This is a genomic window from Acinetobacter sp. MF4642, from assembly GCF_002018925.1.
GTDB lineage: Bacteria > Pseudomonadota > Gammaproteobacteria > Pseudomonadales > Moraxellaceae > Acinetobacter > Acinetobacter johnsonii.
This window is the reverse complement of the sequence record NZ_MVON01000007.1, coordinates 1-57,671: the sequence shown is the minus strand read 5'-3', so window position 1 is coordinate 57,671 and position 57,671 is coordinate 1. Positions and strand designations below refer to the sequence as shown.

Annotated in this window: 49 protein-coding genes, 1 pseudogene and 1 riboswitch (1 of these 51 running past the window's edge); of the genes and pseudogenes, 20 read left to right on the top strand and 30 right to left on the bottom strand. The window is 41.6% G+C overall.

Annotated features, from left to right (window positions below; genetic code table 11):
• From MF4642_RS05805 to MF4642_RS05755, 11 genes and pseudogenes are all read right to left on the bottom strand, one after another.
• Window positions 1-108: pseudogene (locus MF4642_RS05805) on the bottom strand (MFS transporter) (it extends 1,070 nt beyond the left edge of the window).
• 260 nt (window positions 109-368) lie between these two features.
• A complete protein-coding gene (gene gcvH / locus MF4642_RS05800) occupies window positions 369-743 on the bottom strand; it encodes a glycine cleavage system protein GcvH (RefSeq protein ID WP_004693240.1) in 375 nt (124 codons plus the stop codon).
• A gap of 71 nt (window positions 744-814) precedes the next feature.
• Entirely contained in the window at window positions 815-1,843 is a 1,029-nt protein-coding gene (locus tag MF4642_RS05795) for an AraC family transcriptional regulator (protein WP_004979806.1), read from the bottom strand.
• A 303-nt stretch (window positions 1,844-2,146) separates the two neighbouring features.
• The gene (locus MF4642_RS05790) at window positions 2,147-3,997 is read right to left on the bottom strand and encodes an ABC transporter ATP-binding protein (RefSeq protein WP_078425601.1); all 1,851 of its coding nucleotides are present in this window, start codon (window positions 3,995-3,997) and stop codon (window positions 2,147-2,149) included.
• 238 nt (window positions 3,998-4,235) lie between these two features.
• The gene (locus tag MF4642_RS16895) at window positions 4,236-4,418 is read right to left on the bottom strand and encodes a hypothetical protein (protein ID WP_162494659.1); all 183 of its coding nucleotides are present in this window, start codon (window positions 4,416-4,418) and stop codon (window positions 4,236-4,238) included.
• Window positions 4,419-4,696: 278 nt separating this feature from the next.
• Window positions 4,697-5,935: a mechanosensitive ion channel family protein gene (locus MF4642_RS05780; RefSeq protein ID WP_078425600.1), complete on the bottom strand. Its 1,239-nt coding sequence runs from the start codon at window positions 5,933-5,935 to the stop codon at window positions 4,697-4,699.
• A gap of 263 nt (window positions 5,936-6,198) precedes the next feature.
• Window positions 6,199-6,735, bottom strand: a complete 537-nt coding sequence (locus tag MF4642_RS05775) for a DUF2058 domain-containing protein (protein WP_005399509.1) — start codon at window positions 6,733-6,735, stop codon at window positions 6,199-6,201.
• Window positions 6,736-6,755: 20 nt separating this feature from the next.
• The gene (locus MF4642_RS05770; RefSeq protein ID WP_004693233.1) at window positions 6,756-7,424 is read right to left on the bottom strand and encodes a YoaK family protein; all 669 of its coding nucleotides are present in this window, start codon (window positions 7,422-7,424) and stop codon (window positions 6,756-6,758) included.
• A gap of 39 nt (window positions 7,425-7,463) precedes the next feature.
• A complete protein-coding gene (gene sstT, locus MF4642_RS05765; RefSeq protein WP_078425599.1) occupies window positions 7,464-8,657 on the bottom strand; it encodes a serine/threonine transporter SstT in 1,194 nt (397 codons plus the stop codon).
• Window positions 8,658-8,890: 233 nt separating this feature from the next.
• Window positions 8,891-10,624: a SulP family inorganic anion transporter gene (locus MF4642_RS05760; RefSeq protein ID WP_078425598.1), complete on the bottom strand. Its 1,734-nt coding sequence runs from the start codon at window positions 10,622-10,624 to the stop codon at window positions 8,891-8,893.
• A 101-nt stretch (window positions 10,625-10,725) separates the two neighbouring features.
• Window positions 10,726-11,043, bottom strand: coding sequence for an ArsR/SmtB family transcription factor (locus MF4642_RS05755; RefSeq protein WP_004693230.1), 318 nt, complete (start codon window positions 11,041-11,043; stop codon window positions 10,726-10,728).
• Between the two features lie 629 nt (window positions 11,044-11,672).
• On the opposite strand from MF4642_RS05755, the gene cysK reads away from it, so the two are divergent.
• Window positions 11,673-12,671: a cysteine synthase A gene (gene cysK / locus MF4642_RS05750; RefSeq protein ID WP_078425597.1), complete on the top strand. Its 999-nt coding sequence runs from the start codon at window positions 11,673-11,675 to the stop codon at window positions 12,669-12,671.
• Window positions 12,672-12,731: 60 nt separating this feature from the next.
• On the opposite strand, the gene MF4642_RS05745 is transcribed toward cysK, so the two are convergent.
• The gene (locus MF4642_RS05745; protein WP_004693224.1) at window positions 12,732-13,343 is read right to left on the bottom strand and encodes a TetR/AcrR family transcriptional regulator; all 612 of its coding nucleotides are present in this window, start codon (window positions 13,341-13,343) and stop codon (window positions 12,732-12,734) included.
• A gap of 521 nt (window positions 13,344-13,864) precedes the next feature.
• Here MF4642_RS05745 and MF4642_RS05740 point away from each other — a divergent pair.
• The 6 genes from MF4642_RS05740 to MF4642_RS05715 all read left to right on the top strand — a co-directional run bounded on the left by MF4642_RS05740 (window position 13,865) and on the right by MF4642_RS05715 (window position 22,224).
• On the top strand, window positions 13,865-15,037 hold the full coding sequence (locus MF4642_RS05740; protein WP_078425596.1) for a thiolase family protein: 1,173 nt from the start codon (window positions 13,865-13,867) through the stop codon (window positions 15,035-15,037).
• A 319-nt stretch (window positions 15,038-15,356) separates the two neighbouring features.
• A complete protein-coding gene (locus MF4642_RS05735; RefSeq protein WP_004979763.1) occupies window positions 15,357-16,250 on the top strand; it encodes a LysR substrate-binding domain-containing protein in 894 nt (297 codons plus the stop codon).
• Window positions 16,251-16,394: 144 nt separating this feature from the next.
• Window positions 16,395-16,498, top strand: a riboswitch (guanidine-I (ykkC/yxkD leader).
• 27 nt (window positions 16,499-16,525) lie between these two features.
• Window positions 16,526-17,266 (top strand): urea amidolyase associated protein UAAP1, encoded by a 741-nt coding sequence (locus MF4642_RS05730; RefSeq protein ID WP_078425595.1) that lies wholly within the window; start codon window positions 16,526-16,528, stop codon window positions 17,264-17,266.
• Window positions 17,267-17,283: 17 nt separating this feature from the next.
• Window positions 17,284-17,934, top strand: a complete 651-nt coding sequence (locus MF4642_RS05725; RefSeq protein WP_078425594.1) for an urea amidolyase associated protein UAAP2 — start codon at window positions 17,284-17,286, stop codon at window positions 17,932-17,934.
• A gap of 5 nt (window positions 17,935-17,939) precedes the next feature.
• The gene (gene uca / locus MF4642_RS05720; RefSeq protein ID WP_078425593.1) at window positions 17,940-21,545 is read left to right on the top strand and encodes an urea carboxylase; all 3,606 of its coding nucleotides are present in this window, start codon (window positions 17,940-17,942) and stop codon (window positions 21,543-21,545) included.
• A 211-nt stretch (window positions 21,546-21,756) separates the two neighbouring features.
• Window positions 21,757-22,224 (top strand): hypothetical protein, encoded by a 468-nt coding sequence (locus MF4642_RS05715; RefSeq protein ID WP_010326667.1) that lies wholly within the window; start codon window positions 21,757-21,759, stop codon window positions 22,222-22,224.
• Between the two features lie 64 nt (window positions 22,225-22,288).
• Here MF4642_RS05715 and accC read toward each other — a convergent pair whose 3' ends face one another.
• The 15 genes from accC to MF4642_RS05635 all read right to left on the bottom strand — a co-directional run bounded on the left by accC (window position 22,289) and on the right by MF4642_RS05635 (window position 37,028).
• Entirely contained in the window at window positions 22,289-23,650 is a 1,362-nt protein-coding gene (accC, locus tag MF4642_RS05710; protein WP_005399493.1) for an acetyl-CoA carboxylase biotin carboxylase subunit, read from the bottom strand.
• A 16-nt stretch (window positions 23,651-23,666) separates the two neighbouring features.
• Complete coding sequence (accB, locus tag MF4642_RS05705; RefSeq protein WP_004979753.1) at window positions 23,667-24,086, bottom strand: acetyl-CoA carboxylase biotin carboxyl carrier protein; 420 nt, start codon at window positions 24,084-24,086, stop codon at window positions 23,667-23,669.
• Window positions 24,087-24,102: 16 nt separating this feature from the next.
• The gene (aroQ, locus tag MF4642_RS05700) at window positions 24,103-24,558 is read right to left on the bottom strand and encodes a type II 3-dehydroquinate dehydratase (protein WP_078425592.1); all 456 of its coding nucleotides are present in this window, start codon (window positions 24,556-24,558) and stop codon (window positions 24,103-24,105) included.
• A gap of 1,085 nt (window positions 24,559-25,643) precedes the next feature.
• Complete coding sequence (gene pcaD / locus MF4642_RS05695; RefSeq protein ID WP_078389095.1) at window positions 25,644-26,420, bottom strand: 3-oxoadipate enol-lactonase; 777 nt, start codon at window positions 26,418-26,420, stop codon at window positions 25,644-25,646.
• A 99-nt stretch (window positions 26,421-26,519) separates the two neighbouring features.
• On the bottom strand, window positions 26,520-27,725 hold the full coding sequence (pcaF, locus tag MF4642_RS05690; protein ID WP_078425591.1) for a 3-oxoadipyl-CoA thiolase: 1,206 nt from the start codon (window positions 27,723-27,725) through the stop codon (window positions 26,520-26,522).
• A gap of 251 nt (window positions 27,726-27,976) precedes the next feature.
• Entirely contained in the window at window positions 27,977-28,627 is a 651-nt protein-coding gene (locus tag MF4642_RS05680) for a 3-oxoacid CoA-transferase subunit B (RefSeq protein WP_078425589.1), read from the bottom strand.
• Window positions 28,628-28,640: 13 nt separating this feature from the next.
• A complete protein-coding gene (locus MF4642_RS05675) occupies window positions 28,641-29,321 on the bottom strand; it encodes a 3-oxoacid CoA-transferase subunit A (protein WP_078425588.1) in 681 nt (226 codons plus the stop codon).
• A 27-nt stretch (window positions 29,322-29,348) separates the two neighbouring features.
• Window positions 29,349-30,587 (bottom strand): benzoate/H(+) symporter BenE, encoded by a 1,239-nt coding sequence (benE, locus tag MF4642_RS05670; RefSeq protein WP_078425587.1) that lies wholly within the window; start codon window positions 30,585-30,587, stop codon window positions 29,349-29,351.
• 54 nt (window positions 30,588-30,641) lie between these two features.
• The gene (benD, locus tag MF4642_RS05665; RefSeq protein ID WP_078425586.1) at window positions 30,642-31,427 is read right to left on the bottom strand and encodes a benzoate diol dehydrogenase BenD; all 786 of its coding nucleotides are present in this window, start codon (window positions 31,425-31,427) and stop codon (window positions 30,642-30,644) included.
• 15 nt (window positions 31,428-31,442) lie between these two features.
• Window positions 31,443-32,459, bottom strand: coding sequence for a benzoate 1,2-dioxygenase electron transfer component BenC (gene benC, locus MF4642_RS05660; protein WP_078425585.1), 1,017 nt, complete (start codon window positions 32,457-32,459; stop codon window positions 31,443-31,445).
• 90 nt (window positions 32,460-32,549) lie between these two features.
• Window positions 32,550-33,059, bottom strand: coding sequence for a benzoate 1,2-dioxygenase small subunit (gene benB / locus MF4642_RS05655; RefSeq protein WP_004979732.1), 510 nt, complete (start codon window positions 33,057-33,059; stop codon window positions 32,550-32,552).
• The gene (gene benA / locus MF4642_RS05650; RefSeq protein WP_004693190.1) at window positions 33,056-34,453 is read right to left on the bottom strand and encodes a benzoate 1,2-dioxygenase large subunit; all 1,398 of its coding nucleotides are present in this window, start codon (window positions 34,451-34,453) and stop codon (window positions 33,056-33,058) included. The genes benB and benA overlap by 4 nt, the downstream gene beginning before the upstream one ends.
• A gap of 79 nt (window positions 34,454-34,532) precedes the next feature.
• Window positions 34,533-35,453 carry a catechol 1,2-dioxygenase gene (gene catA / locus MF4642_RS05645; protein ID WP_004693187.1) on the bottom strand — a complete coding sequence of 307 codons (921 nt, stop codon included), beginning with the start codon at window positions 35,451-35,453 and terminating at the stop codon, window positions 34,533-34,535.
• Window positions 35,454-35,598: 145 nt separating this feature from the next.
• Window positions 35,599-35,889: a muconolactone Delta-isomerase gene (gene catC / locus MF4642_RS05640; protein WP_005399484.1), complete on the bottom strand. Its 291-nt coding sequence runs from the start codon at window positions 35,887-35,889 to the stop codon at window positions 35,599-35,601.
• A 29-nt stretch (window positions 35,890-35,918) separates the two neighbouring features.
• On the bottom strand, window positions 35,919-37,028 hold the full coding sequence (locus MF4642_RS05635) for a muconate/chloromuconate family cycloisomerase (protein WP_010326681.1): 1,110 nt from the start codon (window positions 37,026-37,028) through the stop codon (window positions 35,919-35,921).
• Window positions 37,029-37,143: 115 nt separating this feature from the next.
• Between MF4642_RS05635 and MF4642_RS05630 the strand changes: the two genes are divergently transcribed.
• The 4 genes from MF4642_RS05630 (at window position 37,144) to MF4642_RS05615 (ending at window position 42,389) form a co-directional block, all read left to right on the top strand.
• Window positions 37,144-38,058: a LysR family transcriptional regulator gene (locus MF4642_RS05630; protein WP_005399482.1), complete on the top strand. Its 915-nt coding sequence runs from the start codon at window positions 37,144-37,146 to the stop codon at window positions 38,056-38,058.
• A 280-nt stretch (window positions 38,059-38,338) separates the two neighbouring features.
• Window positions 38,339-39,706: an MFS transporter gene (locus tag MF4642_RS05625; RefSeq protein ID WP_078425584.1), complete on the top strand. Its 1,368-nt coding sequence runs from the start codon at window positions 38,339-38,341 to the stop codon at window positions 39,704-39,706.
• Window positions 39,707-39,946: 240 nt separating this feature from the next.
• The gene (locus MF4642_RS05620; protein ID WP_078425583.1) at window positions 39,947-41,224 is read left to right on the top strand and encodes a DcaP family trimeric outer membrane transporter; all 1,278 of its coding nucleotides are present in this window, start codon (window positions 39,947-39,949) and stop codon (window positions 41,222-41,224) included.
• A 277-nt stretch (window positions 41,225-41,501) separates the two neighbouring features.
• Window positions 41,502-42,389 (top strand): DMT family transporter, encoded by an 888-nt coding sequence (locus MF4642_RS05615; RefSeq protein ID WP_078425582.1) that lies wholly within the window; start codon window positions 41,502-41,504, stop codon window positions 42,387-42,389.
• Window positions 42,390-42,597: 208 nt separating this feature from the next.
• On the opposite strand, the gene MF4642_RS16940 is transcribed toward MF4642_RS05615, so the two are convergent.
• Window positions 42,598-42,759 carry a hypothetical protein gene (locus MF4642_RS16940; protein ID WP_004979714.1) on the bottom strand — a complete coding sequence of 54 codons (162 nt, stop codon included), beginning with the start codon at window positions 42,757-42,759 and terminating at the stop codon, window positions 42,598-42,600.
• A 405-nt stretch (window positions 42,760-43,164) separates the two neighbouring features.
• On the opposite strand from MF4642_RS16940, the gene MF4642_RS05605 reads away from it, so the two are divergent.
• The 7 genes from MF4642_RS05605 to MF4642_RS16655 all read left to right on the top strand — a co-directional run bounded on the left by MF4642_RS05605 (window position 43,165) and on the right by MF4642_RS16655 (window position 51,596).
• A complete protein-coding gene (locus MF4642_RS05605) occupies window positions 43,165-44,001 on the top strand; it encodes an SDR family NAD(P)-dependent oxidoreductase (protein ID WP_078425581.1) in 837 nt (278 codons plus the stop codon).
• Between the two features lie 130 nt (window positions 44,002-44,131).
• Entirely contained in the window at window positions 44,132-45,040 is a 909-nt protein-coding gene (locus tag MF4642_RS05600; protein WP_004693172.1) for a cation diffusion facilitator family transporter, read from the top strand.
• Between the two features lie 65 nt (window positions 45,041-45,105).
• The gene (locus MF4642_RS05595) at window positions 45,106-45,534 is read left to right on the top strand and encodes a cation efflux protein, CzcI-like (protein WP_004693170.1); all 429 of its coding nucleotides are present in this window, start codon (window positions 45,106-45,108) and stop codon (window positions 45,532-45,534) included.
• A gap of 47 nt (window positions 45,535-45,581) precedes the next feature.
• A complete protein-coding gene (locus MF4642_RS05590; protein WP_078425580.1) occupies window positions 45,582-46,904 on the top strand; it encodes a TolC family protein in 1,323 nt (440 codons plus the stop codon).
• A gap of 1 nt (window position 46,905) precedes the next feature.
• Window positions 46,906-48,141, top strand: coding sequence for an efflux RND transporter periplasmic adaptor subunit (locus tag MF4642_RS05585; RefSeq protein ID WP_078425579.1), 1,236 nt, complete (start codon window positions 46,906-46,908; stop codon window positions 48,139-48,141).
• Window positions 48,131-51,277 carry an efflux RND transporter permease subunit gene (locus tag MF4642_RS05580; RefSeq protein WP_078425578.1) on the top strand — a complete coding sequence of 1,049 codons (3,147 nt, stop codon included), beginning with the start codon at window positions 48,131-48,133 and terminating at the stop codon, window positions 51,275-51,277. The genes MF4642_RS05585 and MF4642_RS05580 overlap by 11 nt, the downstream gene beginning before the upstream one ends.
• Window positions 51,278-51,482: 205 nt before the next feature.
• Window positions 51,483-51,596 (top strand): hypothetical protein, encoded by a 114-nt coding sequence (locus tag MF4642_RS16655; protein WP_010326689.1) that lies wholly within the window; start codon window positions 51,483-51,485, stop codon window positions 51,594-51,596.
• Window positions 51,597-51,712: 116 nt separating this feature from the next.
• Here the strand turns inward: MF4642_RS16655 and MF4642_RS05575 are convergent, their stop codons facing one another.
• A complete protein-coding gene (locus tag MF4642_RS05575; RefSeq protein WP_078425577.1) occupies window positions 51,713-53,806 on the bottom strand; it encodes a TonB-dependent siderophore receptor in 2,094 nt (697 codons plus the stop codon).
• Window positions 53,807-54,214: 408 nt separating this feature from the next.
• Between MF4642_RS05575 and MF4642_RS05570 the strand changes: the two genes are divergently transcribed.
• Together MF4642_RS05570 and MF4642_RS05565 are read left to right on the top strand one after the other, a co-directional pair.
• A complete protein-coding gene (locus MF4642_RS05570) occupies window positions 54,215-56,350 on the top strand; it encodes a TonB-dependent siderophore receptor (protein WP_078425576.1) in 2,136 nt (711 codons plus the stop codon).
• A gap of 275 nt (window positions 56,351-56,625) precedes the next feature.
• Window positions 56,626-57,333, top strand: a complete 708-nt coding sequence (locus MF4642_RS05565) for an SDR family oxidoreductase (protein WP_078425575.1) — start codon at window positions 56,626-56,628, stop codon at window positions 57,331-57,333.
• 223 nt (window positions 57,334-57,556) lie between these two features.
• On the opposite strand, the gene MF4642_RS17340 is transcribed toward MF4642_RS05565, so the two are convergent.
• On the bottom strand, window positions 57,557-57,671 hold a 115-nt coding region (locus tag MF4642_RS17340; RefSeq protein ID WP_413772799.1), incomplete at its 5' end, for an IS3 family transposase.

The following is a 57,671-nucleotide window of genomic DNA, read 5'->3' as shown; positions in this document are numbered from 1 at the left end:
TGGGAGGATTGAGGTCTGCGCAAAGTAAAAGATGAACAAAAACAGATTGTTCGCTAAACAAAGAATAAAAGACTTATTCCATAGCGAAGATGTATTAAGAGCAGACATGCAGAACCTTTGGTCCGAAGATGAGGCCACAGGGCGTGAGCTGTTGCTATTATTTTATGTAGAAGCTAGGTCACGGCTGTGAAATTAGAACAATCAAATTATAAGATAATGCACGTGAAAAGTATAATTATAGTAATAAATGCTGATATTTAAGCGATTTGAAAATAAAAATATTAAGTTAATTTATCAAAATAAGAGAATAATTGCAAAAAAATCAGTCCGCAGACTGATTTTTTGAGCCGTAAATATGAATACTAGGCTTATAGACCTGCTTCATAGGCTGTGCTTGAAAGGAGTTGTTCTACATCTGCGATATTGTCTGGTTTGATTTTATAAATCCAACCTTTGCCGTAGGGGTCATCATTGACGAAGTCAGGATCATCTTCCAGATTGGCATTGATTTCTACCACGGTGCCAGAAACCGGTGCATGAATATCAGAAGCCGTTTTTACAGATTCAACCACACCCGCTTGTTCGCCCGCAGTGATTTGTTGACCAACTTCTGGTGTTTCAACATAGACTAAATCGCCTAAAGCATCCTGTGCATGGTCTGAAATACCAGTTACAACAAGATCACCTTCAATACGCACCCATTCATGTGTACTCGCATACTTCAATTCTGAAGGATGATTCATGAATAACTCCTTAAAATACAAAAATCATTTTTCGCATGATTTATACATGCTTTTCTATCAAAACAAAAGATCTATAAATACGGATCTTTACGCCAATTACTCGGGCTGCGTCCACTCCAACGCTTAAAGGCTCGGCTGAAATTTGCCACATCACTATATCCCAGTTCATCCGCAATTTGCTCTAAGCTATAGTCTGTACGTGACAAAAGTGACGTGGCATGACGGTAACGCACTTCATCCACAATGGTGGAAAAAGATGTGCTTTCAGCAGCCAGTTGGCGTTTCAGTGTTCGATCAGACATGTGTAAGAGGTCAGCCACATGCTCGATGCTTAAATAGTGTTGTTCTGAGCGCGTTAAAATGTCACGTACACGCATCGATAATCTTCGGCGTTCGCCCATGGCTGATAGCTCAGCTTCACATTGATTAATGGCTATTTGGCTTGCAAGTGGGTCAGCATTGACCATTTTAAAACCTAGATAATGCTTATCAAAACTCAAAAGTAAATGTGGTTGATCAAAGCGAACACTATGGTTAGGTAGCTTTGCACGATAGCGATCAAAACCTTCTGGTTCTGGAAAATCGAAATCAATTTCCCCAGCCAAATTTTCAATGCCAGTGAGCGCCTTACTCATAGAAACAATACCAAAAATAATACTGATCGCAATATCGGTACGCAACGGTTCTATATCGACATCACAGCGTAATTGTAAAGTCGCTTTTTCGCCAAAGGTGGAAAAGAAAAGCTGCAAAAAAGGCATGCGCAGTTGAATAAAGCGGTTAGCAAGTACCAAGGCTTCGCCAATATCATGAGTTGTCATAATGGCATAGCCAATGAAGCCATGAATTGAAATACGCATTTGCGTGCCTAGATGGTAGCCAAGCGTGGGCTCACCAGTGAGACGGCTGGCCAACTTCACAAGTTCATTGGCAGTATGAACGGGTATGCGAAAGTCAGGCTCTGCGAGTTGTTCGCTCGTGAGTTGAAAAGGGGAAAATAGGGTCTCTGCGTTATAGCCCCAACGAGACACAACATCTAACAACAATAAGCCATAAACACCAGGAATTCCTTGATCTTGGCGAAGTGAAACTGTTTTCATGCGCGATCCATTGCATTTTTCTTTCTTTTCTGACTGAAGTTATATTGGCATGAATATTTCAAATTCATGGAGCATATTGTTGGACAATATGCTCCGAGCCTATATCAATTCAGTATTCTTTTCATTTCTGATTTAGTGGAACGATATTATAAATATCATAAATTTCTGAGCAAAAATATAAGACTCTCGATAAAAATCAAGGCTCAGCAAATGATGCTAAAAGTTAAGTAAAATCTTTTCAAAATCAGCATGCTAAAATCATTGATGATAATGATCTAAGCGTGCTGAGGACGGGAAGTAAAATTAGGCTTCTTTCTTTTTAATTGGATGTTGTTCCGTTAAAAATCCACCTGTTTGACGCTGCCAAAGGTGCGCATAGATACCATTTTTTTGAATCAGTTCTTCATGTGTCCCTTGTTCTGCAATACGACCTTCATCAAGCACAATCAAACGATCCATTTGAGCAATGGTTGAAAGACGGTGAGCAATCGCAATCACCGTTTTATCTTGCATTAAGTCATCAAGGCTAGATTGAATTGCAGCTTCAACTTCTGAGTCTAGGGCACTGGTGGCTTCATCTAAAATTAAGATTGGTGCATCTTTCAAGAACACACGAGCAATGGCGATACGCTGGCGTTGGCCACCTGAAAGTTTCACTCCACGCTCACCAACATAGGCTTCATAACCTGATTTACCACGTAAGTCAGTCAGCTGAGGAATAAACTCTTCGGCTTTGGCTTTACGTACAGCAGCATACATTTCTTCATCACTGGCATTGGGACGGCCATATTTAATATTTTCTGCAACACTACGGTGTAGCAGGGAGGTGTCTTGAGTCACTAAGGCAATATTACGACGTAAGCTGTCTTGGGTGACATCTTCGATATTCTGCCCATCAATTAAAATTTCACCCTGTTTCAATTGATAAAAATGTAGCAATAGTTGAATCAGTGTTGATTTCCCTGCACCAGAGCGACCTACGATCCCAATTTTTTCACCAGCTTGGATGCGTAGGTTTAAATTGTCGATGACATTTTTACTGTTGTACGCGAAAGTTACGTCTTTAAATTCAATCACGCCTTGTTTAACCTTAAGGTCTTTGGCATCAGGTTTGTCTTGAATGGTGATCGAACGACCGAGAGTTTTCATGCCATCTTGAATGGTGCCGACACTTTCAAAAAGTGCTGAGGTTTGCCACATGATAAATTCAGCAATACTGCTCAGTTTTAAAATCATAGCCGTTGCAGCAGCAATAACACCAAGTTCAACTCGCCCGTTCATCCATAACCAAACTGCAGTGCCCAGTACACCAGCATAAAGCACTATGTTTAAAAACAGAATGCTGATTTCATACTTAGCACCCAAACGCATTTGTTTATAAACGGTGACCATGAACTCTTGCATCGAGGCTTTGGCATATAAGCTTTCACGTCCTGCATGGGCAAAAAGCTTCACTGTTTGAATATTGGTATAAGCATCGGTAACACGGCCAGTCATCACAGCTCTGGCATCAGCTTGTTCATTTGAAACTTTGCTCAAAAGTGGAATGAAGTAATATGCTGCGCAGATAAACAACGCCAACCAGACCAGTAAAGGCAATATTAGGAGTGGGGAAATAGCGGCAAGCACCAAATTGACCGTGACAAAATAAATCAGCACATAAGCCAACATGTCACCCAAAATAACCCAGAACTCACGTATCGCCAGTGCGGTTTGCATGACTTTTGCGGAGAGGCGTCCTGCAAAGTCATTGTGAAAAAAGTCGAGACTTTGCTTCAGCAGTAAATTATGAAAGCGCCAGCGAAGACGCATCGGAAAAGTGCTAAATAATATTTGATGTTTAATAATCGACTGTAAACTGGCAAATAAAATATTGGCCAATAAAATACAGAATAACAGGACTAAATTTGAACCATGTTCTGCTAAAAATGTTTCTGGCTGGCTTTTACTGAGCCAGTTTACTAAGTCACCAATTTTGGCATAAAACAAGGCTTCAAAGCTAGCAGCACCAGCCGTGAATAAAATCAAAATCAACAAATAGCCACGTACACCTTTAGCGGCCTGCCATACAAACGGAAAGAACGTGGTCGGTAAAGGTTGGTTTAAACCTTCTTCTGGATAGGGATCAACACGTTTTTCAAACCATTTGAACATGAATAAAACCTTCTAAAAATAAGTCATTTATGAGGTAATGACTTGTTTTATAAATAAGTAGAATTTGAAAATTTTAGCATGAAAAGACCATAGTGGTCTGTGTAAATTGAGAGAGACTAAACATTGTTGTAGCAGTATTGATAGCAAGAAATGTAGATGAATAGATATAAAAGTCTGATATAGAGAAGAGTGATAAAAGGGAATCCAAGCAAATGAATCCCCCAAGATGCTTAAAGCATTAGTTTGCTTGAGTTTCTGATGTCGCAACCGCATCAGATGCAGCAGCTTCTGAAGCAGGTGTTGCATTTTCAGTTGCAACAGCAGCTTGAGTGGTTTCTACAGCTTGAGTTTCTGCTGCAAAAGAAGATGTCGCTGCTACAGCTAAAAGGGCAGCACATAAAGATTTATTTAAAGTATTCATTTTAGAAAGTCTTACAAAGTGAAAAGGAGTGGCTAATTTAATGAAGAGAAAAGGTTGATATTGTGATATTGCAGTATGTTTCATGTAAATAATCACATAATTAACTTACATAATACACAACGTAAATAACACAGTTGTTGAGAAACTAATGTTATGTATTTTTATAATTTTTATTCTATAGTTGGTAATTTAGAACGTATATTAAAATGCCTATTCTACGTTTTTAAGACCTTGATATGCTAAAACTAGAGCGGTTTTAGCATACCAAAGTGAAAAAATTACGGGTTTGACATTGCGATTTGCATGTCATATCCCGATGGTGCTTGATAAATTTTGAGACCAAATTCGGGAAGAATGGCAATTAAATGATCGAAAATATCCGACTGAATCGCTTCATAATCTTTCCATGCAATTTGATTGCTAAATGCATAAATTTCCAGTGGCAAGCCTTTTTCAGTCGGTTGTAACTGACGTACGATTAAAGATTGGTGTTTTGAAATGTTCGGATGCTGATTAAGGTACAGCTCAACATACGCACGGAAGGTCCCGATATTGGTTAAACGTCGCTGATTACAAGGAGATGTATTGCTCAATTTCTGATTAAACTCAACCAGCTCTGTACTTTTGTGATCCAGATATTGGTCTAATAATAAGAACTCTTTAAGTTTGCTTTGTTCTGCTTCAGACATAAAGTGAACGCTACTTTGATCAATATAAAGTGAGCGTTTGATACGACGTACGCCTGCCTGTGACATACCACGCCAGTTTTTAAAAGTATCAGTGACCAATTTGTTGGTTGGAATCGTGGTAAAGGTTTTATCAAAGTTTTGTACGGTGATGGTATGTAATGACATATCAATGACATCACCATCTGCATTCAGGGATGGCATTTCAATCCAATCTCCAATACGGACCATGTCATAGGATGAAATCTGAACAGAAGCCACCAAAGACAAAATGGTGTTTTGGAAGACCAACATCAGCACTGCCGCCATAGCACCGAAGCCCGCCAGCAAGGTGAAGACATCTTTTTTCAAGAAGGTGCCTAAGATCATCAAACCACAAACGATGAAAATAATCAGTTTGATCAGCTGTAAATAGCCTTTGATGGGCTTATTTCTAGACTTTGGATTACGTTGATAAACCAAATTGAAGATATTCAGTAATTCACCAATCGCGAGCGCAATGGTTAAGAAAATAAAGGCCTGTGCCGCCATTTGGACAAAGCTGACCATTTTCGCAGACAGGTGAGGAACGGTAACGATACCATTCATAATGACGATTGCTGGGACTATGTTCGCAATTCGACGAATCACACTATGCTGCGACATGATGTCGTGATTGGCAAATTTTAGCTTAGTGATGAGATGCCGAATACCACGAACGACAACATGCTTGGCAATAATATACGCCAGTATAGTCACTAGAATGAGTATGCAGAATCCTGTCAACATTTCGATCCAAGGATACTGGTCTGACCAGTCTTTTAAACTCTGTATAAAATGAAAATTATCCAAAATGCGATCTTCTTATGATTAAAACACTGTAAATAGTGTAATCAGCTATACGAATTAAGCAAATTGTGTCACTAAGTTTATACATGTTTTCAACGACTTGTTTATTTACTCTCGTAGATTTGTTTTTTAAATCGATATTTGAATGTCATGAAGCATAAATTGTTGATGGTCGGGATATGTCAGAGCAGTGGAATGGTAAATTAGTTTTATAATGAACTAGGAAACAACGAAGCTTCCAATATGGAAGCTTCTGATGGTTCAAATTACCACATGAGATCATCAGGGATCACGTATGCAGCGTATGGATCTTCCTCATCTGTGACTGCTTCATTTTTCTCTGAGGTATTTACGATAATAAAGCCTTCAAGTTTGGCATTAATACGATCAGCTAAAGCTTTAGGTAAGAAGGCATAACTTTCATGATCACGTGCAATCACGAGGCTACCAGCCACCAAGGCATTATAAATTTGTTGATTGATATATTGTTTTTTGATTTTGCCATCGTCAATAAACTGATAGGCCACGTCACCATCGGTATCCCGGATTTTATGCTGCGTGATCATTTGAATGATCGTCGCTTTGAGCTCTTTTTCTTGCAATATCGCTTTCTTCTCAAGTTCAATAGCTTGATCTTTGGCCTGTTTTTGCTGTTTGTCTTGTGCAATTTTTGCCTTGATCTCAGCTTCACTGCTTTGACCTGTTCTTTGCTCATGCACTGCTTGTTTAGAAAGTTTTTTGGCCTTTTTGTTGTCAACTAAACCGGCTTTGAGTAACTGAGCCTGTAATGCATTTTTTACCATAGCGAATTCCACAACTGCGTTTAAAAACGACGATAACGAAAGTAAATGATCCAATATACAACACTAAGGATCAAGCTTAATGCTGTTGGAACTAAAAAAGAATTGAGTTTTAAATAGGGATACATCCAACTTGCACAGAGTCCGCCGATCAAAAAGCCACTTAAAATCAAAAGATGTAAAACTACGCGTCGACGCTCAACCACGAGTCCGCGCACACGATAACCAAGCGCTAAGCCGAGATCGGTAAGAACACCCGATAAATGTGTGGTGCGGATGATAGTGCCTTTATAATGGCTCACCATGGCATTTTGCACACCCATTGCGACGCAGGCCCAGAGTAAAGCATAGCGTGGAAAATAAGGCAGAAAGAACCAACACAGAAAAATAAAAAAAGCCACTAAAGTGAGTGGTACGCCATAGCGGCGTCCCAATCGAAAGTGACTATTTCCCAGAATTACACCGCTATAAAATGAACCGATGACATAGCAGACAGTTACTAATAGCAAATATAAAATGCTTTCGGGTTGCCAATGTACAAGTGACATCGCCAAAACACTTACATTACCAGTCATATGGGAAACAGACTGGTGTAAAACAGTCACCAGTCCTAAGACATTAATCATTCCTGCATTTACTGCAAGAAAGAATGCCCCCAGTTGAATCCAAAGTGGTAAGTGTTGAAATGGCATAACTTCAAAAAAGAAATAATATACTGATTGTACAATATATTATTTTGAAGCGCGGTCAACTGCTGCAGTAAATAATACGTCAGTTGATGAGTTCAACGCGGTTTCAGTAGAGTCTTGTAGTACGCTAATCACCATACCAATTGCAACCACTTGCATTGAAATATCAGATGAAATACCAAACAGTCCACACGCAACAGGGATCAACAGCAAAGAACCACCTGCAACACCAGAAGCACCACAAGCTGAAACTGTTGCAAGCACAGATAAAATCATCATGGTGGTAAAGTCAACATTAAGACCTAGTGTATTGACTGCTGCCAGTGTAAGCACCGTAATCGTCACTGAGGCGCCGGCCATGTTAATGGTCGCACCGAGTGGAATGGCTACACCCGCTGTAGATTCAGCAACACCCAAACGTTTTGCAAGATCTAAGTTCACAGGAATGTTCGCAGCAGAACTACGCGTGAAGAAAGCAGTGATACCACTTTCACGTAAACATTGAAATACCAATGGATACGGATTGCTACGTGTTACCACAGCAACCATAAGTGGGTTGATGACTAAGGCAACGAAAGCCATTGTACCGAGTAAGACTGCCAATAAATGTGCATAGCTTGCTAATGTACTTAAACCTGTTTCTGCAAACGTTACTGCTACTAGACCGAAAATACCAATAGGCGCAAAGTTAATCACCAAACGAATCACGCTATTTACTGCGTGTGCAGTATCATTGAGTAAGTCTTTGGTTGAGTCTTTTGCATGACGAAACGCAGCACCTAAGGCTACAGCCCATGCTAAAATACCAATGAAGTTTGCTTCACTAATGGCTGTTACAGGGTTAGCAATAAAGCTAAGGAGTAGGTTCTTAAAGATTTCAATCAAGCTACTTGGCGGTTGTAAGTCAGTATTTGCAGGTAAGTTTAAGAACAAAGTACTTGGGAAAGCGATGCTGACTGCAACTGCTGCAAAAGCCGCTAGTAACATACCCACAGCATACATGATGATGATAGGACGCAGATTCGCACTATGACCCACTTTAAAGTTTGCAATAGAAGCAAGAACCAAGACAAATACAAGTACAGGCGCGACAGATTTTAACGCTTTAATAAATAAGTCGCCTAGCAGGCTCAAATAAGGAGCAACACCCGGGAAAACGAGGGCTACACCAATACCCAAAATAATGGCAATGATAATTCGAGTAACTAGACTCATTCGCGCTAAAACAGAAAACATAGAGGCGCCTTGTTGAAATTACGAGGACAAAATACGGATTTTAAGTGCGCCATTTTATACCTAATTTGCTAACTGACTGAAAAATATTTAGATATAAAAATTAAGTTATTGTAATTCCAGTTTTTATTATTCATTTTAATTCATTAAAATGACATATTTAACGGATTTTTATCATAAATGCCTGCTTGATATTTCTCACTAAATAGAAAAAGTGCAAGCAGACATTCGGTCTCTTATGAAGTTTTAAGCAGCTGAGGTGAAAGGGTCTGAATGGCTTGATAGTGAGTTAAAAAGACATTCCCACTCAAATGTTTCAATAGTTTTGAGCTTTGCAGTCGATCCATCACAGGGCCTTTAACTTCGGACAAATGCAGTTGAATATTTTGCTTGGCCAATTCTAGATTAATATCTTCCAGCATTTCTAAAGCACTCAAGTCGATACTACTCACACTGGAGCAATTAATCACGACATGAGCTAACTCAGGTTGTTGGCTCACAGCATTGATCAGCTCGCCTTTCAATATATTGGCATTTAAGAAGGTTAGGCTTTCATCTATACGCATTGACAATACTTGTGCCGTTGTTTGAACTTGATGGCGTTCAACATTGCGAAAATGTTGCGTCCCCTCGACCAAGCCAATCACAGCGATATGTGGCCGGCTAATCCGCCAAAGCAACAAAATAAAGGTCGAAACCATGCCAATGATCAGGCCGGTTGAAATATCGATACAGACAACACCAAAAAAGGTAATCCACATCGCGATACCATCTGCTTTGGAATACTTCCATGCTTCGATGAAGGGTTTAAAGTCCACAAGTTTCCATATGGAGACGATAATCGTTGCAGCCAAAATAGCTAAAGGAAGGTCCTGAAAGAAACCTGTAAAGTATAAGCTCACTACAATAATCAACAGCGAAGAGAGCACACCCGCCATAGGGGTCTGAGCGCCTGCATCTGCATTAACGACAGTACGAGAAAGGCTGCCTGTTACAGGAAAGGCCGAACTGAAACCTGCACTGATATTGGCTAACCCCAAAGCGATAAGTTCTTGGTTGCTGTTGAGTTGGCTTCGTTTTTGTAAAGCAGTGGCTTGAGCAATGGAAAGTGATTCAACAAAACTGATCATCGCGACCATGGTTGCACCTGGCAAAAGTTGCAGAACTAAAGTCCAGTTCCAATACGGCATATCGAGTGGAGGCATACCAGATGGAATGATTCCGACCGTTTTGATTCCAAGCGTTTGCAGTTGGAAAAAATAGACCAAGGCAATTGAGGCAACCACTAAAAATAAGGGAATGGTACGCGAAAGTAATACGGTCGATCCGAACCAACCTTTTAAGGCATTAGTATTCAGTAACTTTGGTGCATAAATTAAAAATACGATTGCACACAGTCCAAACAACAGCGTACCTATGTGAGTTAAACTGATGTATTGCCAAACACTTACCACAAACTCGGGGATATTATTGGCTTTTAAAGGCAGATCGACAATAAACTTCAACTGACCCAACGCAATCAGCAAAGCAGACGCAATAATGAAACTTTGGATGACGGGGTGGCTAATCAGTTGAATGAGGAAACCAAAGCGAAATAACCCCAACAGCAGGGAAATGATACCGACCATTAGTGCTAATAAACATGCCGATTGTATATAAACAGGTGAACCAACCTCAAACATCGAGTTCAAAGTTGCAAAGGTCATCATCGAAATGATGGCAACAGGGCCAATAGAAAGTGTAGGGCTGCCGCCAACGCTGGCATAAATAATCATTGGGATAATGCTGGCATAGAGCCCAGTGATTGGTGGTAAGCCTGCCAACATGGCATAGGCCATGCCTTGAGGAACCAACATGGCAATGACGATAAAAGATGCAAGTAAATCTGACTTAAACGTAGGCGTGTCATAGTTCTTGAGCCATTGCCATGCGGGTAGATAATGGCTTAGACGACGGTTCCAATCAGACATAAAAAAATCTAAATCACAAATTTAGATATATTATGCATAAAAAATGCTAAGAAGTCTTAGCATTCGTTTTCATAGCACAGAAAATATAGAAGTGATTTGGTTTAGAGACGTGGTTTTGGGCAGTACAAGCTATACAAAGTATTTAAAACTTCAATCATGCGTTCATCTTTAATGGAATAGTAAATTTGCTTACCATCACGGCGCGTATTTACCACATCACTTTTACGTAGCATCATTAATTGTTGCGAAAGAGTCGGCTGTTTGATGTCGGTAATTTCTTCAATTTGAGAAACATTAAGTTCTTGTTGCGACAAATGACACAAAATTAATAAACGATCAGTATTGGCTAGAGATTTTAAAATACTCACAACAACTTCAGCAGAGTCGCGCATAGACGTTATTTCAAGTCCTGTGTTCATTTAAAACCTACTCATAAAACAAAAACAACTGTACACTTAGTATAAAACCAAGCCGTTCATAATGCTGTGTTTTCAAGTCCAATATGCATGGCTTTTAGTGAAATGAAATATTAGTTTAAGTTATATATACTTTATTTTTACATCAAAATTAGTTATCCGAGAATCAACTTAAGTTCCAGATATTTATATAAATTAAGCAAAAAAATGAATTAAATATAGTTTTCTTTATGAGTATTTATAATAAGCTTTGAATATTTTATCATATAGTGTTTTTTAAAATCATAATTGCACAGCTATTTTAAGATAGCATTATAAAAATAAAAAATATATACATTTATTAAAGGCATAATTGTTGCTGAATAATATTTTTGAACAAAAAGCAAACTTTGAGATGAGTGTATAAATTTTTCCACCCCATATAGAAGATGTTGATTATGCGGTTTTAGCATCTGGCTTTTTGGGGAAATGGCTGTTTTTTTCAAGTAAAAACATGGGGAAACTCATGCTTTTTCTGTTTAAGTGATTTATTTATCAAATAAAAACATAAGCTCGACCAAATGTCAGTTTGCATTTAAAAATCAGGGTATGATAATGAGTGGATCATTAAAAACAACATAGGAAACATTGGTATGAGTACTGACTCAGCTTTTCCAACGCCTAATAATTTAGGGATAGCGGTTTATAGTAATAATGCAGAAGCGATTGGTAACACACCATTGGTTCGTATTAACCGAATTATACAAAGTCCAGCCACCGTTTTAGCCAAAGTTGAAAGCCGTAACCCTGCATTTTCAGTAAAATGTCGTATTGGGGCTGCGCTCATTTCGGATGCGGAAGCACGCGGTGTGCTGAAAGCGGGAATGCACATTGTCGAACCAACCAGTGGCAATACAGGCATTGCTTTGGCATTCGTTGCTGCTGCAAAAGGTTATGCGTTAACTCTAACTATGCCATCAAGCATGAGTATCGAACGTCGTAAAGTGATGAAAGCTTTGGGCGCGAACTTGGTTCTTACCGACCCTGCAAAAGGCATGCGTGGTGCGGTAGAAGAAGCACAGCGTTTGTTGGATGAAAATCCAGAAACGTATTTTTTGCCACAACAGTTTGAAAACCCAGCAAACCCAGCTATTCATGAAGCAACGACTGGCCCAGAAATTTGGGAAGCAACAGGCGGTAAAGTTGATATTTTAGTTGCAGGTGTTGGGACGGGTGGTACGATTTCAGGGATTTCAAGTTATTTTGAAAAAGTAAAAAAACAAGCCCTATACTCAGTTGCGGTAGAACCTGCTGAGTCGCCGATTATTGGTCAAACCAAACGTGGTGAAGCTTTGACGCCTGGACCACATAAGATTCAGGGCATTGGCGCTAACTTTATTCCTAAAAACTTAGACCTCGACTTGGTCGATGAAGTGATGCCAATTGATGCTGCAACAGCAATTGATTGGGCACGTAAAACAGCAAGTCAAGAGGGTATTTTGGTGGGTATTTCAAGTGGTGCAGCGATGGCAGCAGCAGCTGAACTTGCTGCACGCCCTGAAAATGCAGGTAAAACCATTGTGGTGATTTTACCTGATGGTGGTGAACGTTATTTATCTTCAGTTTTGTTTGAAGATATTTCCGCAGACTAATTAAATATATGAAAAAAAGCTAAACATAAAATGTTTAGCTTTTTTATACCGTTTAGAAGTTTAAAGGGCTGCGTGTGAAATTTTATCAGGTGTCATGAGGGCTTGGTTGACATACAGTTTAATCAGACGCTCACGTGAACCGATTGATTTTTGATAATGCGTTGAATTGAGTAACAATGACGCACCGTAGGTCACTGTCCATACATAAGATAAATAGTCACGAATGGACATTGCACTGTCTAAAGACTTTAAATAATCCGAAGTCATGTCTTTAATTTCGATAATACGTTGCTCACGTATTTGATAGAGCTTCTCAAAAAGTTCTTTGAGTTTACGTTCGTTATTAGTTAAACGTTCTTCAATAACGTGCAGTAAAATCGTACGGTTCGAGTTCAACATATTATAAAGCATGTATTCGGAAACATACGTTTTAATATCGTTGTTATGCTTTTGAGAAATTTCTAGCAGGCGAGTTTCATTCAAGATAATCAGCTCTAAATAAAGTTGATTTTTACTTTTGAAATGCTTGTAGATTGTACCCTTCGCAATATCGAGTTCCGTTGCTAATTCGCTTAAGGTGATGTCTTGATTATTGTCTAATAATAAAGTCTCAGCCATGGCTAAAATTTTCTCTTTGCGTAATAGAAAATTTTGTTGGCGTACTGAAGTCATTGGCTTATTCCAGTGTATTCCATGAGAACTATAGAGAGGCTATTGAACTTGGTTGAAAATGAAAATGCAACTAAGGTCTTGGATATTACTACAATCGTTTTAAAAATATCCACTTGTTCAACAATAGAAATAAATACATGTGCATTTTCGCATTTCGTTGTCAATAAATTTGATCTCTAGAGATCAAATTTGGGCCATTGCATTCCTTTTTCGTGATTTTTACACTATTGTCAGTATAGCCACTGTGTTCTTAGAGACGAGAACCTTTAGTGCTCAAGCCTCGAATGCAGTGCGGGTTGATAAATAGATCATCTGTCGTATGGATCGATGTCTTATTCACGTGTGTTTATTTTAATGTCTTTATAGATGACTCGCTTTGAGACGGTAGCACTATGAAAAACATTAAAATAAGATCTGAAACGATTAACCCTTTTGTAATATGAAAAAATAAATAGGGAATGTTTTTAAGCCTTTTAATTGGGCTAAAAGCAAATAAACTGCAAAAAAGGATGAAATAGAAAATGATTGTTATTGTAGACGGTGTACGTACAGCAATGGGTGGTTTTCAAGGTTCACTGTCGAGCTGTACCGCGCCTGAACTTGGTGCGGTGACAATTAAAGAAGTGTTAAACCGTTCTGGCTTACAGCCGACCGATGTGGATGAAGTGATCTTTGGTTGTGTACTTCCAGCAGGTTTAAAACAAGGCCCTGCACGTCAAGCAATGCGTATGGCAGGTCTACCTGACTCAACGGGTGCAACAACCATCAATAAAATTTGTGGCTCTGGTATGAAAGCCGTCATGCAAGCGGCTGATGCGATTAAAGCGGGTTCAGCTGAGATTGTGGTGGCGGGTGGTATGGAGTCGATGTCAAATGCGCCGTACTTACTTGAAAAAGCACGCGCGGGTTACCGTATGGGACATGGTAAAACCACCGATCACATGTTCCAAGAAGGTTTAGAAGACGCTGAAACAGGTCTGTCGATGGGTGTACTTGCTCAAGAAATGGCAGATAAAAAAGGCTATACCCGTGAGCAGCAGGATCAGTATGCCATTGGCTCTTTAAATAAAGCCGTTGCTGCGATTCAAGGTGGTTTTTTTAAAGATGAAATCGTGCCTGTGACGGTGAGTAGCCGTAAAGGCGATGTTGTGGTTGATCAGGATGAACAACCGCTCAATGCCAAAGTGGATAAAATTCCAACTTTACGTCCGGCATTTAAAAAAGATGGCACGATTACTGCGGCAAATTCGAGTTCTATTTCGGATGGTGCTTCGGCATTGGTTGTAACTTCATCCGAAGTGGCTGACGCACGTGGTCTTAAGCCATTGGCAAAAGTTGTGGCTTATGCAAGCAACTCTCAGCATCCATCTGAGTTCACCATTGCCCCTGTAGGTGCCATTGAGAAAGTTTTAGCCAAAGCAGGCTGGTCTGCGGGTGATGTAGATCTGTGGGAAGTCAATGAAGCATTTGCGATGGTCACAATGCTTGCAATTGATGGTTTTCATTTAGACCCTGCAAAAGTCAATGTGAATGGTGGCGCTTGTGCACTTGGTCATCCATTGGGTTCATCTGGTTCACGTATTATCGTGACTTTACTGCATGCTTTGAAACGTACTGGTGGGAAAAAAGGCGTAGCTGCTTTATGTATCGGTGGTGGTGAGGCGACTGCTATTGCCGTCGAGCTGCTGGACTAAAGCTGTAATATCGTTAGCTGTGCCTGTGAAGAAAATATTTTAAATATCTATAATGTGGCATGGTTGATTTCATCAAAGGTTCGATTGATTCGGGCCTTTTTTGTTATGTAAAATACATGCAGATCATGCGACATAAATTTTCAGGGAAAGCATCGATTGTTCAGTACAGCTAAAGGTATAATTAATGTGCTTTTATTGCTGAAATGTCTGATATTAGACCTAGATGCTTGTAAAAGTAAGTTTTGAGCATTGGATCATCGCTATAATGGGTAGATGATGGATCGTCTACCATCACATGCATATAAGGAACATTTTTTTCGTGTTTGAACTGGACTGTAAATTACTCAGTATCTTTTTTTACGTTTATAAGTTTAAAAGTGTGTCACTGGCGGCTGATCATTTAGAAATGAGTCAACCGACGGTGAGTAACATTCTGAATAAAATTCGCCAACATTATAATGATCCGCTATTTTTGCGGATTGGCAATGAAATGGTGCCAACTGAGCTGTCGAAACAGTTATTTCCATTGGTCAGTGAGGCTTTAAACAAGGTTGAAATCATCAATAACTTCACGATTGATTTTGACCAAGCCACTTCGCAGCAACAGTTTAGTTTGGCCATGACCGATGTTTCGCATTTGGTGTTATTGCCGAAAATTTCACAATACTTAAAGAAACATGCGCCGCATATTCGTTTGAATATCCGTCCGATCACCTCTGAAACCAGTTATCAAATGGCAAATGGTGAGATTGATTTGGCGCTGGGTTTTTTACCACAATTAGAAAATGGCTTTTATCAACAGCAACTGTTCGAGCAGTATTATGTGGTGATTGCCGCCAAAGATCATCCGCGTTTGACAGGTGACAGTATCAGCACAGCACAGTACTTGGCTGAGTCACATATCGATATTGATGCGGGCATGGGACATTACCATATTGAAAACGAACTACTTAATTTAGAACTAAAACGTGACATTTTAATGCGTTTACCGAGCTATTTAGGCGTCGGCTTGGTGGTACAAGAAACCGATGCAATTGCGACAGTCCCGTATTATTTAAGTGAAGTGCTGCTTTCACGTGGCAATTTAAAGATCTTCAATGCGCCAATTGCCTTCCCAAGTTATGGGGTGAAACAGTATTGGCATATGTCTTGTCATCACAAAACCAGTCATCAGTGGCTGCGTCACATGTTTCATGAAATTTTAATGAAGTAATTCTTAAAATTTGATGCTTTTTAGTGCGCATAGCGAAAATATGCGTGCTTAAAATCTAAAGTGCCCATTTATTGCTCATAAATAGTATTACGAAGTTTAAAAATCGTAATACTGAATTGGCACAGCCTTTGCATCGTCTAATCTGAAAGAGTGATCTAGGGTTCCGATACATATCTATTTTATGTATGTCTGCGACCGAGAGTTCACGGTTCGAAAGAACTACACGGAGGGATAAAAGCCCGGGAGGTAAACAGTTACGATTTAGGCAGAAGCGCATGAGCACAATAACTTATCACGACGATAAAGCACTATGGACTGAACTTTTACCGGGTGGGCATCACTGGTCTGGACGTATTCAACGCGGCACAGTCTTACAGTTTAAAGCCTTGGGGGCACAAGCCAACGTTTCTCTTTTCTGTGTCAACAGCGAAGATAAGCTCGAACGTTTTAATATGCCAGATAGCCTAAAGGCACAACATACGGCATTTCTAAGTACAGGGCATGTGTTGTATTCGGACTTAGGTCGGGTTATGGCTTCAATTGTTCATGATGATCATGGTTGGAATGATGCCTTATGTGGTCCGAGTCGCACAGAACAGATCCAAAAACAATTCGGCACTCAAACTTTTCAAGATACGCGAAATGAGATGTTTCGAAGTGGACGCGACAGCCTGTTACTTGAAATGACCAAGTTCTCATTAGGTCAAGCCGACCTGTCAGCTACGGTCAACCTATTCTCTAAAGTTCGCCCTGATGATGCAGGCAACTTATCTTATATCGATGTCGATAATACCCATCAAACTATTGAACTGCGTTTTGAGATGGACTGTCTGGTGTTCTTATCTGCTGCGCCACATGGTTTTAGTCAAGCAACAAAGTATCAACCTGCCGATATTCAAATGCGCTTATTCAAAGCCTCCGCTTTAGCAGTACACGATGTCTGTCGTGATTCATGCCCACAAAACCAACGCGGTTTTCAAAACAACGCGCGTTATTACGCATTTGATGCTGTTTAAGCCCAAGGAGAGTACGCATGACCATTTTACAAGCATTTGATCAAGCTGTTTTAAATGAAGTCTGTCCAGCGGGTGAGGCATGGATGTGTGAAGTCCAGAAAGGGCAGTATTTCCGCATTATTGACCTCGAAGGCAACCAAGCAGTCGATACTTTATTGATTTCTGTGAGCAATCCTGAAGAACGTTACAGCGCAACCGATACTTTAGCCATTAACCAGCAGATTTATCTTGAAAAAGGCACAGCTCTATATACCAACTATGGCAACAAAATCGCCACGATCCATGATGATAACTGTGGTCGCCATGACACCTTGGGCGGTGCTTGTTCATGTGAAAGTAACACCGTACGTTATGCACACGACACATTTCCGATGCACAGTTGCCGTAATAACTTTATGACAGCTTTAGCTTTGCACCCAATCGCGAAAAAGCATGGACTAAATGTTCGTCATATTGGGCCGAATATTAACTTCTTTATGAATGTACCCGTGAGCAGTGATGGGCATCTCAAGTTTGACGATGGAATATCGGCGCCGGGTAAATATGTTGAAATTCAAGCAGAGATGGATCTCATCGTGCTGATTTCTAACTGCCCACAGCTGAACAACCCCTGTAATGCCTATAACCCGACTAAAATTCAACTGATTGTACGTGAAGGCAAGGAGTAATCAGCATGTTTAAAAAAGTTCTCATTGCTAACCGTGGTGCAATTGCCTGCCGAGTAATTCGTACATTAAAGAATTTAGGCATTCAGTCTGTTGCGGTGTATTCAGAAGCAGACCGTGATTCCTTACATGTGACTTTGGCTGATGAAGCTGTATTTATTGGTGATAGTCCAGCCAGTCAAAGTTATTTAAATATTGAAAAAATTTTACAGGTCGCGAAAGAAGCAGGTGCTGAAGCCATTCATCCGGGCTATGGTTTCCTGTCTGAAAATGCGGAGTTTTGTGATTTGTGTGAGTTACAGGGCATTGTGTTTTTAGGGCCAAATTCTGCGCAAATACGTAGTTTTGGCTTAAAGCATACTGCACGTGAACTTGCAATTCAGGCGAACGTGCCATTGTTACCGGGTAGCCAACTTTTAGCAGATGAAGCGGAAGCACTGATCGAAGCAAAGCGTATCGGTTATCCCGTGATGCTGAAAAGTACCGCAGGTGGCGGTGGTATAGGTATGCGTTTGGTGTGGAACGAAGCAGAGCTTAAAGATGCTTATGCAACGGTATCTTATTTGGCCCAAGCTAACTTTAAAGATGCAGGCTTGTATTTAGAAAAGTTTGTGGAAAATGCGCGTCATATTGAAGTCCAAATTTTTGGTGATGGCCAAGGTTTGGTTTTGGCTTTGGGAGAGCGGGACTGTTCAGTACAGCGCCGTAACCAGAAAGTAATCGAGGAGACCCCAGCACCGCATTTAAATGATGAACAACGTGATTATATTCAAGGTGTTGCGATTCAATTGATGCAGTCAGTGAATTATCGTTCGGCAGGTACGGTTGAATTTGTGATGGATACTGACACCCAGCAATTCTATTTCTTAGAGGTGAATACACGTCTACAAGTTGAACATGGCGTGACTGAACAAGTGTTTGGTGTAGACCTTGTGGAATGGATGGTCACTTTAGGTAGCGGTGACTGGACTGCGCCAACAGATACACTTGCACCTAAAGGCCATTCGATCCAAGTCCGTTTATATGCTGAAGATCCAATTAAGAACTTTCAACCCAGTGCTGGCTTACTGACTTATGTCGACTTTGACCCGCAGGCCCGCAATGAAACATGGGTAGAAACAGGTTCAAACGTGTCTTCCTTTTATGATCCAATGATTGCAAAAATCATTGTGACCCGCGAAAACCGAGAAAGTGCAATTAAAGCCATGAGCGATACTTTGGCAAACACCTCAGTGGCAGGAATTGAAACCAACCTTGAGTATTTACAAAACATTATTGACTGTGAAGTGTTTAAAGCAGGGACACAGACTACACGTTTCTTGAATACATTTGAGTGGAAAACCCAAAAAATTGAGGTGTTACAGTCCGGTATTCAAACGTCAATACAAGACGTCACAGGTCGTTTGGGTTACTGGGATGTTGGTGTTCCACCATCAGGTGCGATTGATCCTTTATCTTTAAATGTAGCCAATCAACTATTGGGGAATCCATTTAATACCGCAGGGCTAGAATGTACATTACAAGGCCCAACTTTAAAGTTTCACTGTGATAGCCAAATCGTGCTTACGGGTGGCGACATGCTTGCGACATTGGATGGTGTCGACGTTGCCATGTGGCAGACCCTCAATGTTAAAAAAGGGCAAATTCTTAAAACAGGTAAAATCACAACAGGTTGTCGAAGTTATATTGGCATTAAAGGCGGATTTAATGTACCTGCCTACTTAGGCTCACAAGCAACTTTTACTTTAGGTCAGTTTGGTGGTCATGCAGGACGCAATTTACTCATTGGAGATATGTTGCCTATTACGGCTTATAGCTCGGTAGAAACTGTTGCACTCAGTGCAGCACAGGTGCCGAGCTTTAGCCAGACTTGGGACATTGCCGTGATGTATGGACCGCATGGAGCGCCCGACTTTTTCACCAAACGCGATATTGAGCGCTTCTTTGAGCAAGAATTTGAAATTCACTTTAACTCAAGTCGTACAGGCATTCGTTTAGTCGGTGAAAAACCTGAATGGGCACGTACCGATGGTGGTGAGGCAGGGCTGCATCCTTCGAATATTCATGATAATGCTTATGCCATTGGCGCGATTGACTTCACTGGAGATATGCCAATTATTTTAGGACCCGATGGTCCGAGCTTGGGCGGTTTCGTTTGCCCAGCGGTGGTGGTTAGCTCAGAACTATGGAAAATTGGTCAGCTTAAAGCGGGCGATAAAGTTAAATTTATCCCAATTTCTTATGATCAAGCACAAGTATTAAATCAAAAATATAGCGCAGCGTTAACCGCAGATACGACTGAAAATGTAGAATTTTCTCCAAGCTTTCATGCTGAAATGGAGACCTTATCAGATGCCGTTTTAGCGACATTAAAAGGTGAGAACGCTAGACCTGATGTGACTTATCGTCCTGCAGGTAATAGTTATCTGTTGGTTGAATATGGAGAGTTGGTTTTAGATCTCAATTTACGCTTCCGTATTCATGCTTTAATGCAATGGGTTAAAAACCAAAGTATAGAAGGGATTATAGACTTAACACCGGGTATTCGTTCGCTGCAAATTCATTTTGATTCATTGGTGCTAGATCAAAAACATTTATTATGCCTTTTACAGCAAGCAGAAAGTGAATTGCCTGATGTGACAGCAATGGAAGTGCCTTCGCGCACAGTTTATTTGCCTTTGGCTTGGGAGGACTCACAAACTCAGTTGGCGACTGAACGTTATATGCAAACAGTACGTCCAGATGCGCCGTGGTGTCCTGACAATGTAGAGTTTATTCGTCGTATCAATGGTCTAGACTCAAAGCAAGCAGTGAAGGATATCGTATTCAGCACCAATTATTTGGTGATGGGTTTGGGAGATGTGTACTTGGGTGCACCTGTGGCAACGCCGCTGGACCCACGTCATCGTTTAGTGACCACCAAATATAATCCTGCACGCACTTGGACGCCTGAAAATGCAGTCGGTATTGGTGGCGCATATATGTGTGTCTATGGTATGGAAGGCCCAGGTGGTTATCAGTTTGTTGGACGTACAACCCAAATGTGGAGTCGTTACCGCAAAAACCCCGACTTTGAACAGGATAAGCCATGGCTACTGCGCTTCTTTGATCAAATTAAATTTTACGAAGTGTCTGAAACAGAACTGATGCAAATGCGGGAAGACTTTAAAGCGGGGCGCTTAAAGCTTCGTGTAGAAGATGGGGTTTTAAATTTAAAAGAATATAATAACTTCCTCATTGAAAATGCAGCATCCATTTCAAATTTTAAAGCAGTACAGCAAACGAACTTTGAATATGAACGCCGTCGTTGGCATGAGGCAGGTTTGGCTGAACATGTTTCTGAAAGTCTAGATGCGGTTTTAGACGACAGTGAAATTCAAATTCCTGAAGGTGGCTGTGCAGTCGAGTCGCATATGCCGGGTTCTATTTGGAAAATTGAATGTACCTCTGGAGACATTGTGGAAGAAGGGGCAACTTTGGCCGTGATTGAAGCCATGAAAATTGAAATTCCCATTCTTGCACCTGAGCGGATGAAGGTTGAAGCCATTACCATTGAAAAAGGGCAAACGGTAAAAACAGGTCAGGTGCTGTTTACACTGGCACCTGTAGCCTAAATTCAAATATCACGACATACAAAAAAGACTGCTTAGGCGGTCTTTTTTCGATTCTGAAAGTAGGATTTATCTAGTGCTGACAATAAATCGTTTTGTTAAGTCGAGATTGCAATGCATAGCAAAAAATAGATTGTTATGAAATGGTTATAAAATGATGTTTTGAATCAAAATATGCTAATTTAGTGGGACGCTTAAAAACATTATGGCTTGTATGAAAAAAACATTACTCGGCATGTTATTCATGTTAACTTCATCAGTGCTTATGGCAAATACGCCTAGTCAGGCTGAGGATACTCAAGCATCAAATCAAAATAATATTCGTGTAACGACTCGCCCTGAAATTGTGGGCTTATGGGGAATGGAAATTCCAAATAATCGTAAATGCGTTGAATACTATAATTTTAAAAGTAATAGTGATGTTGTGATTAAAAGTGGGGAAGAATGGTCTACGGGAATTTATGATTACCAGCCATCTACCGATAAAAATGTGCAACTGCCTGCTTTGATTTTGCAAGTCAAATTTGACAATAACCAAGTGGATTGCTCTGGGTCTCAAGAAGATCAGACTGGAGAAATGTCTCAGTATTTTGTGAAATGGCAAAGTCCATCGACCATTAATTTTTGTGCCAATGATAAAGCACAACAATGCTTTGCAACACTACGTCGCGTATTACCTTAATTAATTGTTTTATAAATAAAAAAACCGCGATTTATCGCGGTTTTTTATTTAAGGATCAAGGCAATTATTTGTCTTGATTGCCTTCAATTTGCTTTAACAGGTGCTTTTCAAGGTAGTGAATATCCATTGCTTGTTCACAGAATTTTTCATCTTGAAGAATCAAATCTTTATGCAATGGAATATTGGTTTTAATACCGGTCAAAATCATTTCATCAAGCGCTTGGCGCATGCGTGCAAGTGATGTTTTACGATCCTTACCGTGTGCGATCAGCTTCGCAATCATCGAGTCATAGTATGGCGGAATGCTATAGCCTTGATAGATATGTGAATCAAGACGAATACCTGCACCACCTGGCACATAAAAATTCTCAATTTTACCCGGTGAAGGTAAGAAAGTCGTTGGATCTTCAGCATTGATACGGCATTCAATCGCATGGCCTTTGACTTCAACTTGATCTTGTTCAATTTCAAGACCTAAGCCACCAGCAATGCGGAGCTGTTGTTCAATAATGTCGATACCTGTCACCATTTCAGTTACAGGGTGTTCAACTTGAACACGTGTATTCATCTCAATAAAGAAGAATTCACCATCTTCAAACAAGAACTCGAATGTACCTGCACCGCGGTACTGCATTAATTTACAAGCATTTACGCAAGCTTCTAAAATGTCAGCACGTGCTTGTTCAGGTAAGTTTGGCGCTGGCGCTTCTTCTAGCACTTTCTGATGGCGGCGCTGTAAAGAGCAGTCGCGGTCATAGAGGTGAATCGCGTGGCCATTACCGTCGGCAAGAACTTGGACTTCAACGTGACGAGGTGTTTGTAGGAAACGTTCCATATACACCGTGTCATCGCCAAACCACATTTCAGCATCACGCTGTGCGGCTTGAACGGATTCAAGCAGAGTATCGACACGTTCTACAATACGCATACCACGACCACCACCACCAGAAGCAGCTTTCACGATCAATGGGAAACCAATTTCTTTAGCTTCAGCCAGCGCATTTTGCGGTGTAACCGCATTTGCAGAACCGGGTACGGTTGGAACACCTGCTTTACGCATTGCTGTAATCGCAGAAACTTTGTTACCCATCAAACGAATATGTTCAGGGCGTGGTCCAATAAAAATAAAACCTGAGTTTTCTACAATTTCAGCAAATTCAGCATTTTCTGATAAGAAGCCATAACCTGGGTGAATGGCATCTGCACCTGAAATTTCAGCTGCTGTAATAATGGCAGGAATGTTCAAGTAGCTTTCGCTGCTTGCACCTGGTCCAATACATACTGCTTCATCTACAAAACGTAGGTGCATTAAGTCTTTGTCGGCATCTGAATAGATCCCTACAGTCTTAATCCCTAAAGTTTTGCAGGCACGGGTGATGCGCAGGGCAATTTCACCACGGTTTGCAATTAAAACTTTTTGCAACATTATAAGTCCCCGTCTATTACGCGCGGTAGCGGAATAATGGTTGACCGAATTGGATCACTTCGCCGTTTTTCACTAAAATTTCTTCAACCACACCGCTTTGCGTTGCTTCAATCGGGTTCATGATTTTCATTGCTTCGATAATACCAAGTGTTTCACCAGCAGTGATGGTTTGACCGACTTTAACAAATGGCGCTTCACCTGGGCTTGGAGCCGCGTAAAACACACCAACCATTGGAGATGTTTCTACAGCACCACGTGGTGTTTTAGCCGCTGGAGCCTGAGCAACAGGAGCTGCCATAGCAACAGGAGCACCAGCTGCAACAACTGGACTACGACGAGTTAGAGCAATCGATTGATCACCTTCTTTAACTTCAATCGCTTGTAAGTCAGATTCAATCATCAGGTCGATGAGTTTCTTGATTTTACGAATATCCATGTGACAGTATTCCTAATTATGATTGCGTAGAGGGTTGAATTTTAGTGAGAGCGTAATTGAGCGCAGCGCTATAACCTTGAGCACCTAAGCCACAAATAACGCCAACGGCTTTATCTGATAAATATGAATGATGTCTAAACACTTCGCGCGCATGAACATTCGATAAATGAACTTCAATAAATGGGATGGCTACACCAAGCAGGGCATCACGTAGAGCAACAGAGGTATGCGTGAGTGCAGCAGGGTTAATAATAATAAATTGGACGCCATCCGCTTGGGCTTGATGAATACGGTCGACAATGGCACCTTCCCAATTACTTTGGAAAGCGTCGAGAGAAATTGAAGCATTTTCAGCTTGTGCAATGAGTTGCTGATTGATGTCGTTCAGCGTTAGAGAACCATATACCTCTGGTTCGCGCATTCCTAGCAAATTTAGATTCGGTCCATGAATAACCAAAATGGTCGAACTCATTTAGCTTGCTCCATTTATAAATTGCAATAAATCTTTGCAAGATGGCTGCAAAGTTTGCGTATTATGGCATAAAGTTCTACATTTTTTTTATAGTTTGTTTGAATTGACGTAGATGCTTAGTGCCAAACTTCGGCAATATAATGTAAATTTTGCAAGGAATTGACAATGTTAAAAGATTACAAATTTTCGGATTATTACTCTTTTTTACATTGTAAGCCAAATTGACCAAAAGCAGCAGATTTGTTTTCGTTTTGTGCCACAGGTGCAACTCAAGTCTTGAAAAGAGGGCAACTCAGACTTCTTAGTCGGTAGCTCACTCTGCATCAGATCTAGATCAATTCTTATATGGCTAAACTGTATATCAAAATAAAGCTGAAGTTTGATATCGTTTGTATCTGTACATGATCTGATCAATTTATTCTAGCTATTTTGGCTGGCTTGACGACCATGATCAATTCAGTTGCTAAGCTTTATTGGATCAACATTGAACTGGAAAATATCACTTTCATCAATTAAAACATTAACTTGTTACATTAAAGTGTAGATGGACGCTTTTGTCTGTTGTTAAGGTCTATTTAGCTGATGCCATGATCTTTTAGAAAAAAACTGAAAAACTTGAAACAGTAAAAGGAAAATTCAGGTTTCTAACGGTGTTTTTCAGCATCCTCTTCACTGAAAAATTTTGCCGTTAAATAAGCAAAAAACTGTAGAAAAATTGCTGAGTAGTGGAATGTACTGAAAAAATATCCTCTTGTTGAGTATTGGCTTTTGCTGTGCGAGAAAATTTATAAAACAAAACGATTGGCTATTTTGCTCATTTTAACTGGGTAGATGTGGCTATACATGATGGGATCTAGTGAGTTTAGGATTGGCAATAAGTGAAATTCCGAAGATATGATTTTGAAATCATAATAATTTCAGTTTGTTTTATATACAATTTTTTGAGTTTTGATGATTTTAAGAGGAGAAATAGAATGAGCCAAAGCCAACATCTTTATAATAACTATTTTTACGCACTCCTATCATTTTTTTTAATAGGAAAAAAACAGCCCATGTTGGGCTGTTTTGCGTTCAGATCTAGCGCATTAAGCAATAAAGTCTAAGATAGCCTGATTGAAGGCTTTGGGCTGTTCGATATTTGAAATATGAGAGGCATCGATTTCAAATAGGGCACTACTTCGGATGTGATTCACCATGTACTGTGCATCTGAGACTGTTGTTACGGGGTCTTTACGCCCTGCAATAACAAGTAAAGGCACGTAAATACTTTCGAGTTTTTCACGTAAATCCGCTTTAGCCAAAGCTTCACAACAACTCGCATAACCTTCTGGGCTGCCAGCACCTAAGTCGTTTGAAAGCGCTGCTACAGTTGCTGCGTTGCTTTGGATAAAGGGTTCGGTAAACCAACGGTTTGCAGCCGTCGATGCAATGGGTTCTAAACCTTGGGTGCGTACTAATGATGCGCGATCATTCCATGCTTGTTCATTGCCAATTTTGGCAGAGGTATTACATACAATGGCACGGTGAAAACGTTCAGGTTTATGAATGATTAACCACTGACCTGTAAGTCCGCCCATTGAGATACCGCAAAAAATGGCTTTCTCAATGTTTAAATGATCCAGTAAATGGATCAGGTCTAGACCAAGTTGTTCAATATCATAAGGCCCTTGAGGTGCGGAAGACTGACCATGCCCGCGAGTGTCATAGCAAATCACAAAATAGTTTTTCTGGAAAAAAGTAATTTGTGGTTTCCACATGTTGAAGTTTGTGCCTAGCGAGTTTGAAAAAACGATCGCGGGATTTTTGGGGTCACCAAAGGTCTGATAGTGAATTTCGGCATTGTTTGAAGTAAACCTTGGCATATGCTTTTCCTTAATTCATTAAAAATTTTGAGTGTTTCCACTGTTGTTATCAACAAAAAGTGTTATGAGCAGAAACACCACGTCAGATCATAAGAAGGGTTAAACCCGCTGAATAATCATTGCAATGCCTTGGCCGACCCCAATACACATCGAACACAAGGCATAGGTTCCACCCGTTTGTTCTAACTGGTTTAAAGCCGTGGTGACTAAACGTGCACCCGATGCACCCAGTGGATGACCAATCGCAATTGCACCACCGTTTGGATTCACTTGTGTGGTGTCATCTGCCAGACCTAGGTCACGGGTAACGGCCAGTGCTTGTGCAGCAAAAGCTTCATTCAGCTCAATCACATCCATCTGCTCTAATGTCAGATTGGCTTGTTTCAGTAACTTTTTGATGGCAGGTGCAGGTGCAAAGCCCATAATGCGAGGTTCAACCCCCACAGCTGTAGATGCAATAATCTTGGCACGGGGTTTAAGTTGGTACTGCTCAATCGCTGCTTCTGAAGCGATCAGTACAGCAGCCGCACCGTCATTGATGCCTGATGCGTTTCCTGCAGTGACGGTGCCTTCTGCTGTCACGACTGGCTTCAGTTTTGCCAAAGCTTCCAAGGTGGTCGATGCACGTGGATGTTCATCCGTGTCGACCACAATCGGATCACCCTTACGCTGTGGAATATTCACAGGGATGATTTCATGCGTAAAAAAGCCTTGAGCTTGCGCGGTTGCGGTGCGCTGTTGACTCGCCAAGGCAAACTGGTCTTGATCTGCGCGATCAATATTAAATTGTTGTGCCACGTTCTCCGCGGTTTGCGGCATGGTCTCTACACCATACATCGCTTTGAGCTTAGGATTGATAAAACGCCAACCCATAGTGGTGTCTTCAATCTTTTGACTACGGCCATAAGCTGTTTCTGATTTCCCCATCACAAAAGGTGCACGAGACATACTTTCGACGCCACCTGCGATGATTAAATCTGCTTCGCCGGCTTTAATTGCACGGGCTGCCATCGCAATGGCATCTAGGGATGAACCACATAAGCGATTCACAGTCGTGGCAGGAACTTCAACGGGTAAACCTGCAAGCAGTGCTGACATACGCCCCACATTACGGTTATCTTCACCCGCTTGGTTGGCACAACCATAAATCACGTCATCGACTTGGGTCCAATCTACACTTGGATTACGTTGCATTAAGGCTTGAATTGGCACTGCACCCAAGTCATCGGCACGGATCGGAGCGAGTCCACCTGCATAACGGCCGAATGGGGTACGAATGGCATCGATAATATATGCGTCTTTCATGTTTAATCTTGTCCTTTAAAACGGGACTCTGCTGATAGATCAACTGTATCTATTCACGACGGAGTCTTATCGTGTTCAGTCAAATAGCAGTAACTCGTTCTCGTCCCTTTTTTAAAAAAGTGACCAAAAACTTTGTCATCAACAAAACCTGTTCACTCACAGCAATTTTCCACTGCTGTTGCAAAAACAATATTTTTAAAGCGCTCGACAGGTTGTTGATGACTATAAGCTCTAGCAAATTTTTCTGAAATTTACTGTGTCGCATCCACCAATGGAGCACCCGTCATCGCCTGCAATTCTGCAAAGCTTAGACCGTCGACTTTCTCAATCACTTTTAAACCGTCTGCGGTGACATCAATCACACACAGGTCAGTGTAGATACGATCGACACATTTCAAACCTGTCGCTGGATAGCTCAGTTCAGCCACGATCTTCGGTTCACCCTGTTTGGTGACATGGTCGGTGGTGATAAAGACTTTCTTGGCACCGACGGCTAAGTCCATCGCACCACCGACGGCAGGAATCGCATCGGGTGCACCGGTATGCCAGTTGGCCAAGTCACCATTGGCTGCCACTTGAAAGGCACCTAATACTGCAATATCTAAGTGACCACCACGCATCATGGCAAAAGAATCGCCATGGTGGAAAAAAGCACCGCCTTCGAGCATGGTCACATATTCTTTACCCGCATTAATCAACTCAGGGTCTTCTTGACCTTTTTCAGGTGGTGGACCAAAAGCCAATAAGCCATTTTCAGAATGTAAGAATACGTCTTTGTCACTTGGTAAGTAACTGGCAATCTTGGTCGGTAAGCCAATCCCGAGATTGACATACGCACCATCTGGAATATCTTGTGCGACACGTTCTGCAATTTGGTTACGGCTGAGTTTTTGATAGCTCATGAAAGTCTCCCGATTACACAGCAACTGGTTCAGGCTGAACCTGCACCACATGTTGAACAAAAATACCTGCGGTGATGATGTGTTCAGGGTCTAAAGCCCCCAGTTCCACCACTTCAGACACTTGTGCAATAGTCACGCCTGCGGCCATGGCCATAATCGGGCCGAAGTTACGTGCTGATTTGCGGTAGACCAAGTTACCCCAACGGTCGCCTTTCTGTGCTTTAATCAGAGCAAAGTCAGCTTTGATTGGATATTCCAGTACATAATCTTTCCCGTCGATGTGACGGGTTTCTTTGCCTTCGGCCAATAAGGTGCCGTAGCCAGTTGGGGTGAACACTGCACCGAGTCCCATACCTGCGGCTTGAATACGACAAGCCAAGTTGCCTTGAGGCACCAGTTCCAATTCGATTTTGCCTGCACGATAGAGTTCATCGAAGACCCAAGAGTCGGACTGACGCGGAAACGAACAGATGACTTTTTTCACAGCACCCGCTTTGAGTAGCTTGGCTAAACCATAGTCGCCATTACCAGCATTGTTGCTAACGATGGTGAGGTCTTTAATGCCGAGTTGAATTAAGCCATCGATCAGTTCAGCAGGTTGTCCTGCGGTACCAAAACCACCAATCATGATGGTTGATCCATCCTTTATTTGCGAAAGTGCTTCTGTTAAAGAAGCTGAACTTTTATCAATCATAATATTGTCCTAGGCACAGCGTACCTATTAACTTTTGGAACTTGGATTTGAGCTTGGAGTTGAAGCTAAAGCTAAAGCTGAAATATCAGGACTACGTTTACTTAAAATTAGATGCGCAGTTAAACCAATAACGATGCCCCAAAAAACGGAACTTAGACCTAAAAAGTGCATACCTGAAGCTGTAGCTAAAAAAGTAATGAGGGCAGAATCTCGTTGAGATTCATCTTTCATGGCTACAGCGATATTGGTTGAAATCGCACCCAATAAGGCTAAGCCAGCCAATGCGGCAACAAGCTCTTTTGGCAGCAAGCTGAAGAGCAGAACGATACTGCCTGCAAACAAACCACCTAAAATATAGAAAATGCCGTTAGAAACGCCTGCGATATAACGCTTTTCTTTTAGCTCATGCGCATCTTTGCCCATACACAGTGCAGCCGTAATTGACGCCAAAACAATGGTGATACCGCCAACACATGCAACAGCTAAAGACGCAATACTGGTGGTGGTAATAATTGGCTTGGCAGGCATGTCATAACCACTCAGTTTCATGATGGCCATGCCCGGTAAAAACTGTCCTGTCAGGCTGACTAAAATCAAAGGCAGGGCAAGGTTTAAGGTTGAGTGCCAAGTCCATTCAGGGCTGATGAACTGAGGAATAGCAAGTTGGAAATCTAAACTCACCGCATTCATTTCACCAAGCCCAAAGCTCAAGGCCACACCTGAAAGCAGTACCCAAAGCATGCTATAGCGCGGTGAAATTCGTTTTGCGACTAAAAAGACAAACAACATGCTAAATACAATAATCGGCATACTGTTAGTGGCACTAAATAGACCTAAACCAAACTGAAATAGAATACCTGCCATCATTCCCGCGGCTACTGACTGCGGAATCCATTTCAATAATTTATCAAAGTAACCACTGATCCCGATCAGGAAAATCACCACGGCTGAGGTGATATAAGCGGCTACAGCTTCATTCAGACTAATATTCGGGAACAGGGTGACTAATAAAGCCGTACCTGGTGCAGACCATGCTGTAATCACAGGGACTTTGAACTTAATGGAAAGAAAGATTCCTGCCACGGCTGCCCCAATAGAAATACCCCAAATCCATGAAATCATCATGGTCGGGGAAACCTGAGCTTGTTGCGCAGCCTGAAAGAAGATAATGAGTGGCCCAGAATAGGAAATCAGCACGGCCAAAAATCCTGCGACAGTAGCTGAAATAGACCAATCTTCTTTCAAAGTTTTAAACAGGGTAGCCATTCATTTGCCTCCATGCAGACATGATCCTGTATATAAAAGTAATGTAACGATCAATTAGCCTTGATCGCCACCGCCGACAGGAACAACTGTACCTGTCATATATGACGAATCATCTGAAGCAAGGAATACAATTGCATTCACTTGTTCCTGAATCGTGCCATAACGGTTCATAAAACTACGATCAATGGTTTGATCGACCACTTGTTGCATCCACGCTTTTTCATTTTCAGATAGTGGATTTACATTACGCGGCACTTTACGCGGCGGTGCTTCGGTTCCACCCGTAGCAACAGCATTTACTCGGATGCCATCTTTGGCATGCTCAAAAGCCAGTGATGCAGTAAGAGCATTGACCCCACCTTTGGAAGCCGAATAGGGCACGCGGTTGATGCCACGAGTCGCAATAGAAGACACATTTACAATCGTACCTTTCTGATTTTTAATCATTTCAGGTAAAACAGCACGACAACACCACAGCGTTGGAAATAATGAGCGATTCACTTCTTTGATGATTTCATCTTCAGAAAACTCTTCAAAAGGTTTCATCCAAATTGCACCACCAACGTTGTTGATGAGCACATCGACACGGCCATAGACTTCAAGCGCTTTGTCTACAACACTTTGAGCACCTGCGAAGGTTTCAAGGTTTGCTTTGACCGTTATTGCATCGCCTTGTTTTTCTTCAATTTCTGCTAATGTTTCATCAACATAGTCAGATAAGTCAGCTAAAACAACTTGCGCACCTTCATTAGCCACTTGGAGGGCAACACCGCGACCAATGCCTTGAGCGGCACCAGTCACAATCACGACTTTGTTTAAAAATCTTTGACGATCAGACATGATAAGTGGCCCCAATCAGTTTGCGGAGAATTTTTCAAACAGGAAGTTTGCAGGCTTTACGCCTTCGCTATCTAACCAACCACGAACAGCATCAACCATAGGGACAGGACCACAAAGGTAGACATCAACATCACCGCCATTGAGCCATTCATTGTCAATGTGCCCAGTCACATAACCTTTACGCTCATGTGCAGAGTCTGGGCTTGCAACCACGGTACGGTATTCAAACCATGGGAGTTTGGCTTGAAGTGCATCCAGTTGTTCTAAAGCCACTAAGTCAAAATCATTGGTCACGCCAAAGACTAAACGGATAGGGTGTTCAGAGCCTTTTTCTTCTAACACTTGAAGCATAGACATAAAAGGTGCAATGCCTGTACCGCCTGCAAGCATGACCACAGGGCGAACTACATTACGTAAGTAGAAACTGCCAAATGGACCGGTAAAGGTCATTTTATCGCCTGCTTTGGCCTTGCTACTTAAAAAGCTGCTCATTTTGCCATTCGGCACGTTACGTACCACAAAACCTGTTAAACGGTTACCTGGTTTTGAGCTGAATGAATAGGAACGAGTTTCTGCTGTCTCTGGGATGCCGACGTTGACATATTGACCAGCAAGGAAGTGAATGTCAGGTTGACCTTCATCCAACTGAATATCAAAAGTAATGGTCGATTCTGATAAGTTTTCAACAGCGACTAAAGTGCCTTGGTACTGGTGAATTTCGGTTTTGCAGACTTCAGATGAAGCTTGAATTTGGAATATAGCATCCGAGCTTGGGCGGCATTGGCAAGCCAAAATATAGCCTTGTGCCGCTTCTTCTGGTGTTAACGCATCTTCAATATACGTCTCTTCAGGCATGTCATAACTACCAGATTCGCAAAAAGCGCGGCAAGTCCCACATGCACCATCACGGCAGTCTAGCGGAATGTTAATTTTTTGGCGGTAAGCGGCATCTGATAAAGACTCACCTTGAGTCACTGTAATAAAACGCGTTACGCCATCTTCAAATTGAAGTGCAACATTGTGGTTTGACATGGCTGAATATCCTTTAAAATCGTTGAAACTTGGAACTCTCAGCCAAAACTCCATTTGGCTGAAAGCATACTAAGGATGTGTGGCTAAAACTTAGAGGTGATAAACATCAATCACTTGGTTGATATAATCGTTTTTCAGTACTACGTATTTGCTTAAAATTTGTGGTTTTTCACCTGAAAAATCGATTTCATAACGCGACATACCAAAGTAGCTATAACTGGTTTTGTAGCGGAAGCTCAGCGTATTCCAGTTAAAACGGACGGTAACTTTATCGCCATCACGCTCAATCACTTCGATATTGTTCACATTGTGACAAGTACGTGTGTCTGGCATGGTCGCAGAAGAGCGTTCAGTTTTAATGCGGAACACACGGTCTTCTAGACCTTGGCGGTCTGGGTAGTAAATCAGTGAAATTTCAGACTGCGGATCTGTAGTCAGGGTATCGTCGTCATCCCATGCAGGCATCCAAAACGATGCTGAAGGGGCATAACATGCAAGCCAATCGTCCCATTGTTCATCATCTAAAAAGCGTGCTTCTTGATACAGAAACTGACTGATTTGTTCGATGCTCACGGTGTTGAGTGTTGTAGGAGCATTCATGCCACTTCTCCTTGTTCATTTGCAGTTTCAACAGCCAGTGCTTTTTCATTGGCTATTGCAATTTTCATCATGTCTAACCAGTGTTGGTGCTGTGCAAGGTAAAGGCCTTCATCTTCAGTTTTTACACCTGAAAGTTTTGGTTTTAGACCAATTTCATTGGCAGCATCATCTGGGCCATGAATCCAATGTTTTGAACCGCGGCACATATCATTCCATTCCAGCTCAATGCCTGCGTAGCCCGCTTGGCATGCACGGAATTCTTCTAAATCATCGGGTGTAGCCATACCTGAGGCATTGAAGAAGTCTTCATATTGGCGAATACGGCGTGTACGTGCTTCCGCGTTTTCGCCTACAGGGGCAATACAGTAAATCGTGACTTCAGTTTTATTGACTGAAATTGGGCGAAGTACGCGAATTTGTGAACCGAACTGATCCATCAAATAGACGTTTGGATAAAGACAAAGGTTACGTGAGCGCTCAATCATCCACTTCGACATTGCTTCGCCAAATTTTTCAGAGTATTCGTCGGCTTTCGGGAAGTTTGGACGGTCTTCAGGGTTAGCCCATTGTGTCCAAAGCAGCATGTGACCATTGTCAAAACCGTATGAACCACCGCCTTGTTTGCCCCAAGCGCCTGCGCTCATGGCACGGATGTTGTCACCCGCTTGTTTTTCTTTACGTTGTTGAGTGGTCGCTGCATAGTTCCAGTGCACTGCAGAAACGTGATAACCATCTGCGCCATTTTCTGCAGTGAGTTTCCAGTTGCCTTCATAAGTGTAGGTAGACGCGCCACGTAAAACTTCAAGACCTTGTTCAGACTGATCCACAATCATGTCAATGATTTTGCTGGTTTCGCCTAAGTATTCCTCTAAAGAGGGAACATCTGGATTTAAGCTACCGAACAAGAAACCTTTGTAGTTACCAAAACGTGCAACTTTTTTCAGATCGTGTGAACCTTCGTGGTTAAAACAGTCTGAATAACCTGCGTCCGCTGGGTCTTTTACTTTTAAAAGTTTGCCAGAGTTGTTAAATGTCCAACCGTGGAAAGGGCATGTATAGGTTGCTTTATTGCCACGTTTATTACGACAAAGCTGTGCACCACGGTGTGAACAGGCATTGATCATGGCATTGAGTTCACCATTACGGTTACGTGCAATCAGAATAGGCTGACGGCCAATATACGTCGTGTAATAGTCATTGTTATTTGGAATTTGGCTTTCATGTGCCAAGTAAACCCAGTTACCCTCGAAGATATACTTCATTTCTAGGTCAAAAAGGGCTTGATCAGTAAACACTGAACGATGAAGTTTGAATTCGCCTGTTTCAAAGTTGTCGACAAGTAATTCGTCGATACGATCGAGATGGCTAGTATTAATAACTGGGATACGTGGCATGTCCGTTCTCCGACTTTCCAAAAGTGAGGAAGTCCCCGAAATGCGACTTTGCAGTGGCTATTTTCGGTTCCAAGGGTAATTAAGCGCTAGCGCGACGACGCTCAACTTCAGTTGATGGTGCAGCCGCTTGGTCTTTCACCAGTTCAACATTGAATTGAATGTGTTTGAATGGACCAGTTAAACCACGGCGCGCAATTTCAGCTTCATCGGTAATGTCGACAGCGGTAGCCACTAAGCCTTCACGTGTTGCAAATGCAAAGTCATCCCACAGGTATTGGTCACCCTCAATGTTAAATTGCGTAGTTAACTTACGGTAGCCTGGTGCAGATACGAAGTAATGTACGTGCGAAGGGCGGTTACCGTGACGGCCTAACTTGTTCAATACAAATTGAGTTGTCCCTTCTGGTGGGCAACCATAACCAACAGGCATCGTGGTGAGAGCAACGTATTTGCCATCTTGGTCGCTAATGATTGAACGACGTAGATTGAAGTCTGATTGTGACTTATCGAAGAAAGAGTAGTTGCCTAAGCTATTGGCATGCCACACTTCAACTTTTGCACCTTCAATAATCTGACCATCAGTGTCAGTCACTGTCCCTTCAATAATTAAAGTCGGAATTTTGCCTTCTTCAGAACCATCATCCATACGCGCAAATCCAACCGATTCAGGTGCGCCAGCTACATATAAAGGACCTTCGATGGTACGTGGTGTTCCGCCTGTAATGCCTGCTTTGGCATCGGCTTCATCTGCACGTAAGTCAAGATAGTGCTCAAGACCAAGACCAGCCGCAAGTAAACCAAGTTCGTTGGCTTGACCCGCATCCGTAAAGTATTCAAGACCTTTCCAAACTTCAGTTTGGCTCAAATCTAAGTCTTCAATCGCTTGGAATAAGTCACCCAATAGGCGAACCACAATTTGTTGAGTACGTGCGTCTACAGAACCTGTTGCTGTATCCACATTCATTGTTTTGACTAATGCATCAATCTGTTGACGATTCATACTATTTCTCCTTAAGTATGTTTGCTGTGTGGTGGCTAGCTTTATGAATAGGTTGAAAAGCTTAGCTGCCACGTTCCTTGTTAATTTCTTTCACTAGATCATTCATTAGGTTCCAGTGATTAAATTGCATAAAATCTTTTTTCAATTAACGATCATCTTCGCGAATAGAAGATGGATGTCGGTTTAAAGGCATCACTTCAATGTTCATATACGGGTACAGGGGTAAACCTTGCAAAATGTTGTGTAGCTCTTCATTGCTATCTACATCAAAAATACTGATGTTTGAGTACTGACCTGTAATGCGCCAAATATGTCGCCATTTGCCTTGAGCTTGTAGCTCTTGCGAATATGCTTTTTCGACTGCTTTAATTTCACTGGCAGTTTCAGCAGGCATATCCAGTGGAATGTTTACATCCATACGTACGTGAAAAAGCATGTGTAACTCCTAAACGGTTAAGACGTCGCTTAAGCGCGGCGCAGCTGATCAATCTTGTTTTCATCTAACTCAATACCAAGTCCTTTGCCTTGGGGTAAATGCAAGGCGAAGTCAGTGTATTGAAGTGGGGTTTTTAAAATATCTTGGGTTAACAGCAGTGGGCCGAATAACTCGGTGCCATAAGCTAAATTTTCAAAGGTCGAGAACAAATGTGCCGAAGCAATCGTGCCGACTGCACCTTCAAGCATCGTTCCGCCATACAAATCTATGCCGGCTAAATTGGCAATCTTCGCGACTTCATGACCTTCAATTAGTCCACCAGACTGAGCCACTTTCACTGCAAAAACAGAGGCCGCATTGGTTTTGGCTAAACGGTAAGCTGAGCTTGGTCCCATGAGCGATTCATCCGCCATGATGGCAAGATCAAAACGTCGTGTTAAACGCTGCATTGCATCAATGTTATCGATCGCACACGGCTGTTCAATTAAGTCAACACCACCATTTTGTAAAAGTTGAATACCCTTAATCGCATCTAGCTCAGACCATGCACGGTTCACATCGACACGGATAGAAATGTCCGAACCCAGTGCTTGTTTAATCGCAAGAACATGTTCAACATCTTCTTCTACACGGCGTGAACCGATTTTAAGTTTGAAAATATTGTGGCGTTTTGCCTCAATCATTTTTCGGCCTTCAGCAATATCTTTTTCAGTGTCACCAGATGCCAACACCCAAAGTACAGGTAAGCTGTCACGTAAGCGGCCACCTAACACTTCAGAAAGGGGTAAATCTAAACGTTGCGCTTGGATGTCGAGTAGAGCGGTTTGAATTGCACATTTGGCAAAACGGTTACCATTAATATTCTTTTTCAAAGCACGCATGGTTTGTGCGATGTTTTGAGCTTTAAGGGACTTCAATAAAGGTGCAAAATAAGTTTCAATATTGGTCTTAATACTTTCTGGACTCTCTTCACCGTAGCCCAGTCCGCCAATTGTTGTCGCTTCACCCCAACCGACAAAGCCATCTTCAGTGCTGATTTTCACCAAGACAAGCGTTTGCGTTTGCATAGTCGCTACCGCCATTTTGTGTGGGCGAATAGTGGGGATTTCGACGAGTAAGGTTTCTATAGATTTATACATCTTAACTCTGCGCAGCCTTGCGTTGTGTACCTGATTTGATATACCTTAAAAGAATAAATATGAACTGTCGAAGATCAAATTAGCATTTTAATATATCTTAAAGGTATAAATAGTCATGGAATTGAGACACCTCCGCTACTACGTAGCTGTTGTAGAAGAGCAGAGTTTTACCAAAGCTGCTGAAAAATTATTCATTGCACAGCCTCCCTTAAGCCGCCAGATACAAAACCTGGAGGCTGAATTGGGGGTGCAATTATTTGAACGTGGCAGCCGTCCACTCAAGACCACGGAAGCAGGACAATTCTTCTATCAACACGCTGTTAAACTTTTGTCTAATGCCGAAGAAGTCAAAGCCATGACACAGCGTGTAGGCTTGGTTGAAAAAACGGTGACCATGGGCTTTGTGGGATCGTTGTTATATGGGTTGTTGCCTAAAATTGTGTATTTATTTCGCCAACAGCAGCCACATTTAAAAATCGAATTGATCGAAATGAGTACCAAAGACCAAATTCAGGCCTTAAAAGAAGGGCGGATTGATGTTGGTTTTGGACGTTTACGTATTTCGGATCCTGCTGTACGTCGGGTTTTACTGCGTGAAGAACCGTTGATGTTAGCGGCACATTCTAGTCATCCTTTGACTGCGCAAAAACAAGGCGTGTATCTGTCGGATTTGGTCGATCAAAACTTATTTCTTTATCCAAGTCATCCCAAGCCAAACTTTTCTACCCAAGTCCAAGGGCTATTTTCAGAATATGGACTCGAACCTAAACACTTAAAAGAAGTCCGTGAAATACAGTTGGCACTAGGGTTGGTTGCAGCTGGAGAAGGAATCTGTGTGGTTCCTGAAAGTGCACGAACCATTCAACTCCCGCATTTGAACTATATTCCAATCTTAGATGATGCAGCGACCAGCCCCATTTTTCTGGCGATTCGTTCCATGGATGAAAGTGAGGACATTCGTTCATTATTTGATTGTATTTATCAGGTCTATGACCTTGAAGCGATCAAATATGACCGTGCATTTATCTAAGCTTAGGGATTTAAATTCCACAATACTTTGAAAGTCTACATTTTAAATAGAGCCACTTCAGCCATCCTTGGGGATGGCTTTTTTTATAGTCATAATCGCTTGGTTTTGCTTATTTTCTGTCTCTCACTGAAATTATGGGTTATATAAGCTATTTATTTAAAACAATAAAAACCTTAACCGACCTTAAAGGTATAAATATAGAGTTATTCGGTTTTGGACAAGAAAGCTACTTTTGCTGCAATGTGCACAGCAACAAACATTCGCAAGCAGGAGGCTTAAAGTGAATACAAATCCAGTTAACATCAACACGGTGGTCGATGAAGCCAAATTTACGCCCTTTCATTGGAGTGTACTCATTTGGTGTCTACTGATTATTATTTTTGACGGTTATGATTTAGTCATCTATGGCGTGGCACTGCCACTTCTGATGCAAGAGTGGGGACTCAGTGCAGTACAAGCAGGTTTACTTGCGAGTACCGCATTGTTTGGCATGATGTTCGGTGCAATGAGCTTTGGTACGTTGTCTGACAAATTGGGCCGTAAAAAGACCATTATGATTTGTGTGGCTATTTTTAGTGGCTTCACCTTTCTAGGCGCATTTGCAAGTAATCCTATTGAGTTTGGTATTTTACGTTTTCTTGCGGGACTTGGCATTGGTGGAGTGATGCCAAACGTGGTCGCACTCATGACTGAATATGCCCCGAAGCGTATTCGTAGCACACTCGTGGCGGTTATGTTCAGTGGTTATGCTATTGGCGGGATGACGTCAGCTTTACTGGGTGCATGGTTGGTAACAGACTATGGTTGGAAAATCATGTTCTATATTGCCATCATTCCATTTCTGGCTTTACCAATTCTTTGGAAGTTTTTACCTGAGTCTTTAATGTTCCTGACTAAAAAGGGTGAAACTGAAAAAGTCCGTGAAATTGTGCAAAAAATTGCACCTGAGCAAGCAATTCAGCCAGAAACGACATTTAAGCTCAACGAACCTGTTGCTGGTGATGATGCTCCATTAAAAGCATTATTCCAACAAGGACGTACCTTTAGCACCATGATGTTTTGGGTGGCATTCTTTATGTGCTTACTCATGGTTTATGCGCTTGGAAGCTGGTTACCAAAACTAATGATTCAAGCAGGTTATTCGCTTGGTGCAAGTATGATTTTCTTATTTGCTTTAAATATTGGCGGTATGGTGGGAGCAATTGGCGGCGGTGCGCTCGCAGACCGTTTCCACTTAAAACCAGTTTTAACAACCATGTTCACCGTGGGTGCTATTGCACTAATTCTACTTGGTTTCAACAGTCCACAAATGGTGCTGTACTGTTTAATTGCAATTGCGGGCGCAGCAACCATTGGTTCACAAATTCTACTGTATACCTTTGTTGCACAGTTCTATCCAACTGCGGTGCGCTCTACAGGGATGGGCTGGGCTTCAGGCATAGGACGCATTGGCGCAATTGTTGGACCAGTATTAACAGGTGCATTATTAACTTTTGAGTTGCCACATCAAATGAATTTTCTCGTGATTGCGATACCAGGTGTGATTGCAGCTTTGGCAGTGTTTATGGTCAATTTAAAAGTGTCTGTAGATGGTGAAAAAACCAAATCAAAACAAGTGTTTGATGCAGTTAAATCGACAGCCAATTAAATAATACTGAACCCATGAGTCTAGTGCATTAGTAGTAGGCTCATTTCAAAAACTGTATGAACTGTTAAAATCAATTTGCTTTTTATAAGTTGTTTTTTAACGCGATTTTTAATGCGATAAAAAGTTTCATTTTAAAGTATTAAAAGAAATGCATTGCGTTAGAAAACAGCGATGAAAAAGAGAGCTAAATATTAAAGAGTAAAAGTCAGGACAGACTTAAATACACAGGACCCGTGTTAAATGAAACAATTTAAGAAGAACGTTTTAGTTGTCACTTTATCCATGTTAAGTAGTGCAGCATTACATGCACAAACCAATACAACGGCAGAGATTGAGCAACTTAGAAATGAAATTAATGCGTTAAAACAAATACTTCAACAGAATACGCAGCAACAACAGCAGCAAGCTGTTAAATTGAGCGCTGTTGAACGTCAAGTGTTGACGACGCCAAAAACGGTTGAAAAAACGGGTTTAGGTTTGACCAAAGGTGGGGCAGAGTTCAACTTATACGGTAATGTTCGAATGGACGCATCGTATCAAGCTGAAGGTGGTGCTCGTGATATGCCCTATAACCAAATCAATAGTGTACCTTTAGACGGAAATGCTGAAAATAGCGATCGTTTAAGATCAACCCTTTCAGCAACGCGATTAGGTTTGGACTTTAAAGCACCAGTCGCCGATCAGAACTTAAATGCTAAAATTGAGGTCGACTTTTTAGGCGGTGCAAACCTTGATAATTTACGTATTCGTCATGCGTATTTAAACTATGGTAACTGGCTAATTGGTCAAACGTGGTCAAACTTTGCGACTCCAGACTATATTCCTGAAACGATTGATGCTTTGGCTTATGTGGGTGCTTCAATTAAACGTACCCCTCAAGTGCGTTATACCCATAAATTCACGCCAAATACCAACTTAGTCGCGGCAGTGGAAGACCCGAAAGATGCCGGCATGAGCCAACGTATGCCTGCATTTACAGGACGACTAAATCATAAGTTTAATGATGCCCTTTCAGTCAGTGGACGTGCAATGGCGCATGAAAAACGTATTCAAAATCAAGAAGAGTGGGCGTATGGCGTAGGTGTTGGTGCCAAATTTGATATTACTCCTGTGACTTCTGTGAAAGCTGACTACTACCATGTAAAAGGTGATAGCAGCTTTGTATCCTTTACAAACCCTGGCGTAGTTGCAACAGGAACAAGTATTGAACAAAGTGAGTTTGACTCAATTACTGTTGGTTTAACACAGAAGTTTAATGACAAATTACGTGGTACTTTGGCTTATGGTTATATGACTTTTGATAAAAATCAGGACTACCTTGATGCTGTAGCTGATGATACCAAAATCAATAAAAACTTATGGCAAGCATGGGGTAATTTATTCTATAGCCCAGTTCAGCCTGTTAGCCTTGGCGTAGAGTATGTTTACGGTGAGCGTGAAGCATTTGCACCTGCGGCAAATGGTAGTAAAAAAGGTGAAGACAACCGTGTGAACTTGGTTGCGATTTATAACTTCTAATACTTGAAGTGATAACCCGTTTTCACTTTGATATGTATAGATCGAAGTGAAATTTCACATAGAAGCCGAAGGATAAGCCCTTCGGTTTTTTATGTCTTGCTGTTTAATTTCCTCAATACTCAATTTTGAGGAAATGTTGCGAAAGTAATGCAATAGTAGAAGTTTCGTCAGAACTTAAGTTATTTGTCACATAAGAATAAGTCATGAAAATAAAGCACAGTTGCTGCCATCAACGGGTTACATTAGGTGAGGTAAGTAACTGTATATAGAGTACTTGATGACAATAACATGGATTCTTTTTACGCTTATGGCCGCTTTCATGCAGGCTTGGCGCAACGCTTTTCAAAAGCAACTCAGTACTACTGTAGATGTTTATGGAGTAACTCTAGCGCGGTTCATTTTTGCTTTACCTTTAGCACTGATTTACATCAGTTGCCTTTACCATTTCCAACCTGTGACAGAGTCCGTCTATTTCAATCTCCGTTTTGCTATTTATGTACTTATTGCAGCATTGAGCCAAATTGCAGCGACAGCCTTGATGGTGCAACTTTTTAAGCAAAAAAATTATGCAATTGGGGTGGGTCTTGCTAAAAGTGAGGCAGTACTTGCCGCGATTATCGCCGTGGTCTTTCTATCCGATCATTTAAGCCTTTTAGGCTGGTTTGGGGTTGCTGTCGGAGGTTTTGCAGTTTTTTTAATGTCCAAAGGGCGGGACTTTTCTGATTTTTCCGTGCAAACCTTATGTATAGGTATCGGTAGTGGTTTATGTTTTGCCATTACCTCGCTCTTGGTACGTGAGGCCAGTTTAGAACTAGATAATTTACCATTTATTCACCGTGCTGCTTGGGTGCTCTTAATGGTGATTGGGACACAGTGCTTTTTACTTTTAATGTATTTGGGTATATTTCGCCGTGCAACATTATGGGCCATGTGGCAGCGTATTGGACTTACATTTCGTGTCAGCTTATGTAGTTTTTTGGCGTCACTGGGTTGGTTTAGTGCCATGAGTATACAGTCCGTGCCCATTGTAAAAACTTTGGGGCAGGTTGAGATTATTTTTAGTATGTTGATTTCAGCCTACTTCTTTAAAGAAAAGCTGGCACGTGCTGAACATCTTGGTATTGTATTGGTAGTGATTGCAGCGTTTTTAGTGATTTGGGCTTGAAGTCTGATCTTTACACATCCCCGTCATTCATTTGTAATGACATTAACCATTCAAAATATAATTTAACTGCCGTTTTACTAGTCTTCAACTCAAAAAAATAGAGATTAAACCCATGTCTAGGTTTAATCTCCAAAGTGTATTTTCTCGTGGAGTTTAATTTTGAGGCCCGAATTTAGATGTTGATATTAGTGCAGCAAACTTCAGATTCTTATTGAAGAAGGTAGTTTTGATCTGCACCGACAAAGAAAATCACACCTATACAAAAAAGCCCACAGTAAATCGCAAACCAGATAATCATGTTTTTAAAAGCTTTATCTGAAATTGAACTATCTGCATATTTTGCTGGTTTTTTTGAGTCTAGATCTTTCATGGTTACTGCACTCAACTGAGGTGATGAGTACATTATGCAAAGCAAACAACTGATGAAACAGGTACAAAAACAAGATTAAAAAAATATAACAGATGAAGCAGAATTGCTCAGGGCTGTTATAGTCTAAAGCCTGTGAGGACAGTATATAGATATCAGTAACTTGCTTTCAGTTTTTAGAGCCCTATCACTTGAAAATACAAAAAAATAAAAAATGATCTTATATTTAAAATACCACTCATGAATTTTATACATACTGAATCATTAGAAATGATCATTTCATTCATGACTGTATTTTTTGTACATTAACTAAAATAGCACCTTGTCTGCGTAGACTAGAGCACTTGAACCTTCAGCATGGCGTTTAAGTGTAAAACGATATTTAGAACACTATATTTAGAGAGCATTATGAAAAATTTTGAGAATAAAGTGGCTGCGATCACAGGTGCAGGTTCTGGCATTGGGCAGCAGTTGGCGATTCAACTTGCAAAGCAAGGTACACATTTGGCACTCAGTGATGTTAATGAACAAGGTTTGGCGGAAACCTTAAACCACGTCAAAGATTATCCTGTTTCAGTCACGCTCACAAAACTAGATGTTTCAGACCGTAAGGCAGTAGAGGACTGGGCAAAGCAGTGTGAGCAAGACTTTGGGCAGGTCAATTTAGTTTTTAATAATGCAGGGGTCGCGTTAGCGAGCACTGTTGAAGGCTTAAGCTATGAAGATGCCGAATGGATTTTCAACATCAACTTTTGGGGTGTGGTGTATGGAACCAAAGCTTTTTTACCCTACTTAAAACAAAGTGGTTCTGGGCATATTGTGAATATTTCAAGTTTATTTGGACTTACTGCTCAACCTACTCAAAGTGCCTATAATGCGACAAAGTTTGCTGTCCGTGGTTTTACCGAGGCACTACGCCAAGAACTAGACCTAGAAAACTGTGGTGTCAGTGCAACTTGTGTTCACCCGGGTGGGATACGTACTAATATCGCCAATAGTGCTCGAATGAGTGACAGTATTCGTGCGCTGGGTATGAACCCAGAGCGTGCTAGCCGTTCTTTCAATAAAATGCTTAAAACCCCGCCAGATGTGGCAGCACAGGCCATTTTAAAGGCTGTAAAAAAAGATGAGCGCCGTGTCTTAATTGGAACAGATGCCAAAATTATCGATCTGGTACAGCGTATTACACCAACAGGCTATACGCAGGCCATGAGCTTTTTGACAGGGAAAAAACGCCGTAAATAAAGACGTATTCACATGAAAGATGATTTTATTGTTTTAACCGAGTATACTAAATCGAGTAATTTTTAAATTAAAAAAAGCTTCGATTTCAATGCTAAAGCATTCCGTTAAATAAAATGATAAGGAGTCCTACATGAGTGGTTCTCATAACCATGATCACAGTCATGTTGAAGTGACTGCAAAAAATGCCAAGAAATTAACCATCGCACTTGCCCTGACGTTTACCTTCTTAATTGTGGAAGTGGTGGCAGGATTTATCACGCAAAGCTTGGCCTTACTGTCCGATGCAGCGCATATGTTTACCGATGCCGCTGCTTTAGCGATTGCTTTAGCAGCCATCAAAATTGGGCAAAAACCTGCCGATGATAAACGTACTTTTGGCTATCAACGGTTTGAAATCTTGGCAGCTTTGTTTAATGCCATGATGTTGTTTGTGGTAGCCATTTACATTTTATATGAAGCCTATCAGCGTTTTAGTCAGCCACCTGAAATTCAAAGCTTGGGTATGTTGGTTGTTGCGGTTCTGGGTTTAATCATTAACCTGATTTCAATGAAGATTTTGGTGTCGAGCAGTCAAGACAGCTTAAATGTGAAAGGGGCTTATCTTGAAGTGCTCAGTGATGCCTTGGGCTCTGTGGGCGTGATCATTGGCGCACTTGTGATTTATTTCACAGGTTGGATGTGGGTAGATACCGTTATTGCGGTGTTGATTGGCTTTTGGGTCTTACCTAGAACTTGGGTGCTACTGAAACAAAGTATCAATATTTTGCTCGAAGGTGTACCAAGTGAAATTGATATCGAATCTTTACGCAATGATTTGCTGGCTTTAGAGGGTGTACAAGGTATTCACCAGCTTAAAGTTTGGGCCATTACCTCTAAGAATGTGCATTTAACAGCGCATTTGATTGCACCTGATGTAGATCAGAGAGCTTTATACCACCAAGCTGTGGAGTTATTGGGGCATGAGCATGGGATTACGCAAGTGACTTTGCAGATTGAAGAAGATGAATGCCATCCACACCAACATGAACATAGTCATTAAAAAAGACTTGACCTTAGAGTTAGTCTAGGCTTTACAATAGCGTCACTTTATTTCAGTACGACATTATGCGTTCTACCACGTGGATTAGCGTCTTAGTTGCTTTATTCATGTTCCAAAGTCTTTGGAACGTGGCGGCAGCTTTTTGCGTCCATGAAGAACAAAAAACTCAAGTCGTGACGCAACAAAATTTTCATTTTGGCCACCATCAAACCACCTTGTGTGTGTCTGATGATAAGGCACACCAGCAAAGCAGTGCCGATAGCCATACTCAAACGGCAAATGATCAGTTTGAATTGGGTGAAGACCATCAAGACCATCAAGATCATTTGCCTTCAATGGCACATTTGATTATTCCGAAAGAAATAAACTATCAAATGCCGCTCGCGTTTGAAGTTCGTGAGCGTCCGCAGTTTTTTTGGCACAATGCCTATCAAGCCCCTGATTTATTGGGGCAACATCCTCCTCCTGAACTTTCCCCGCTAATGGTGGGGTAGCCTAAAACATTTCCCACCACTTCTTCTAAAAATTAGTGGGAAAAAACATGTCGAATCAATTTAAGGCGTTTATACGCCAAGCCCTTGCTGTGGGCATAACAACAGCCGCGATGCAATGGAGTTTTGCCGAACCGATCAAGACTTTGGATGAAGCTTTAGCAAAAGTAGAGCGCTATCAAAACCAAAGCGACATTGGGCAACAGCGTCAAAGCATTTCAGAGCTGAACATCAAAAACAGTGGCCTATGGCAAAATCCTAGCTTAAATATCAATCAAGATGGTTTGGGTTCAAATACCAATCAAGAGCTCAGTATTGCCATCAGTCAGCCCTTAGATGTTTTTGGACAGCGTAAGCTTAATCAAAAACTCGCAGAAACAGCGCAGCAACAAGGACAGTTACAACAACAACTGTGGACAGCACAAAGCCAATTGGTGGTGAAATTTGCATGGTCTCAGTTGGCTTTGGCACAAGTTGAAAAATCGCTGTACGCAGCACAACTCAAAGTGAGTCAAAACAATTTAGACAGTGCCAAAAAACGTTATCAGGCGGGCAGTATTGCTTTGGTTGACTATGAACGTGCGCAAATCGAAAGTTTGGATATGCAGCGCTTATACCAACAAGCGGTACTGTCAGAACAAGTCGCACAGCGTCAACTCTCAAACCTTTGGGGCGAAACCAAAGCCGATATTCAACTCAATGCGACCTCAATGCCATGGCCAGATCAAAGCGATGCCACAGTACAGCGCTATATTGCTGAAGGTTGGTTGGAAAAGCTATATGCACTGAACATTCAACAGTCCAATTTAAACATTGAAAGTTTAAAAGTGCAGGCACGTCCCAATCCGACCTTAAATGTCGGCATGAAACGGAGCCAAGCACCGAATGAAAGTAGCGATACCACATTAGGTGTCGGCGTGGATATTCCGCTGAATATTTTTAACCGTCAGCAATACAGCATTCCGATGGCCCAGCGTCAGCAAAGCCTGTTGAATCAGCAGCAACAGCGTGAGTTAAAACAGCAGATTTTAGATATCGCCAATGCCATGCATGAGCTCAAAGGACTAAAACAGCAGTTCAGTGCGATCAGTCAACAAACCACTTTGGCAGAACAAGTGCAAGTCCGCACGCTGCAAGGTTTTAAAGCGGGAAAGCTGTCCATTACCGACATCCAACAAGCTAACTCACAACTGCAAAGCATACGCCTTGGGCAGTTGCAGTTATTACGTCAAGCTTGGCAGACTGCATTGAGCGCAGAAGCACTCAGCCTCGGTACCAGCTATGAACAGATCAGTAGTTCAGATGCTTATAGTCAAATCAGTAAAATTTCAATCGCACAAATACAAGACCTCATCCTTGGCGGAGCACAATAATATGCAACTAAAAAACCAACTTGGAAAAATATCACAGCCATTGATGATTGGGCTTTTGCTTCTAGTAACACTCCTTATTGCTATAGGAATTTGGTTTAGCTCGAAAGATAAAACCACTGATGAACATGCGCATGCAGAACATGAAGAATCTGAACATGCGGATGAACCCGAGGCAGAAAAAGGACATGCCGAGGAGGGTGAAATTCAACTGACGGCACAGCAACTGACAGAGCAAGGCATTCAAATCGCTTCAGCTCAACAAGGTGTGGTGTCTCAAGTCACCGTGCTACCCGGAAAGCTTGTGGTCAATACCGATCAGCAAGCTCATATTTCGCCAAACTTTGGTGGGCATGTGGAACAGGTGAATGTTGAGCTTGGTCAAAACGTACAAAAAGGACAAACCTTAGCGGTATTGTCTGTCCCTGAACTGATCGATCAACAGGCCAATTTGCGGATGGCACAAGCTAGTTTGGATTTGGCACGTCAAGATTATCAACGTGAACAGCAGTTATGGTCACAGGGCATTTCTGCTAAGCAAGACTACCAACGGGCAGAAAATGCTTACCGACAAGCGCAGATTACTGTGCAGTCAGTGCAAAGCCGCTTAAACGCCCTAGGGGCAACAGGTGGAGTAAATGGTCGTTTTGTCATCAAAGCCCCCATTTCAGGTGTGATTAGCCAAAAAGATATCGTGGTGGGTGAAAACGTACAATTGGCCGATCAACTTTTTGTGATTGAACAATTTAAAGAGTTATGGCTTGAATTTAATCTGCCTGCTCAGTACTCAGGTCAGTTACAAGCCAATCAGAGTCTGACATTTAAGCCGAATGCTTCTGAGCAAAAATATGAAGCCGTCATCCAAAGCTTAACTTCTCAAGCCGATGCGCAAACAGGACGTTTGGTGGTACGTGCTAAATTAAAAAGCCAAGCGGCTGAACTACGTCCAAATGTTTTGGTGAATATCTTTTTAGACAATACCAGTTCAAAAACAGCACTTCGCGTCCATAAAAGTGCTATTCAAAACATTGAAGGTCAAACTTCGGTATTTGTGGTCGACGCTGAACAAAAAGGACAAGTGTATTTGAAAGCTAAGCCCGTTCAACTTGGGCAAGCTTCAAATGACGCTCAATGGGTGGAAGTGATTTCAGGCTTAACCGAAGGTCAGCGCTATGTCAGTCAAGGCAGCTTTGTCCTTAAGTCTGAACTAGAAAAAGGCGAGGCTGATCATGCACACTAATCATGATTTACCCAAGCCTGAGGGTTTGTTTGAACGAATTATTCAGTTCTCTATTCAAAATGCAATTTGGGTCATGCTCTTTGTATGCACGTGGATCGCGGTCGGGGTTTATAGCTATCAAAAACTGCCGATCGATGCAGTGCCCGATATTACCAATACGCAAGTACAAATTAATACCCAAGCCAATGGTTTTACCGCACTGGAGGTTGAGCAGCGGATTACCTATCCAATTGAAACTGCAATGGCGGGTATTCCAGATTTACAGTTGACTCGTTCGATTTCACGTTATGGTTTGTCGCAAGTCACCATCGTATTTGAGGATGGCACAGACATCTATTGGGCACGTCAGCAGATTAATCAGAGGGTTCAAGAGGTCAAAGCGGACTTACCCAGCGATGTTTCCCCAACCATGTCACCAGTTTCGACGGGTTTAGGTGAAATTTATCAATGGGTCATTAAAGCCGAACCGAATGCCAAAAAAGCCGATGGTACCGCTTATAACGCGATGGACTTGCGGGAGATCCAAGATTGGATCGTTCGTCCACAATTGCAACGTGTTGCGGGGGTTGCCGAGGTCAACAGTATTGGTGGGTTCAATAAAACCTATGTGGTTGCTCCCGACTTAAACCGTATGCAACAGTTAAATATTTCCTTAAGCCAACTGCAAACCGCTTTACAGGAAAATAATGAAAACCGTGGTGCTGGTTATATTGAGGAAAATGGTCAGCAACTCACAGTGCGTGTTCCAGGGACACTCAATAGTATCGTAGACATTGAAAATACAACGGTTGCCAGCCCAAATGGGAACCCCATTCGTGTGGGGGATATTGCGCAGGTTTCAATTGACCATGACCTCCGAACAGGAGGCGCAACCTATAATGGAGAAGAAACTGTACTCGGCATTGCTATGATGATGATGGGGGAAAACAGCCGAACGGTGTCTAAAGCTGTAGATGCCAAAATTCAAGAGGTGCAAAGCAGTTTACCGCAAGGTGTCAAAATAGAAACCGTTTATGACCGCACCACGTTGGTAGAAAAAGCCATTAAAACAGTGCAAAAGAACTTGGTTGAAGGCGCAATCTTGGTGATTGTGATCCTGTTTTTATTCTTAGGTAATATTCGTGCGGCGTTAATTACAGCCTGTGTGATTCCACTGTCTATGCTGTTTACTTTAACGGGTATGGCACAGCAGAACATCAGTGCCAACCTGATGAGTTTGGGTGCATTGGATTTCGGTATTATTGTCGACGGTGCAGTGGTAATTGTTGAAAACTGTATTCGGCGTTTAGCCCATGCACAACAACTGCTCAAACGACCGTTGACTCAGTCGGAACGTTTTAAAGAAGTGTTTTTGGCAGCGCGCCAAGCCCGCCGTCCACTCATTTTTGGTCAGCTGATTATTTTGGTGGTGTATTTACCGATTTTTGCACTGACTGGTGTAGAAGCAAAAATGTTCCACCCAATGGCTTTGACGGTTGTACTTGCACTCGTTGCGGCCATTATTTTGTCGATCAGCTTTGTACCTGCAGCTGTCGCACTTTTTGTCAAAGGTGACATTAAAGAAATAGAAAGCCGTTGGATGCTGTGGCTAAAGGATCGTTATCAGCGGGTATTGGACTGTGCCTATCAGTATAAAGCGGTGGTTTTAACCTTTGCACTGTGCTTATTGATATTGACAGGAATACTTGCAACGCGTATCGGCAGTGAGTTTGCGCCACAGTTGAGTGAAGGTGACTTTGCTGTACAGCAACTGCGCTCTCCAAGCACAGGCTTAGAAGAATCACTTCGTATTCAGGAAAATACGGAAAAGCTACTTCTGAAGAAATTCCCTGAAATACAGGCTATTTTTGCGCGAACAGGCACGGCTGAAGTGGCGACCGATGTGATGCCGCCAAATATTTCAGATGGTTATGTCATGCTGAAACCCCGTGATACATGGCCAAATCCAAAAGAAACACTCGATGAACTGCGTAGCCGTATGCAGGCCTATTTAGCAACATTGCCCGGTAACAACAGTGAGTTTTCTCAGCCAATTGAACTGCGTTTCAATGAGTTAATATCGGGTGTGCGTAGTGATGTCGGTGTCAAAATCTTTGGCGATGACATGCAAGTATTAAATACGGAAGCTGAAAAAATCAGTAAATTGATTCAGCAAGTTTCAGGCAGTACCGCCGTTAAAGTTGAACAAACATCGGGTTTACCTTTGCTCAATGTGGAAATTGATAAAAGTTTGGCAGCGCAATATGGCCTAAGTGTCAAAACCGTACAAGACTATGTGTCAGCAAGCATTGGCGGACAAAATGTTGGTGAAATTTTACAGGGCGACCGCCGTTTTGACTTTGTGATTCGGCTCAGTGAGCAAGATCGTAGTGTCAATGGGATTGCGCAACTGCCAATACAGCTTCCAAATGGTGGCAGTATTTTACTCACCGATATTGCCACTGTAAAAATGATGGATGGCATCAATCAAGTCAGCCGTGAAAATGGCAAACGTCGTGTGATTGTCACGGCGAATGTGGAAGGGCGTGATTTGGGCTCTTTTGTCACAGAAGTACAAAGTCAGCTTAAGCAGTATCCGTTACCAAGTGGTTACTGGATTGAATATGGTGGTCAGTTTGAAAATCTGGCCTCGGCACAGGCTCGAATGCAGATTGTGATTCCACTGGCATTATTAACGATCTTTATTTTGCTGATGGCTGTTTTCCATAACATCAAAGAAAGCTTGCTGGTGTTCACGGGTGTTCCATTTGCCCTAACTGGTGGTGTGCTTTTCTTGTGGTTAAGAGACATTCCTTTGTCAATGTCGGCGGGCATTGGTTTCATTGCCTTGTCTGGGGTTGCCGTCTTAAATGGTTTGGTCATGCTGACCTTCATTAAAGAGCTAAGAGAGCAATACCGTTTACATGAAGCCGTTTGGCAGGGAGCGATTTTGCGATTAAGGCCTGTTTTAATGACCGCTTGTGTAGCGTCTTTAGGTTTTGTCCCAATGGCGCTTGCCACGGGCACAGGAGCAGAGGTTCAACGTCCACTAGCGACCGTGGTGATTGGTGGAATTATTTCTTCGACGTTATTGACCTTGGTGCTATTACCAGTGTTGTATCGTTGGATGAATGCAAAAAAAGAAACGAAAGTTTAATCCCTTAATCAGTTGAAGCATGAGGAGGCAAAATAGTCTCCTCATACTTTTTTATACTACTTGATATCAGCCTGACCGCTTTGGGGAGTTAAAAATGGCAAATCTGTTATAGTCTGTTATATTTTTTTCACAAAGAACTGTATCTGTCCTTTCGTATAGGAAACTTTAAAATAATGAATATAGATAGAGCGTTGAGGTATTGAAAATGAACTTTTTACTGAAGAAAAATAGAGCTTGGTTTGTATTCTTTATCATTACTTTATATTCGTTTCTTGGATTTTTTCTTGGATTTATCATTTGGGAATATTTTTTGAAGTAAGTACATAGTAACGCTAAAGAAAACTAAGGCAGCTAATACTTCAGAAACTAATCAGAATCTTAATTTTCTGACTACCAGACTCGACTCCTAACGAGACAAGTCTGGTTGTATAAACCTTAAAACTTCCATTGCACCGAGATAGATGCATTTAACGGGTCGTCAGGTTGAATCCACATATCGCTATAGCTTGCAACATAGTACGTTTCGTCTAAGAGATTGTGCACATTGAACTGATAACGTAGCTGATCTGTTGGCGCATAATAAGCATTTAGATTCAACAAAGTGTACTCAGGTAAGTTGAATCCGTTATCTGTACTGTGTCCACTACGTTTGCCCACATAGATTGCCGTTGCACCCAGCCCAACTTTGTCTGCATTGGCAAGGGTCCATTCATAGTTGCTACTGATAGAGCCGCTGTGCTTCGGCACATTGCTGAGTCGTGAACCTTTAGCAAGAATTTGGTCTTTTTCAACTTGGGCGTCTGTATAGCTATAATTGGCACGTATAGAGAATTGATCATTGAGTTGTGTCTCTAGATCCAACTCTAGCCCCTTACTTGAGACTTCTCCAGCGGTGATTTGATAGTTACTATCTGCTGGATCTGTGGTTAAGACATTCTCTTTATCCATTTTAAAGAGGGCTAAACTCAGCAAACTCTGTGGGGTAATCTGATATTTCCCACCAATCTCATAGTTTTTGCCTTTTTCAGGGTTAAACACATCGCCGTTTCGGTCCATGCCACTGTTGAGTGCAAAGGATTCTCCATAGTTGGCATACCATGACCAACGATCATTCAGTCGATAGTTTAAACCCAAGCGTGGACTGGTTTGTTGTAAATCCTTTTTATTGGATGTACCTGCAAGTTTATTTTGAAAGTCTTGGGTGACGTGATCAAAGCGCGCACCAAACAGCACACTCCATTGATCATTGAGGAAAATTTGATCTTGTAGATTCAGTGCAAAATAGCGTTGCTGTTCTTCGGTGTTAATGAAAAGTGGCAGCTCGGGTAAGTATTGTCCATAAATAGGAGTATAGATATCAATGCTATTTGGCACGCTACTGCTGTGGTTTCGACGCAGTTGTAATTGACGGTACTTCATCTGCCCAAGTTCGGTACTTAAAAGGACTTCATGGCGTGCCCAGCCTTGTTGGATTTTCCCAAGTAGTTCCGTTTGAAAGAGAATGTCATCACTTTTATTGTCACGGTAGCGACGCTGGCGCTCTAATGTCCGTCCATCACTTTGAATACGACGAGGTTCACTGGAAAAGCCTTTGAGCTGAGTATCTTTCACACTGAGGGCATTATTCATTTTCCAGTCATCATTAAACTGATGTGCAAGTCGAAGCTGATAGAAATGATCTTTTTGAATATGATCTCCATCATCAGGTTCCCCTGTAAATGTTTTAGGATCCATCACAAATTGTTTTTGATAACTACTTACACCACGGTCGAAGGTTCCATCTTGTCGGGTAAATTCACTGTCAAAATCTAATTGAGTTGAATCTGAAATTTTCCATGTGAGTTGAGGGGAGAAAAACCAACGCTCACTCTGCACATGATCACGAAAACTTTGATTATCTTCATGTGCGACCGCAATACGATAAGCCACAGCATCACTGATTGGGGCAGTATGTTCAAAACTAGCACGGTATTTTTCTAAACTATTGGCACGTAAATTCACTTCTGAAGAACGTTCCCATTCAGGCTTTTTAGTGTTGATATTCAGTAGACCGCCAGCTTCCCCGCGGCCATAGAGCGCAGCCATTGGGCCTTTTAAAAAGTCGAGAGATTCTATATTCACCATATCTCGTGGAGCACTGAGTCCACGGTTGACACTCAGACCATTTCTGATGATTTGTGCCCCAATATTGGGGTCTGTACTAAAACCTCTAAATGAAAAGTTATCCCAAAAGCCGCCACCATAATTGGTTTGACTATAGACCCCGCTCACTTGCGTGAGTGCATCGTCAATACGTTGCACATCTTGTTGCTGAATTAACGCTTTGGATAACACACTTCGACTAAATGGCACGTCTAAAATGTCATGTGAAAACTTAGTCATTGCGGTGCTTTGTTGAAGGTTTTCACCCTCAGTTTCGGCTTGTAATTGGATGGTCTGGAGTACTTCTGTTGAAGTTTCGGCCCAAGTGAAAGAACTCAGCAGACTTAAATATATGCTTGAGGAAAAAAGAGAGAATTTATTCATCATGAAGGAGAGTAGGTTAGATTTTGTATTGTTATGTTATAACATTTTAATGAGTTTGTAGTTAAAAAATCACTCTAAAGTTGAAAAAATGGCTTAAAAAAATGAAATAAATCAACCTAATCTTTTAGGTTCCAATCTACAATACACTGCTTCAAGTCAGCTAAAGTCCCAATACCATATGCTGTATCAAATACGACTGAAGATCTGGAACGCAGATCAACGTTATAATTTAAAAGCAAGTGGTAAACTATAAACTCAATTTCTAAATCTTCACACTCAAAGCTATCGCCAGATAATTAAAAAAAAAGCTGAGATATGTTGAATAATGTGCTTGTTCATTCTACAAAAATTGTGAATACTCATGCCGCAAAATTCAGGCTGTAAATTTATCTTTTGGGGTTAGCAACGACAGTGAAAACGTATCCATTTTCTCGTTTACAAAAAGCATTATTGGCGGTTGGTTCATTTTCATGTCTAGGGCTGAACTCGGTATGGGTACATGCGGCAGAAGAGAGTGATGTGGAGCAACTCGCAACCATTACAACCACTGCTCAGACTGAACAATTGGCTTATTATCAACCTAAAGTTAATTTGTCTGGGTTTGGCCAGCAAAACCTTGCAGCAATCCCGGCATCTATTCACACTGTTACTGCTGAACTGATCGCAGATCAACATGCGAAAACACTGAGCGATGTGGTAAAGAACGATGCGTCCGTTGGGGATGGTTATGCACCCATTGGCTACTATGCAAACTTTGTAATGCGGGGATTTAGCCTAAATGCCGGATCAAGTTATTTACTGAACGGTAATTTGCTTCGTGGTGAGCAAAATGTAGCGCTTGAAAATAAAGAGCAAGTCGAAATACTCAAAGGCATGAGCGCGATTCAAAGTGGGATGTCGACCCCAGGTGGAGTCGTGAATTATGTAAGTAAACGCCCCAAAGATGTCCAATCTTTAACTCTTGAAGCAGATAGTCATGGCGGTAGTCGTGTGGCAACAGACTTTGGTGGATGGCTTGGAGACAATCAACAGTTTGGTTATCGTGTGAATGCAGCGTATGAAGACATTCATCCCTATGTTGAACATGCTGACGGTATACGTTTGTTTGGTTCCTTGGCTTTAGACTGGAAAATTTCAGATCGTTCAAAACTTGAATTTGATCTTGAATCACAGCGTCAAAAACAGCGTTCGGTACCGGGCTATCAGCTATTGGGCGGTGAAACTATACCGACAGGAGTGGAATGGGATCGTTTGCTAGGCTATCAAAGCTGGAGTAAACCTGTCACTAATGAAAGTCTAAATACGAGTCTTAAATATAGTTATCAAATCAATGATAACTGGAGTAGCAATCTGTCGGCTTCACAAAGCCGTGTGGTCGTAGATGATTACTCAGCTTTTGCCTATACCTTTGATACTGATGGTAACTATGACATTTATGATTTCCGCAGCCCAGATGACAGTTATCTCACCCATCAATTTAAAACAGGTTTGAACGGAAAATTCAGCACTGGAGCATGGCAACATAGCCTGAGTTTAGAGTTATCACATGCTTACAAACGTCATACTCAGTATGAATCTACTTATAGTATGGTGAATGTTGGCGCTGGAAATATTTATAATGATCCTATTACTCACACACCGAATGACAGAGATTTAGGTAATCATTACAAATCATTGGATAGTCAACAAACAGCCCTCAACCTGTTGGATCAAATCGAATTTAATGATGCATGGTCAGTTTTGCTGGGCGGTAAGCTTTTACATTTAAATGAAAGTGCCTATGCTGCGGATGGCAACAGTATCCGTGACACCGACTTTAATCGCTTCTTACCACAGCTCGCGTTGATGTATCAGCCTTGGCAGAACACTCATCTGTATGTTTCGTATGCAAAAGGAATCAGCGACGGCAGTCAAGCGCCTGCATATACAGATAATGCTTATGTTACCTTAGCACCAAGACGTTCAACTCAATATGAATTAGGTCTTAAACAGCAATGGCAAGAGCTACTGATTACTGCCGCGTTGTTTGACTTAACACAAGACCATCAATATACCAACTTAGACAACTACTATGTCACCGATGGTGAACAGCATAACCTAGGTTTGGAATTGGGCTTGCAAGGTCGCGTTGCGGAAAATCTGGATATGATATCGACTTTGGCTCTGACTCGTTCACGTTTGGAAGATGTACAAGTAGATGCTTATAAAGGACATCAAACTCAAAATGTACCGACGGTTCGTTTTGCCAATCATGTGTCTTATCAAATGCCTCAAGTAGAAGGTTTACGTTTACTCGCAGGTATGCAATATAGCAGCAGTAAATACGCCAACAAAACGGGGACCGTTAAAGTTTCAGGCTATACCGTATTCGATGCGGGTGCAGCTTATGACTTCCGTGCTTATGGTTATAACAATATGCTTCGCCTGAATGTGGACAACCTGTTCAATAAAAAATACTGGCGAGATGCAGGAAGCTTCTTCGGGGATGACTATTTATTTCTGGGTACACCGCGTACAGCACAATTTTCATGGACTGTGAACTTCTAAACAGAAATCGCTAGGTTTTAGGTTTTCTAAATTCTCCAATGTTGGGTCGTCGGAAAACCTATTACTAGTGTGATTGATGTTAGATGTGGACTTATTCATTGACATAATGATGACGGTTGAATAAGTCTACAGAAATAGGTTTGTATAGAAAACTTTTACTGGACTATGATCAAAGCGAATTCTTAAGTTTGTGAATCAATATCCCAAAGCACTCTTTGAGGGTTTGATCTCAAGCGTTTTTTACACCTTGAGTTATCGTGATAGAGAGACATTTTATGTTTGATAAGAATAAACGCGCAATCGTGGTTGGTACTTCAAGAGGGATTGGTCTAGGTCTAGTTAGAGAGTTGCTCAAGCAGCACTGGCAGGTTATCGCGACCATCCGAGACATAGAGCAAGTCTCTACAGGCTTAAATCAACTGCTTTCTGAGTATCCCGACCGACTTGAATTATCCGAATTAGATTTAAATCATGTACAAACAGTTGACCATTTACTCAGTAAATATCATGAAAAATCCATCGACCTACTGTTGGTTTCTGCGGGCATTCTTGGGCCAGAACATCAACGCGTTGAGCAGTGCACGCCCAATGAGATTGCCAATCTGTTTTTGGTAAATAGTATTGCACCCGTGACGATTGCGAGAAAACTTCTTCCTTTGATGAAAGAAAAGAGTGTCATTGCATTTATGAGTTCTCGCATGGGAAGCGTTGCTTTAAACGATGATGGAAGTATGGAGCTGTATCGCGCAAGCAAGGCTGCTCTCAACAGTATCACACGTGGCTTTGCAATAAATGAGGCAATTCCTGCCCAAATAGGCGTGCTGAACTTACATCCAGGATGGGTGCAAACTGAAATGGGCGGAAGCCATGCACCCGTCAGCGTAAAAGAAAGCACAACGGGCATTGTACGTGTGGTTGAGGATTTTATTGGCAAGAATGAACAACAGTTTGTCGACTTTCAAGCTCATGAAATAGCGTGGTGATAACCACAGCCTAAATAATGCAATACAGTTCCTCACTCTTTGAGGGACTTCATATTGCTTTCATCCTAAATAAAATAACAATATGCTAAAAAGTGCGATAACCATTTAAAAATAGTCGTACCGTATTTTGAATATTTTCTTGTAACTGTTCTGTATTGGGTAAATAGGACTCATCTCAAAACTATGAACCGTACCGGGTTTGTCGGAGACTTTTTTATTTAAGTTAGGCCACCTGACCTAACGGGTTAATCTTATCATAGTACATTGCTTCAAACTCAAAAGGCGATACATAACCCAGTGCACTGTGTACACGCTTTTTATTGAACCAATATACCCAG

Coding starts and splice junctions, on each gene's coding strand:
- gcvH (WP_004693240.1), bottom strand. CDS start 743: ATGAATCATCCTTCAGAATTGAAGTATGCGAGTACACATGAATGGGTG.
- MF4642_RS05795 (WP_004979806.1), bottom strand. CDS start 1,843: ATGAAAACAGTTTCACTTCGCCAAGATCAAGGAATTCCTGGTGTTTAT.
- MF4642_RS05790 (WP_078425601.1), bottom strand. CDS start 3,997: ATGTTCAAATGGTTTGAAAAACGTGTTGATCCCTATCCAGAAGAAGGT.
- MF4642_RS16895 (WP_162494659.1), bottom strand. CDS start 4,418: ATGAATACTTTAAATAAATCTTTATGTGCTGCCCTTTTAGCTGTAGCA.
- MF4642_RS05775 (WP_005399509.1), bottom strand. CDS start 6,735: ATGGTAAAAAATGCATTACAGGCTCAGTTACTCAAAGCCGGTTTAGTT.
- MF4642_RS05770 (WP_004693233.1), bottom strand. CDS start 7,424: ATGCCATTTCAACACTTACCACTTTGGATTCAACTGGGGGCATTCTTT.
- sstT (WP_078425599.1), bottom strand. CDS start 8,657: ATGTTTTCTGTTTTAGCGCGAATGAGTCTAGTTACTCGAATTATCATT.
- MF4642_RS05760 (WP_078425598.1), bottom strand. CDS start 10,624: ATGTCTGATTGGAACCGTCGTCTAAGCCATTATCTACCCGCATGGCAA.
- MF4642_RS05755 (WP_004693230.1), bottom strand. CDS start 11,043: ATGAACACAGGACTTGAAATAACGTCTATGCGCGACTCTGCTGAAGTT.
- cysK (WP_078425597.1), top strand. CDS start 11,673: ATGAGTACTGACTCAGCTTTTCCAACGCCTAATAATTTAGGGATAGCG.
- MF4642_RS05745 (WP_004693224.1), bottom strand. CDS start 13,343: ATGACTTCAGTACGCCAACAAAATTTTCTATTACGCAAAGAGAAAATT.
- MF4642_RS05740 (WP_078425596.1), top strand. CDS start 13,865: ATGATTGTTATTGTAGACGGTGTACGTACAGCAATGGGTGGTTTTCAA.
- MF4642_RS05730 (WP_078425595.1), top strand. CDS start 16,526: ATGAGCACAATAACTTATCACGACGATAAAGCACTATGGACTGAACTT.
- MF4642_RS05725 (WP_078425594.1), top strand. CDS start 17,284: ATGACCATTTTACAAGCATTTGATCAAGCTGTTTTAAATGAAGTCTGT.
- uca (WP_078425593.1), top strand. CDS start 17,940: ATGTTTAAAAAAGTTCTCATTGCTAACCGTGGTGCAATTGCCTGCCGA.
- MF4642_RS05715 (WP_010326667.1), top strand. CDS start 21,757: ATGAAAAAAACATTACTCGGCATGTTATTCATGTTAACTTCATCAGTG.
- accC (WP_005399493.1), bottom strand. CDS start 23,650: ATGTTGCAAAAAGTTTTAATTGCAAACCGTGGTGAAATTGCCCTGCGC.
- accB (WP_004979753.1), bottom strand. CDS start 24,086: ATGGATATTCGTAAAATCAAGAAACTCATCGACCTGATGATTGAATCT.
- aroQ (WP_078425592.1), bottom strand. CDS start 24,558: ATGAGTTCGACCATTTTGGTTATTCATGGACCGAATCTAAATTTGCTA.
- pcaD (WP_078389095.1), bottom strand. CDS start 26,420: ATGCCAAGGTTTACTTCAAACAATGCCGAAATTCACTATCAGACCTTT.
- pcaF (WP_078425591.1), bottom strand. CDS start 27,725: ATGAAAGACGCATATATTATCGATGCCATTCGTACCCCATTCGGCCGT.
- MF4642_RS05680 (WP_078425589.1), bottom strand. CDS start 28,627: ATGAGCTATCAAAAACTCAGCCGTAACCAAATTGCAGAACGTGTCGCA.
- MF4642_RS05675 (WP_078425588.1), bottom strand. CDS start 29,321: ATGATTGATAAAAGTTCAGCTTCTTTAACAGAAGCACTTTCGCAAATA.
- benE (WP_078425587.1), bottom strand. CDS start 30,587: ATGGCTACCCTGTTTAAAACTTTGAAAGAAGATTGGTCTATTTCAGCT.
- benD (WP_078425586.1), bottom strand. CDS start 31,427: ATGTCTGATCGTCAAAGATTTTTAAACAAAGTCGTGATTGTGACTGGT.
- benC (WP_078425585.1), bottom strand. CDS start 32,459: ATGTCAAACCACAATGTTGCACTTCAATTTGAAGATGGCGTAACGCGT.
- benB (WP_004979732.1), bottom strand. CDS start 33,059: ATGAATGCTCCTACAACACTCAACACCGTGAGCATCGAACAAATCAGT.
- benA (WP_004693190.1), bottom strand. CDS start 34,453: ATGCCACGTATCCCAGTTATTAATACTAGCCATCTCGATCGTATCGAC.
- catA (WP_004693187.1), bottom strand. CDS start 35,453: ATGAATCGTCAACAGATTGATGCATTAGTCAAAACAATGAATGTGGAT.
- catC (WP_005399484.1), bottom strand. CDS start 35,889: ATGCTTTTTCACGTACGTATGGATGTAAACATTCCACTGGATATGCCT.
- MF4642_RS05635 (WP_010326681.1), bottom strand. CDS start 37,028: ATGTATAAATCTATAGAAACCTTACTCGTCGAAATCCCCACTATTCGC.
- MF4642_RS05630 (WP_005399482.1), top strand. CDS start 37,144: ATGGAATTGAGACACCTCCGCTACTACGTAGCTGTTGTAGAAGAGCAG.
- MF4642_RS05620 (WP_078425583.1), top strand. CDS start 39,947: ATGAAACAATTTAAGAAGAACGTTTTAGTTGTCACTTTATCCATGTTA.
- MF4642_RS05615 (WP_078425582.1), top strand. CDS start 41,502: ATGACAATAACATGGATTCTTTTTACGCTTATGGCCGCTTTCATGCAG.
- MF4642_RS16940 (WP_004979714.1), bottom strand. CDS start 42,759: ATGAAAGATCTAGACTCAAAAAAACCAGCAAAATATGCAGATAGTTCA.
- MF4642_RS05605 (WP_078425581.1), top strand. CDS start 43,165: ATGAAAAATTTTGAGAATAAAGTGGCTGCGATCACAGGTGCAGGTTCT.
- MF4642_RS05600 (WP_004693172.1), top strand. CDS start 44,132: ATGAGTGGTTCTCATAACCATGATCACAGTCATGTTGAAGTGACTGCA.
- MF4642_RS05595 (WP_004693170.1), top strand. CDS start 45,106: ATGCGTTCTACCACGTGGATTAGCGTCTTAGTTGCTTTATTCATGTTC.
- MF4642_RS05590 (WP_078425580.1), top strand. CDS start 45,582: ATGTCGAATCAATTTAAGGCGTTTATACGCCAAGCCCTTGCTGTGGGC.
- MF4642_RS05585 (WP_078425579.1), top strand. CDS start 46,906: ATGCAACTAAAAAACCAACTTGGAAAAATATCACAGCCATTGATGATT.
- MF4642_RS05580 (WP_078425578.1), top strand. CDS start 48,131: ATGCACACTAATCATGATTTACCCAAGCCTGAGGGTTTGTTTGAACGA.
- MF4642_RS16655 (WP_010326689.1), top strand. CDS start 51,483: ATGAACTTTTTACTGAAGAAAAATAGAGCTTGGTTTGTATTCTTTATC.
- MF4642_RS05575 (WP_078425577.1), bottom strand. CDS start 53,806: ATGATGAATAAATTCTCTCTTTTTTCCTCAAGCATATATTTAAGTCTG.
- MF4642_RS05565 (WP_078425575.1), top strand. CDS start 56,626: ATGTTTGATAAGAATAAACGCGCAATCGTGGTTGGTACTTCAAGAGGG.